We start from the raw sequence: 55,541 nt of genomic DNA on the forward strand, positions 1-55,541 counted from the left end.
CATCAAGGGGGCGATGAACCGCAAGCGCTTCGAGCGTTATATCGAAACCCAGCTCGCGCCCAGCCTGCAGCCAGGCGATGTGGTCGTCCTCGACAACCTCTCCAGCCATAAAAGTCCAAAGGCTGCCCAAACACTGCGGGATGTCGGTGCCTGGTTCCTGTTCCTGCCGCCCTACAGCCCCGATCTCAATCCCATCGAGATGGCGTTCTCAAAGTTGAAAACCCTGATCCGCAAGACCGCCGCCCGCTCATACGACGAACTCTGGCAGGCCGTCGGCCATGTCTGCGACCTCTTCACCGAGGAGGAATGCACCAACTTCTTCAGGGCTGCCGGATATGAAATCAATTAAACGCGACAGGCTTTAGACCAGGTCGCGCGGAATTTCCTCGTCCCAGCTCTGGGAATAGACGCGGCTATCGCCTTCGTAGGCATCCAGAGTCGCCTGCAGGCGGAAGGCCGTCTCGTTCGAGGTCATCAGTGTCCGTGTCACGGTACGGACATGCCAATCGCCCCGGCGGAAATGCCGCTCCCACTCCGTCCAGCCGCCAATGCTGTCGTAATCCTCGTCGGAATAGAAATAGCGCTCGGTGGTCCGCGCCGCGATCTCAAGGTCTATGGAATCAATCCGGTAGCGACCGACATCATTGACGACCTGCAGCGTCGACTTGTTGTTGGCCAAGTCCCGGATCACGGTCCACTCCTCGCGTGTCGGCTCGATCAGGGTCTTCTCCAGCGGTGGCGCTGCCTCGGGCTCTTCGAAAGGCCGCAGAGCGGTATCCTCCTCAGGGCGCGAAGGCCTGATCGGCAGGTAGAAGCGGCTTCCCAGGGTATGAATCGTCAGCGTGGCCGGCTTGGGTGAAGGCCAGGCCACCGGCCAGTAACAGGTGGATATCGACAGGCGGATGGCGTGACCGGCCGGAAAGTGCTGGGCAATGTGCTTCATGGGAACCCGCACGCGGTAGCGCTTGCCCGGCACGAGTTCTTCGGGCTCTTCGTTGCTGTCCCTGTGAGTCAGGTTCAACAAGCCATAGGAGATCCGTGTCGCCTTGTAATCCGGCGCGATATCGATCAGGCGCACGGCAACCATGGCAACCTTCTGGTCGCTCTCCAGTTCCAGCTCGACTTCCGGCTGGCCGCAAATCTCGACGGCCTCCCCCAGGCGCCCCGTCTGGAAGATCAGGGCGCCACCATCCTCCTCGCGCTGGTCGTGCGGCAGGTCCGGCGGTGCGTTGTAGGAACACCACTTTCCGGCATAGAGACCGACGAACAGCGGGGAACGGATTTCCATTGTCGCATCGGGCGCCTCCGCTTCATCGTCGCCCACCAGGCCATGTCCAGGTGTCAGCAGATAGCCTTGCGTTTCGATCTTCGGCGACGGCCAGGTCTCCTCACCAACCCAGCGGCCTGGGCGGTACTCATAGCGCGTGCTCGGCGCCACGCTGTCCTGCATCCAGACGCGCAGCATGGGTTCGTCCATGATGCCCGTCTCACGTCCCTTCAGCCAGTGATCGAACCAGCGCAGGGAATCCTGCAGGAAACCAATGGCCGGTGCCGGCTCGCCCAGATGGGGATACTTGTGGGCCCAGGGACCGACTAGGCCCTTGCGCGGCACCTCCAACCCGTCCAGCAGGCGGAACACGGCATTTACATAGCCGTCGGCCCAGCCACTGATCGCATAGACCGGACACTTTATCGCGGAGAAATCCTCGCAGACCGAACCATGCTTCCAGTAGTCATCGCGCCGCTGGTGACTGAGCCAGGTCTTGAGCCACAGTCCGCTGCCGGACAGGCGTTCCATCCACATCTCGCGCCAACGCTCGCCCACCAGCGCTGGATCCGGGGGACAGGCGTTCTGGTCGAACATGGTCGAGGCCCAGGACAGGTTGTCGGCCAGCAGGCAGCCGCCCATGTGGTGCACGTCGTCGGCGAAACGATCGTCCGTGGAACAAATCGTGATGATGCACTTCAGCTGCGGCGGCTGCAGGGCCGCAATCTGCAGGCCGTTGAAACCCCCCCAGGAAATGCCGATCATGGCGCAATCCCCAGTGCACCAGGGCTGCTGCTCCAGCCAGCGCAGCACCTCCACGCCGTCATCCAGTTCCTGCTGCAGATACTCGTCCAGCAGCACCCCGTCGCTCTCGCCGCTGCCGCGCATGTCCACGCGCACGCCGGCATAGCCGTGCCCGGCCCAATAGGCGTGCATGCCCACGTCCCGCTCCGCCGTCAGGTCCCGCTTGCGGTAGGGCAGGTACTCCATGATGGCCGGCACGGGATACTGGTCGGAGTCCTTCGGCCGCCAGATGCGCAGGGCCAGCCTGCAGCCATCCGGCAGGGTCATCCAGGTTTCCTCCTCGAACACCTCACGCGGGAAGTCGGTCTCAATGCGCATACTTAATCTTCTTTTCCAATGGCCAGGACAGTTGCCTGTCCGGCAGGCTCAACCGCCAAACTGCCTGGCGGTCATTCCTCGATGTCGGTGAACTCGAAGTTGAGGTTCTTCAATACGCGTTCGTAGTTCCAAAGCAAGGTCGATTGCTTGCTGGCACCCATCCAGATGTAGGCAATGGCATAGCTGTAGCTGTCCTGTTCGGGCAGCTCCGACAACCGCATGCCCTCATGGACCTGGGGCCGGACAAAGGTGCCCGGCACCTTTGAGACGGCCGCCTCGATCTCTTCCGAGGTCGGAACCCGACTGACGGTCGCATCGGTGAAGAAGACGCGATAGAAGAATTCGGCCCCGACCTTGTAGTCCCCCTCGCGCGAGGGCATGTCGGGGCGCTGGCCCAGGCCCAGGTCCACGGTCACCTGCTGGTTGCTGATGCCGTCGACCTTGTCGAACAGGTCGCAATGCGACTGGGAAATGCGGGTATTGATCTCCAGCAGCCAGGTCCGGTCCTGCACCTCGTCCCAGAAGAACTCGATGTTGAAGGCCGAATTGTCGAAGCCGACATGGCTCATGATCCGCTTTGTCAATTCGCCCATCTTGTCCTGGACGTTTGCCGGCAGGCGCGAGGGATACATGTAATAGAAGAAGCTCAGCACCTGCGGATAGCGGATGGAATCAACAATGCCATAAGGCACCACCTCACCGTTGTGGACATAGCCCTCGACGGTGCATTGCCGCCCGCCGATCACCTGTTCGGCCATGCAGTAGCCGCCGTGCACCTGGCGAATTTCGTCGGGCAGGTCGGCCTGATCGAGGACGAAATTGAAGGGCTCCTGGATGCTGCCGATATCCGCGCGCAGCCGCTCGATGGCGTGATCGAAATCCTCTGGATTGTCGATGCGGAAGCCCAGTCGCGAGCCCGAGGACTTGATGGGTTTCACGAAGAAGGGGAAGGACAGGCCTGCCGCGCCGATATGGGTCAGGGCTTCGTCATCAAAGGGGTCGAAGGCGGCAAAGGCGGGGATATGCTCAGGCACGACTTCCTTCTGCACCACCCGGCTCCAGTACTTGTGCTCGCACTTCAACAGGCTTTCCAGCGAGGTCGTGCGGACCCCGAACTTGTTGCAGAGGATCGGCAGCATGGTCGAAACCGGAAAATCCATGTAGCCGACAATGGCATCGATGGAGCCGTCGAACGCCCGCAGCTTCTCCTCCGCCTCCGCCAGCATGGCCGGAATGTCGAAGATCTCGGTGTCGTAGACCTTGGCCGGGTCGATCAGGCCGTGAAACTCGTAATTCTCCGCCCCGCGCAGGCGCTTCAGCTTGTCCAGGTTGAACGCATTCAGTCCGATGACAAAAATGTTCTTCTTCATTCCTAGCCTCCCGATAAATGGGGATCGCAGTCAGTCCCGGTCACAACCGCAGAAACCTGAGCTTTTCGGGCCCTCGGTCCGTTCGCATGACGCGAACAGCAGTCGACTGGCATGGCGCCCTCCACCTTATTGCGGTTCACTGTGGCGGGTTTGTGACAGAGTGCCTTGCCGGACCGCCCTAGCGGTAGATATGGGTCTCGGCCGGCCTGTCAGACCGGATACTACCACGATACATGCCTTCGCAGTTGAAGGGCATGGAAATGTTACCTTCGCGGTCAACGGCGATCAGGCCGCCGGAGCCATCGCGCGGCGCCAGGACAGTCTGCACCACGTGGTTGGCGGCCGCTTCCAGTGGCTCACCGGCATGCTGCATGCGCGCGGCAATCTCGCTGGCCGCCGTCCAACGGATGAAAACCTCGCCGCTGCCGGTGGCCGAAACGGCGCAGGTGGCGTTGTCGGCAAAGGTTCCAGCCCCGATGATCGGACTGTCCCCGATCCGGCCGGACTGCTTGCCGGTGAAACCGCCCGTCGATGTGGCGGCCGCCAGGTTGCCCTGCTTGTCCAGTGCGACCGCACCCACCGTGCCATGCAGAAGAGAAGGATCGCTGCTGCGCTCGCCCCGGGCCTGCAGTTCCAGGAAGGCCTCCAGGCTGCGCTGACGCTCCTCGGTCCGGAAATAATCTTCGGACTCGAAGGGCAGGCCGGCACGCCGAGCCACAGCCAGAGCGCCCGCGCCGATCATGAACAAAGGTCCGTCCTGCTCCATCAGGACCCGCGCCACCTGCACGGGATTGCGCGGACCGAGGAGGCCGCCAACGGCGCCCGCGCGCCGGTCCCGGCCATCCATGATGGCGGCATCCATTTCCTGACCGCCAGCAGCCGTGAAGACGGCACCGCGGCCTGCATTGAACAGTGGATCGTCCTCCAGGGCGCAAACAGCCGCCTCCACGGCCGCGACGGAAGACTCTCCCTCGCTCAACAGGTCCGAAACCCGCTCCAGGATTCCGCGCAGGGCGGTATGGTAACGCTCAGACAGCGCTTCGCCCATGTGGGCACGGGGCACGACACCGGCGCCCCCATGTATGGCCAGCGCGTAGGAATGCTTCATCCTGTTTTCTCCTGTCCGCCTGCTTCGGCAGGCCGTGGTCGAGTGGGCCACAAGCCGTGACCTGTTGTATCCCGGAAACCGCTTTCAGGCCAACGAATTGCCTGCTTCAACCGCGCCAATCAGTGGCGCGCAGGCGCAACCCGCGTATCTCTTCCGAGTTGTCAAAAGGTCAAGCGTTGCCGAGGTCTGCCGTCAGCGCCTCAAAGCAGGCCCAGGGCGAAAACGCCGCCCCCAATGACGTTTATCATGCCAACCAGGATCATTACCAATCCAGCGACAGATCCCTCCTCGCTACCGATTTCATGAGCCTTGACCACACCGGCCGCATGGGCCCCGATACCCAGCAGCGCACCACGCGCCAAGGCGGAGCGCAACGGCAACCAGTGTAGCATGATCTGCCCCAGGGCCGCACCCAACACACCCGTCAGGACCACGAAGATCGCGGTAATTTCGGGAAAGCCGCCGATATCCGAGGATACTTCCATGGCAAAGGGCATGCTCATTGAGCGCGGCAGCATGCTGGTACGAAGGACGTCACTCAAACCAAGCAAGACTGCGAGTCCCCAAGCGGTAGCCAAGGCCGTCACGCTGCCGAGGGCGACGCCAAGGCTCAGGGCGGCCCAATGCCGGCGTATCAGCTCTCGCCGTTCGAAGACGGGAACAGCAAAGGCCACCATCGTCGGTCCAAGCAGAACGAGCAGCCAGCGAGTCCCCTGAAGATACTCCCGGTAATCGGCACCGACGGAGAGTATGATGGCAATGACAACCACCGGCGCCACAACCAGCGGCGAGAGCCACCAGTAGGACCAGCGACGGTACAGCACCTTCGAGAAAACATAGAACGCGATCGTGATGGCCGACCAGATCAGGATAGTGAGCAGTTCATCACTCTCCAGCATGTCTTGGCTCATGGCTCGCACTCCATCGATAGCAGAGATCCACCGTAAGCGCGCTGACAACCATGACCGACAGGGTTCCCGCAACGATCACCAGCAGAACCTTGAGCCCCATCAGGCTGACGAATTCGCCGTGATCGACGAGTGCCACTACGGCGGGCAGGAAGAACAACAGCATTTCCGAAACGAACCAGTCGGCACCGCGCTTTACGCTTTGCAGGCTGACCAGGCGGGTCATCAGCAAACCCAGCATGATCAGGAAACCGACGACCCCTCCGGGTATACCCAAGTCGATCGTGCGTGCGATGGCTTCTCCGACAAGCCAGAAGCCGATCAACACACCGGCCTGTGCCAGGCGGCTCTGGCGCAGCAGGTAATGTGCAAGAGTGACAGGATTGTTTCTCATCATCATTCGATCCTTTCCTGCCTGAATCTATGTCGCATTGCAGCATGCGCAAAATGAATTGATTGACTTGATATTATTCTGTTATGGAATAGTAATGGAATTCCGGACCCTGCGCGCTTTCATCGAGGTCGTTCGCCAGGGTGGTTTCTCGCAGGCCGCCAAGACGATCTTCTCGACACAGTCTACGATCAGCAAAGCCGTGAAGCAGCTCGAGGACGAGCTCGGCTTCGTGCTGCTTGATCGCGCACACCGGGGCATCCGCATGACGGCAGCCGGTCGGATCGTTTATCAGCGCGCCATGACAATCCTGACAGAACGCGAAGATCTGGTCCGGGAGCTCTCGGAATTGCACGGCCTGCAGCGCGGCGTGCTGCGACTTGGTCTGCCGCCGGTGGGCAGCAGTGTCCTCTTTGCTCCACTGTTCGCGACCTATCGTGCCTATTATCCCAACATCGAGATCCAGCTGCAGGAACACGGCAGCAAACGTCTTGAGGAACTTGTGCTCAATGGAGACCTCGATCTCGGGGCCTCACTGCTGCCCGTCTCCGAAGACTTCGAGTGGCAGCATGTCTGCAAGGAACCCATCGATGCGTTGCTGCCCGTCCAGCATTCACTCTCGCAGGCGGAGTCCATAACCCTGGCCGAACTGCAAACCTCGCCTTTTCTGCTGTTCGAGTCGGAGTTCGCAATCAATCACATCATATTCGACGCCTGCGAACGTCATGGCTTCACTCCACAGATCGCGGCCCGAAGCAGCCAGATCTCCTTTCTCGTCGAGCTTGTTGCCGCGGGCATGGGCATCGGTTTCCTGCCCCGGATGATCGCCGAGGAACGAAAGCACCCCCGGGTTTCTCCGGTACTCGTCGAAGACCCCGACTTCTATTGGCATATCGCGCTTGTCTGGCGCCGCGGTGCCTACCTCTCGCACGCTGCCAGGGCCTGGCTTCAACTCGCCGCCCAGCCCAATCGTAGACGCAACTAACCTCTGCGCAGTGTTCCGTCACCGTTATCCAGTCAGTTTTTATCGCGCAGCGATCGCAATCGCGCCTTCAGACGGGAAACCCGCGTATCATCCCAACCCGATGGCTCGAGCACCTCTGCCCAGGCCTCGACATAGTGCTCGACGGCATAGACGTGACCGTATCCGACCGGAGCCGCCATCGACGCTGGCATGTCGGCGATTAGTTGCAGGAAGGTCACAGCTGGATACCAGGTCAGCGCTTGGGAAACATCGGGACCGCGCCGCCCTTCCAGCCACGCTGGCCGGCGATAGAACAGCTCCGGCTCGAAGAAGACGATCGGATCACTGGCGTACTGCAGGTAGACAAAGCGCATCGGCCCCCACTCGGCACCGGCGATATCGAGCTTGTCCTGCTGATTGGTGAAGCGGATGACCGAACCGTCACGAAACCGGGGCAACCACGCGGGAGAGCCCTCCTCGCGCTCCTGCGTAGCCGAGGCCCATGTGGGTGTCGAGAAGGGGGGGCCGCTCCATACCGCGCCATCTATGGGATCGGCCACCACGTCAAACAAGTCGAAGGAGAGATCGGAATTCAGTGCGCCGAGGCTGAGGCCATGCAGGTATAGTTCCGGCCGTTCCTCGGCCGGCAGCTTGCGCCAGTACTCATAGACCCTGTCGAACAGGACCTGCGCCGTATCGGCGCCGTAGCCGGATTCGGTCAGCAGCGCCAGCCAGCTGGCCAGGTAGGAATACTGCACGGCCACCGTCGCCACATCTCCACCCGTCATGTACTCCACGGGTTCGATGGCGGGACGATCCACAACGCCTGTCCCTGTCGGCGTGGCGATGATCAGGGCAGAGCGTTCGAAGGCGTCGATGCGCTTGAGCTCCTCCAGGGCCAGCTCCGCGCGCGCCTCGATGGTCTCCGCGGAGTTGAGGCCGACATAGACTCGAGCCGGCCGCATGGCCGCGTCCTTCTCGAGGAAACCATCCAACTCTTTCGCATCCGGTGTGCGAGCAATGAACTTGCGGCCTGCGCGGCCCATCCCCTCCCAATCCACAAGTGACTCGGCCGAGCCGGCCATGGCGGAATCGAGCGGCTGTTCCACATCGGGTTCGATCAGGGCATCGAACTGCTGATAGGAGGAATCAGCCATCCGCAGGCCGACACTGAAGATCAGGCCGTTTGCGGCCGTCCACAACAGCGTCACAACCACCGCAAAGCCGATCACCTGTGCGAAACGCCGCGGTATGCGCCGCCGGATGACCCGCGAGACCAGTACGAAGGCCATGCGGAGCAGTCGGACCAGGAGCACCAAGCCTGCGAAGACCGCCGCGGCCACGAGGGCCACTTGCAGGTGCTGTTCCTCGGCCGTCGGCTCCAGGTCCATCGCGGCCCGGATGGAATTCTGCCACCCAACGCTGCGCCAGAGAAAGTAGCCGGCTATGACAAAACAGACGGCCGCGGCCGTCATTGGCACGACAAGGTTGAGCCGCCCCGGCAGGCCCGGCAGTTCCAGGTACCGCCACAGCCGACGGATCCAGAAACCCAGCAAATAGCCCGTGCCGAAAGCCAGCCCCGATAGCACTCCCTGAACCAGGGCTGTACGCGGCAGCAGGCTCGGCGTCAGCGAGGCGGCGAAGAACAGCGTGCCGAGCAGCAGCCCCGCTGTGCAGAACGATCCCGCAAATTGCACGGTCCATCTGGACATCATGCAAGTCTCCTTGGATGAATTCGGGACCTCAGGAACTTACGGAACAGGATCCAACACACTGCTGGCAGGACCAATCACGCCTGAGTCCGGGATGAGGACGGGCCAACGCCGAGGTGGCCGACGGGCCGCATGATGTCGGTTGGCGGAGCCACCTTCCGACCGACATCCGCAACGAGAACAATATCAAAATTCACCCAAAAGAAGCCCTGCTCGATTTGCATCTGGTGACAAATGGCAACATGGCTCCGGATAAGCCATCCGGCAACCACCCCTGCAAAGGGCTCTACTGGTACTTGCTGAACAGCATAGTGCTCACAGCCCCCTGAAGGAAGCTGCCCCATCCATCGAAGCGATAGGGAAATTCCGCACACAGCTGCACGCTTGTCCTGACGGAACGAGACAGTATCCTGCTCGACACGATGGGCTGTTCCGTCTCAAGCCTGTCTGGAATAGCCGTCCAGCAGACTGCAACGCCGGGTCACTGGCATTTGCATGACCCAACCTCTAACGAAGGACCGCTTGGACAACATTCGAACAGCCCGGGAAACATTCTCTACAAGCCGAGTGCCAACGAGGAGAGCATGAGCAGAGTTCTGAGACAGCTTCACGCCCAGGTGATCCCGGTCATCCGCATGCAGGAGGCCGAGGCCGCACTGACAGCCGTGGAGTGGCTGCATGAGGGTGGCATCAGGATCTTCGAAATTACCGCGAGCGTGCCGGGCTATCTCGAGGTGATCTCCGAACTGGCCGGCCGTGACGACCTGCTCGTGGGCGCGGGCACCCTGCTGGCGGCCGAAGACGCCCGCGAGGCGGCGAAAGCCGGTGCCCGCTTCCTCGTATCCCCCTGCCTGGTGCCGGAGGTGATCGAGGCCGGCGCCGAGGCCTCGGTACCGGTGATTCCGGGAACGGCAACCCCTACCGAGGCCTTGCAGGCACACAGGCTCGGCGCGGCCGCCGTCAAGGTCTTCCCAGCCCGCCAGCTCGGCGGTCCGGGTTACCTGAAGGCCCTGCGCAGCGTGCTGCCGGACATTGCCGTAATCCCCACCGGCGGCATCGACCTGGACGAAGTGGACAGCTATTTCACCGCCGGCGCCTACGCCGTCGGCATGGGCGGGCAGCTGGTCACCCAGGACGAAGTCGGCGCGGCCAATGCTGCGAAAGACGAGGATGGCGAGACGGCCAGGCAACGCGTCCTGACGCGCGCCCGGCACCTCTCCGCCCGGGCAGACAGAGGGACAGCATGACCGAAAGCAGCATGGACCTGATCTGCCTGGGGGAACCTATGGTGGAGTTCGCCCAGGTCAAGCGCGGAGAGGAGACCCTGTACCTGCCCGGTTTCGGGGGCGACACATCGAACTGTGCCGTGGCCGCCGCACGCCAGGGCGCACGAGTCGGCTACGTCACGGCGTTGGGGGCGGATTCCTTCGGACGCGATTTCCTCGATCTCTGGGCACGCGAAGGCATCGACACCCGAGGTGTGAGCACCGATGCAGCGGCTCCGACGGGCATCTACTTCATCACCTACCGCAACGGCGAGCACGTGTTCAGCTACCGCCGCAACGGCTCGGCTGCCAGTCGCATGACTCCGGACAGCCTGCCCCAGGACGATCTGCGCCAGGCGCGCGTGTTGCATGTCTCGGGCATCAGCCAAGCCATCAGCGATACGGCCTGCGATGCGGTTTTCGCAGCCATCGCTGCCGTACGCGCGGCCGGTGGGCTGGTCAGCTACGACACCAACCTGCGCCTCAATCTCTGGCCGCTCTCCCGGGCCCGGGCCATCATTCACGCGGCCCTCGCCGAGAGCGACATTGCCCTGCCCGGCCTCGACGATGCACGCCAATTGACCGGGCTCACAGATCCCCACCGTATCGTCGAATTCTATCTTGGCCTTGGCCCCCGGGTCGTCGTACTGACCATGGGACGCTTGGGCACCCTGGTGGCAACACCTGAGCGGCAGGAGGTGGTACCGGCCCATGCCGTCGAACAGGTCGACGCCACCGCGGCCGGCGACACCTTCGACGGGGCCTTTCTGGCACGCTACATCGCCGGCGACGACCCCTTCACGGCGGCGCGCTACGCCAATGTCGCGGCGGCGCTGTCGACCCTGGGGCACGGCGCCGTCGCACCGATGCCGCATGCCGAAACCGTCCGGAAAGCAATCAAGGAGATGAAATGACCCCTACGGCCCTCATTACCGGTGGCACCGGCGCCATCGGACGGGCGATCGCGGTGGCGCTCGCCGAGGACGGCTATTGCCCCATCCTGGCCTCCTCCCGGACCGAAAGCGATCCCGAGTTCGAGACGCGGCGCCTGGACGTGACCGACCCGGCCTCCATCGAGTCCGCGATGAAGGAGCTGGACCAGCTTTCGGTCCTGGTCAACGGGGCCGGAACGGCCATCCGCGAAGGCCGGGAGTTCGAGCCCGAGACCTTTGCCCGGGTTCTCGACATCAACCTCACCGGCGCCATGCGCATGTGCATGGCCGCCCGCCCCCGCCTGCTCGAAGCCGAGGACGGCTGCATCGTCAACATCTGCTCCATGCTGAGCTTCTTCGGCAGCCCGACGGTGCCGGCCTACTCGGCCAGCAAGGGCGGCCTGCTGCAGCTGACCCGTTCCCTGGCCGCGGCCTGGGCCGAGGAGGGCATCCGCGTGAACGCCGTGGCGCCCGGATACATCGAAACGCCCCTGACCCAGCCGCTGCACGGGCAGGAGGCGGATAGGGCCCAGATCGCCAATCGCACCCCCATGAAGCGCTGGGGACAGCCCGAGGAAGTGGCCGGATCCGTCGCCTTTCTCTGCTCCCCGCGCGCCAGCTTCACCACCGGCGCCGTGCTCTGCGCCGACGGCGGCTATTCGGTGGCGTAAGAGCTGAGATGGTCAAGTCAAGACGATAGAGACGAGCGTTAGTAACGCTTGCGAAACAGGCCTCGCTTTTCGTAGACGGCGGCGGCCTGCTCGACAAAGTCTGCCAGGCGCGATGCGCGATGCTGGCTGCGTAGCGTCTCCGCGGCCTCGAGAAGGTCCTGTTTTCCTCTGCTGCGGCCGGGACGCAGCAGTTCGTACACACGCATCACCTCTTCCTGTGGCAGCGAGGTCATTTCGGCGGCACGCTCGAAATTATCCGCCAGGGCAGCACGACCAGCCGAACGCGCAATGGATGCCTGGCGCAGGAGAGCCTGGGGCGTGATGCGCAGATCCTCCATTTCCAGCTCGCCATTGGCAACGGCCTCGACATTGAGATCGTCCAGCGTTCTGCCGCGCGCGCCACGGACCGTCTCGGGCCTGCGCTCGGCGATCGGGTAGTCTGCTACACTGAAGTCCCGGTCACTCATTGGCCGGCTCCTTGAAATACAGGGTAATTTCCTCCGGCACGGCACCGTCGAATGTCATGGCGGTCTCGATGGCGTAGATCAGGGCCACGCGCGCATGAAAGCGCGCCCCCAAGGCCTCGCCATCCCCCGTCACGAAAATCGGCGCCGGGCTTTCGCCACGAGCATAGGATGCAGCGTTCGCGCCGAGCGCATGATAGTGCGCCAGCGTGGTTAACGGTGCATTCGAGAAGATCTCCAGATTGTTGTGCGGCAGGCGGTCACGATGGTGAATGACTGCCGTGCCCTTGGATTGCAGACCGATCCCGATACCGGATCCCGAAAGACGCGCCGCACTCAACCCCAGGAATGAGGTATCCGCTGTATGGGCAAAGCGAACGACGCGCATGACCCCGCCAGTTTCCTCTATACCACGCTTCAGCGTCTGCAGGAGGGCACTCAGCGGATGGCCGGCGAGAGTCTGGAAGAACTTAGTGCCCAACCCGGGGCTGATCCCCACAACGACCTCGCTTCTGTCGGTTCCGGACGACGCCTGCCCCATCTGGCGATATTCGATACGTCCATGCTCGGCAGACTCGAGCGTTGCCTCAAAGCGCAACACATCCTCGCGGTTCAGGACGTCACGTATATCCGCCAGTTCCTTACGTCGCGCCTCGCTCGGACGGTACCCCGTCCCGGGCCCTAGATAGCGGTTTGGATCGTTGACGGCGCTCAGAACCCGCCCCTCGCGCACGACGGCCGATGTCTGGAGATAATCTCCCGAAAGACGCAGCTTCAGAAGGAACAGCAGGTTTTCCACCTCCTGCCTGAAGCCGCCCCTGTGAAGCGAGCGCATGACGTCCAGGATTGTGATGCTGCGTTCCGCCACACGGCGGCTGATCTCGGTAATCGTCCGAGGATCCAGGGTCTGTGTCTCCTTCGACCCGGACGCTACGGCCACCGATTGCTTCATGGTTTCATCGACCTCGGCCAGATCCAGGTCCTGTAGAACGAAGGACAAGGCATCGATCGCCTGACGACGCAGAGCCAGCGCCGAGCTGCCGTCGATGGTGCGCAGGCCGCCATCGGCTTCGAAGTCGCGCTGCAACACCAGGAACTCCTCCAGTTCCTCGCCATTGAAGGAAGAGGGATTGAAGGAATTGTCATACTTCAGGATGCTGCCGAAGCCGGAGCAGATCAGGTCCGAGCCCGCAATCAGATAGGGCAGGATCTTGGCCCCGACCCGCATGTCCGATTCCGAGTGCCGGGCATCGTTTCCCGAGGCACATTCCAGGTCCAGCCAGACAGCCAACAGGTTCTCGGCCAGCAGTTCGCGCACCCCTCCGGGCATCGAGCCTGCCAGCGGCGCACCGTCGATACCGCCATTCTGGGTTCCCTGGGCGCCCATGCCGCGCTGCAGGCAGAGACAGCGGGCCTCCAGGTAGAGCAGCGATTTCGCTTCATGGAAGCCCATCAGCAGTTCTGCCGCGGCGCCCGAGGTACAACGCATCTTGATTCCGCGGGACGCATAGGCCGCCGCCAGCCAGGCCTTGGACCAGGGCGTGTCATCACCATCCACGAAGGCGCTTTCCGTGCCGTAGACGGAAACGGTTTCGGCATAGGAGGTAAACCCCGCCATGCCGATCTGCAGTTCCTCGGCTTCCTCGCTCGAGCACTGGAACAATGTTCCCGCCTGGCCAACCGCCGAGCCGATACAGCAGGCCAGCGCATTGGCCCAGGAATTCTGCGCCACACGCATGGTGGTCTCGATCTCGTCGAATCCCAGCGCCACGGCAACGGCGGCGTCGGCCGCCAATTGCAGGGGATCGTCCTTGGCATTCGTCACATGGGCCTGGTTGCCAGGCGTGGAGCGCGCGCGCATTTTCGAATAGGCAAAGGCCAGTTCCATCGCGTTGAGCTGCGCCACCACGTCCGCCAGCTTGGCCGGTGTCAGACCACGTGCCAGTCGGGTCAGCTCTTCGCGTCGCACGTTCATGTCGACCAGCATCCGCGCCAGCGTCTGCGAGGGCATGGCCATGGCTTCGGCCGCAACCTCCGGCTCCAGATGATAGGCTGCGACAAAGCTGTCGATCATGTCGAAGTCGGTTGCGGGAATGCCGTCCATGACCTCGACGCGCCCACCGGCAATCTCCAGTGACGGCGTTGGATCGGCTGCTCCCTTGAAGGCCGAAAATCCGTTCTCCGGATCCTCGACGGCAAACTTGTCGAGCCGGAGGGCGCGTGCGTCCCAGTCGTCGAAACGACGCCACCTGTTGGCCTGGAAAGAAGGAGTGTCGGTCATGTCTGCCCGTCCTTGCCAACCCGGTCGGGGCGTTGCTCAGCTGCCGAGAAACCCGGGAATGTCCTCCAGCTGTACCACATGGCAATAGATCATGTTGATGGTGGTCAGTTCGTTCCGGTGCAACTCATCGGTGGCAGCGGCGCAGCAATCCTCGACCACCACCACATCGAAACTCTCGTCGGCCAAGCTGCGCACCGTGGAACTGACGCACTGGTCGGTGAACAGGCCGGCGGCAATGACATGGCGGATGCCCATGTTGTGCAGGATCAACCGCAGGTTTGTCCCTGTAAGCGCGCTGTCGGTGGTCTTCAGCACGACGATATCGTCATCCTCGGGCGCCAGCTCGGGAACGATCAGGCTGTCTTCCCGGTCCATGGGCATCAGCAGGTAGTTGAAGCCCGGCTTCTTCTGGCTGAGCGATCGATCGCGCCCGTCCTGCTTCAGGCAGGCGATTCGCGCGTAAACCACCTCAACGCCCTTGTCCCGGCAAAGGTCGATCAGCTTGCGCGTATTGGGGATGACCTTGCCGGTCAATCGATCGTGAAAGGGTTTCCAGCGCAGCGCTTCGTCGGGATCATCCTTCGTTTCGAGGTATGTGTTCTGGATATCGATGACCAGCAGGGCTGTTTCTTCCGGGGGCAGTTCGATATCCTCCGGTGGATCCGCCTTCTCGTAGTAGAAGGATCTGAAGGCCGTCTTCCAGTCGCTCACTTCTTCCTGCCCTTCACCTCGTCCAGGGTCTTGCCGATGGCCTCGCGCGCGACCTTCAGGTCCGCCGTCGCCCCGGACATGAAGATCCGGCCTGACGCACCCATCATCTGCACGTCATTGATGATCACATTAGGGGCAGCCCGCTCGGCCTCATTGGCAGCCACACAGGCAAACAGCGCCGGCATCATTTCGTAAACCAGCAGCGAAGTGCCGGGCAGCAACATCGAGGCATCCCGGCTTCGGTTCAGGATGATGGCATGCTGGTCGGAGATATCCTCGACGATGTCGTGGAACAGTGTGACAGGCGCCAACTGGTCCTCCGGCTTGGCACCGATTCCATCGAGCACCGCCTGACCGGCTGCGCCAAGATCCTGCTTGCTGGCGGAGTGCAGTTCCATCAGACCGAACTGCCGCTCCGTAAACAGGATACCCGGCTCCATCTCAGGAGCGGCCTTGAGCGCAAGGTCGCAGATCCGGTGAATCGACAGTGCAGGCGCGACCTCGATGATCAGGCTGTGCTCCCCCTCGAAAGGGGGATACCCACGCGCCCGCATGGGCGTACTCAGATAGGCGGCAAACTGAGGCTGCAGGTCGTATATCGGCAGATAGACGCGCAACTCCGTCATACGGATCTCCTCGACGGCCGGCGTAAGGTCAGCCGGCGTTGAACTTACTTGGCCGCTTCGAAGTGCTTGCCGAGATCCGGATGCGGACGCGGGATCACATGCACGGAAACCAGTTCGCCCACTGAATTCGCGGTTTCCGCTCCGGCTTCGGTGGCGGCCTTGACCGCACCCACATCACCGCGGATCACGACGGACACCAGACCATCGCCCACTTCCTCACGGGAAGCGATGGTGACATTCGCCGCCTTGACCATGGCATCCGCCGCGGCCAGTGCCGCCACGTAACCCTTCGTTTCGATCATTCCGATTGCATTGGACATGGAACTACCTCCGTTATTGGCTTCGGCCCGCCGGCCCGACTTCGCCGCTTGTGATTTTGACCCGCCGGCGGGTTTACGGGTTTCACTCTTGGAGACACTCATTCGACCGTGCTCCTCTATTCATCGATGGATCCGATAATCAGCGCGTCGACAGGCGCCTTGATCTTGGTGAAATAGGCCGCCGCCACCGAACCGGTGGTGATCAAAACGCTTTCGCCGACGCCGCATCCCAGAACATCCAGGGCAACCATCGAGGATCCGTTCTCAAGCTCCACCTGCAACAGGGCTCCGTTGGGCAGGGTTTCGATACGCTTGGTGGACCAGACCTGGCCTGTCACGCGAGCTCGAATCATGACTTCTTCCTTTCCACCCGGATGCGCTTGCGGCGCAATTCATCCTGTGCCAGCGGGGTAAAGCGCACGCGCTTGCCCGCACGAACAAGACTGTCTTCAGGCAGTGCACTTACCTGTCGCTCGCTCACCAGCCCGCGATCGAACTCGACGCTTGCGGAACTTGCGGACACTGCAGGCCCGGCTACCGTGGTTTGGGTGGCAGGCGCTGCGTTTACCTGCTGAAGCCTGAACTTCCAGCGCCCGTTCCGGATTTCCTGAACCGATTTACCGTCACGGGCCAGTTCCAGAACGCGCAGCACAAACCGGTTGAGATCGGCATCATTGGCGATCGAAACCATTTCCTCGCGGACCTGCGGGCGTGGCGAGGTATCTGCATGCGCGCCGGAACCGCCGCGCATGGCCTGAAGCTCCTCGGCGAGGACCTCACGAATGAGACTGCGTAGATCGCTGCTCATCTGCTTTTGCCCCCTAGCGCGCGCCCAGAGAACGCAGTGCGTTTTCCGCCGCGTCCTTGGCATTGCGGATCTCGGCCTCGTCCCCGGAAAGATAGAGCCGTCCGTTGGCGCCGATCATGCGATAATCCACCACCTTGATGTTGGCCTGCTTCTCCGCTTCGTTGGAGGCGATGATGGCATAGGAGGCTGGCTGGCACTCCAGTAGGTACAGCGATTCCCCGCCCAGCATCATGGATCCCAGCTTGTTCCGGTTGATCAGGAAGGCGTGCTGGTGGTCGATGCGCGTAACGATCTTGGAGGCAAGTATCTGCGGTGGCGTGGCGTCCTCGGGACTCGCACCCAGGGCCTCCAGCACCGCATCAGCACTCGCCTTGACTTCAGCCGTGGACTTGGCGTGGATCTCGAGATAGCCGAACTGCCGCTCCACCACCAGGATGCCTGCGCGCACGTCCGCCCCTTTGAGGGCCACATCCGTAAGCGCCTCGATATCCAGGCCGGGGGCGATCTCTATGATCTGTGCAGCCATGTTGCGCCGGGGCAGGGATCCGCGCATCCAGGTGGAAATATAGCAAAGCGTCTGCGGCTGCAGCTGATCTATGAAGATGAAGGAGCGAAGTTCCGCCATCAGTGACCTCCCTTGATGACGTTACGAACTTCTTCGGCAATCAGACGGCGCAGTTCCTCCCGGGTGCGGCTGTCCATGCCAACCCCGGCGCCACCGCCTGAGCCCGTGTTCGCGGCAGAGGTGAGCGGCCTTGATGGCCGGGCAGAGCGGCCGGCGCCGGGGACCCCGTCGGAGGGCGCATGCGGCAGCGGTCCATCGAACCCGAAATCGGCGGCCTGATAGTCGCCGAAGGGCACCGCGGAGTCAGAATTGTACGCCACCCGTGTCCAGTGGATCAGGTGATGCGGCCCGATGTTCTCTCCGATCGAGCTGCGCCCGAAATAACCCGTGCCGATCGTGAAGGTGGGGGCCAGATGGGTCTGGAAACCGGCCGCACCCTGACTGCAGGGCGCATTCACCACCACGCGATAGGCTTCCACGCTGCGCGCATAGTCGGCAACGATTTGGGAATCGCCTGCATGAATGGCCGCTGAATGCCCCGCGCCCGTCAAGCGCAGCACGGCGCGGGCCTGGGACAGAGCCTGCGTCTGGTTCTTGGCTACATGGTAGGCCAGCACTGGACACAGCTTCTCGCGTGTCATGCGTTCCTCGACGCCGAGCTGCGTCACCGGAGCCACCAGTATCTTCGTCTTGGCCGGCACGCGGATTCCGCATTCCTGGGCTATCCAGACGGCGTCCCGGCCGACGGCCGCAACATTGAACCCTCTGTCATGGAACAGGTAGCGACGCAGCCGCTCCACCTCTTCTTCGTCACAGAGATAGGCACCGGCTTGCTTGAGCGCCTGCCGCAGTTTCTTGTCGGCCTCCGGCAAGGTGATCAGCACGCTCTCGTTGGTGCAGAGGATCGAGTTGTCGAAGCTCTTGGAATCGACGATCCGCTGGGCTGCGTCCTGCATCTCTGCGGAAGGATCCACATAGACAGGCGCGTTGCCGGGGCCCACACCAATGGCAGGGTTGGAAGAGGAATAAGCCGAACGCACCATGGCCGTGCCGCCGGTGGCCAGAATGACGGAGGTCTTGTCCGAGGCCATGAATTCCTCGATCAGGGGAATCGAGGGCTGTTCGATCACTTGAATGCATCCGTCCGGCGCCCCCGCTTCGACCGCGGCTTCGGCCATGGCATTCACAGCATCCACACAGCAGGCGCGTGCCGCCGGATGCGGACTGATCACCACGGCATTGCGTGTCATCAGGGCCATCAGCACCTTGAAATTGACCGTGGCAATCGGATTGGTGGATGGAGTCAACGCCAGGATCACTCCCGCCGGTCGGGGAATGCGCACCATCTTGCGCGCCTCATCGATGACGGGATTGACGAAATCCTCGTCCCGGTAATGATCGACAAGAGGCATTGCAGTCAGTTCGTTCTTCAGTTTCTTGTGCTCGACCACGCCGAAACCGGTTTCCTCCACCGCCCATTCCGCATATTTGCCGGCATTCTGGTGCGCCGTGCGTGCCACGGCCTCCACGATATGCAGGGTGGTCTCGCGATCGAACCGCTGGAAGATGCTTGCCGCCCAGCGAGCCCGGGCCAGGACGATGTCCGCATGACTGCGCAGCGCCGGCTTGCTGTCGGAAATCTCGACGAGGGAGCGGATTTCAGGTTCCATTACATCGCTCCCCGGCGGCTGCCGCGCCCCATGACCTCGTCTCGTGCCAGACCGATACCGATCTCGACACGGCGCAGTACATCCTCACAGTCGGGCTGGCTGAGCAGCAGTCCCGGCTTGAACTGCAGGACCCGCGGGTCAAGCGTCGAGAATATGGCCCACACGCCGTTCTCATAGAGATGCTTCATGACGGGCTTGGCGCCCTGTTCGTGGTTGAACTCCAACCCCATGACCAGGCCATGCTGGCGGATTCCGATGAAGAAATCCGGGTACTCCTCCATGATCCGTTCAAGCCCAGCCCGCATGAAGTCTGAGATCAGTCCGACCGTGGCCCGAACCTCGGGGCGCTGAACCATCTCCAGCACCTTCATGGAGACCACACAGCCAAGCTCCGCGCCACCCCCGGTCGAGATATGGCCAAAGCCGTCCTCGTGCAGCCAGCCGGCGCAGTGCTCGGATATCAGCGTGCAGCCGATGGGATAGAGACCGCCGCCAATGCCCTTGCCGGTCACCATGATGTCGGGCTCGATACCGTAGCGGGTACAGCCCCACATCTCGCCGGTGCGCATCAGGCCGGTCTGGACCTCATCGGCGATGTAGAGTGCATCGTAACGCTCACAGAGCTTCTTCACCCCGGGCAGGTACCCTTCTTCCGGCATGGGAAAGCCATAGGTCGCCGGAATGGTTTCCATGATAACCGCAGCCACATCGCGCTTCTTCAGCGCATCCTCCATGGCGTTCAGGTCGTTGAAGGGCACCTGGATAAATTCGTCTTGGGTATCCTCGGACAGGAACAGCTTGGAGAAGCGCTCGTCGCCCGTCTTCAGCGCCAGGCCGGTGTGGCCGTGATAGGCCTTGATGATGGAGACGATCTTGCGCTTCTTCATGGCGTGGCGCGCGGTTTTCAGTGCGATATCGATTGCCTCGCCACCACCGGAGCCATAGGCCGTATACCTCATGGTTGGCGCGGGCGCACAGGCAGCCAGCGCCTCGGCCAGGGCGGTCCGGGCCAGCGCCGGGAAGTGGTGATTGCCCATGTCGAAACGCTCGGTCGCACTTTTCAGAACCTCGACCAGTTCCGGATTGCGGTGGCCCAGATTATAGGTGCCACCGTTCAAGTGCAGGTCGATCAGCCGTTGCCCATCCATGTCGTAGAGGTAATAGCCTTCACGCTTGTCGATCACGAGATCGACGCCCATGTCCTGCCAATCCTGCGTCTTCGCAGGATTCCAAAACTCCTTGGAGCGTTGCAGAAATTCGAGCTTTTCCTGGCTCACGGTTTCATCCTCTTGGCTGCTGGATAGCAGGCTATCCGGCAGCGGATGCTCACGCTTGACAGCGGCTTATCCTGAATTGACAACGTCTATCCCCTCAGTGATAGGTAGGCCTCTCCCAATTCGGCCGAGACCCGCGCGAAATCAGGCGCCAACTCCTGCGCCTCCGGCACATCGATATGGGAGGCGATCCAGGCCAGCAGTGCCATGCGGCGCAGCATGATGAAGCTGTCGATCTCCCGTTCCTCTTCCTCCGACAGGTTTCTGACCTTGCGATAGCCGGCCACCCACGCCTTGCGCATGTCGGGAATTTCCGGACGATCCTCGATAAAGCTGATGCCGGCGGCGAAGTCATAGAGGAACCAGCCCATGCCGCAGTCGTCGAAATCGATCAGGCGTGTGGTTCCCCTATCGACCAGAAGGTTGGCCAGGCGCATGTCGGCATGGATCAGGCCGTATTGCTGGGGCCCATCCCCGAAGGCCTGAATCCTGCGTTTGACCGTAGCCTCCACGCGCTCCAGCACCTCGTGGGCGCCTTCGGTGAGGTTTGGCCCCTCTCTCCAATTCCCCCAGGTGGCATCGGCACCGTAAAAGGCGTCGAGATTCCATACCAACCGCTCGAAGGGTTGGGGACGCTGCCAGCGGATCGAATGCTCGTGCGTACGCGCCGCCATCTCGCCCAGTTCCTCGAAGGAGGTGACGAGATCATGGTTTTCATCGGGTTGCTCGCCGGGAACGAACTCGAACATCACCATATGACGGGGATTTTCCAGATCCTCGCTTCTGGCTGTCTGTACGGCTTCTCCATCCTGGCCGGGAATGACCGCGGGTGTGACGACACAGTTGTCCTCGCTCAGGGCCTGCATCCAGGCCAACTCACACTGAATGGCGCGCTTGCTGTGATAGTTTTCCCGATGAATACGCAGGACGGACCTGGAGCCGTCAGGCGCTTCCACGAGATACGTGGTATTCTCGGAAACGTTGATGAGCCGGGCTGTTGCATTGTCCGGAATTCCCCAGAGCTGCAGGGACTGGTCTGCCAGTTGATGCAGCCGGCTCAACAGGACGTCATGCGGCACTCCGCTTTCCACCATGCCTTTCCTCCCATTTATTGTGCAATGTTGGGATCAGATTTCTTCCAGGGCTTCAAGTGACTCTGGCAGGATCTGACCGCCATCCACGACAACCTGCTGGCCGGTGACGTAGCCGGCTTCATCGGAGGCGAAGAACAGCGCTGCATTGCCGATATCCTCAACGGCCCCCAGCCGTTTTAGGGGAATGGAGGCGGCCATGGTATCGAGGTATTCCTGACCGAGATCCTGCAGGCCTTCGGTGTAGATATTGCCCGGCATCACGGCATTGATCGTCGTGTTGTAGCGGGAAAGCTCCATCGCGGCCGTTTTCAGGAAGCCCAGTTGCCCTGCCTTGGAAGCTCCATAGTGAGCCCATCCCGGAAAGCCGGTCACCGGGCCGGTGATCGAGGACGTCAGGACAACCCGGCCCTTGCCGTTCTTCTCGAAATGCGGAATACAGGCCTTCACGCACAGAAAGGCGCTTCGCAGGTTGGTGGCCAGGACCTGGTCCCATTCCGAGGGATCCATGTCGACCATCTTGGTCTGGGGAAATACGCCCGCATTGGCGCAGAGTATGTCAACGCTTCCGAAAGTCTTGGCGGTATGCGCGACCATCTTCTGCACGGAATCCCAATCCGAGACATCGCACTTTACCCAGTCTACACTACAGCCCTCACGGCTTAATTCCTCAACGGTCGACTTTGCAGCCTCTTCTCCGCGCGCTGCAATCATGACCTTTGCGCCCTGGCGTGCAAAGACGGTGGCGATCCCGCGACCGATTCCCTTGGAACCGCCGGTAACGATGACGCTGCGATCCTTGATTGGTGTCAGCATTGCGATTCTCCCTGTTCTGATTGGTGTTTGTGTGTCGTCACTCTGTCCCCCTGGCCTGCTTGAAGCTCTTCGCCAGAATAAGGACGAGGAAGGCCGCGAAAAGAATGGCCAAAGAGGCAAGGACGGACAGCATCCCTAGGGTCGGGACCAGGGGCGAATAGCCTGAAACCATCTTTGCGTAGAGCCATTCCGGCAGCGTCGAGTCCACCCCGGTGGTGAACAGCGACAGTGGGAAATTCCCCCAGCTCAGAAGGAAGGCAAAAAGACCCGCGGCAACCACGCCCGGCAGCAACAGCGGGAATGTGACTTCCTTGAGGACCGTCCAGGTCGATGCCCCCATGTCGCGGGCCGCCTCCTCGAGCGAGGCGTCAAAGGCGTAGGCCCGGATCGCTATGATCAGCGTGGTGATTGGTGAAATCCAGACGAGGTGCGCCACGATGGCGGTCTTCCAGCTTGGAATGATGCCAACTGAATTGAACCAGATCAGCAGCGCCAACCCGAGAACGGCTTGGGGAAAAAAGATCGGCAGAAGAATGAATTTCTGGAAGAGATTGCGATAACGCCACTGATAGCGTGCAAAGGCCAAGGCTCCGAAGAAGCCGACAACCAGGGAAATCACCGTCACGATGACCGCAATGGTAAATGACGTGGTCAGCAGACTTGAAACGGTATGGCTGTCAAGCGCTTCCCCATACCATTCGATCGTGTAACGGCGAATGGGGAAACTCAGGTAGCGTGCCTGAGATACAGAGGCGAACCCGACCGACACCAGCGGCAGGTAGAGAAAGCAGATGGCCAGCACCCCATAGGCATACAGGACAATGCGGGTTGTGCGCCCGGTTTCCATCAGCGCTTCCTCCCCATGATGGCATCGAGATCGATCTTGGAGACGCCAACGATGGCCAGGCTGCCAACAATCAGGATCAGAACCATCGAAAGTGCCGAGCCAAGGGGCCAGTTCTGTCCATAGGTAAAGGCCGTCTCGATCTCGTCCGCGAAAACGATAACCGCCTGGCCACCCAGAAGCTTGGATTCCGCCAAGGCACCGGCGGCCAGAACGAAACTCAGGAGCGAACCGACAACAATGCCTGGCGCAGCCAGGGGAAGATCGATCTCCCAGAGAATACGCCAGCGCGAGGCGCCAAGATCGGCGGCTGCCTGCCGGGCATCGTCGGGCACCATGGCAATGCCTTGTGCCAGCGGGAACAGCATGAAGGGGAAGTACACGTAGACGAGGCCGAAGACGATGATCGGGACGGTATAGAGAGGGCTCTCCATTTCCACGCCGAACCAGGCCTCCAGATACCCCGCGATGAGTCCGCCTTTCATCAGGGTCAGAACCCAACCGAAAAGGCGGATGTTCTCGGACACGAAAAGGCTGACCACCACAGCGATGGTGACCACCAGCGTGAATTTTCCGAAGACCTTTGCCATGCCATAGGCCAGGGGCCAGCATACAATGAACAGCAGAAGCGTCGACGCGAAGGCCATGCCGAGAGACCAGGCCAGGGACTTCCAGTAACCCTGCTGCAGGAAGGTGGCGTAGGCGGAAAAGTCCGGCACGTTGGCCAGACTGAAGACCTTCGCAGGCATGATGGAAAAGGCGGCCACCACGAAAAGTGGAGCCAGGAACGTAATGGCCAGCACGATGAAGATTGGCAGCGCGCTGAAGACGCCGAGTTTTCTGTCCAGCCCCTCCATCAGTCTTCTCGTATCAAATGCGTGGAATCCAGATCCCAGCCGAGCACGAGCTCGTCTCCGATCGCGCCTTGATAGCGGTCCTCTCGAAGCTTCTCGACGCTGAGGCGTGAGCCGTCCGCGGCCTCGACCTCGTACTGTATGCGCGAGCCGAGCGCATATTCAGCGCGCAGGATGCCGCGAACGATGAAATCGCTGGTGCCCGAGGATTCCAGGATGCGCACGAATTCCGGCCGCACCATGAGCGTGCCGCGCTCCCCCTGCCCCAGGGAGATCCCGATATCCTCCATCTGGCCATTGACGTGCACCTCGACACCGCGGCCATGCAATCCGCCCTGGGCCGTCCCCTCGACGTCAAACAGGTTCACCTCACCCATGAACTCGGCGACGAAACGACTGACCGGCCGGGTATAGATCCCATCGGCGTCGGCCAACTGCTCCAGCTTGCCTTCACGCATGATGGCAATCCGGTCCGACATCACCATCGCCTCTTCCAGGCTGTGGGTTATGTAGACAAAGGTCTTTCCGGTGCGGGCATGAAGATCCTTAAGTTCTTTCTCGAGTGTCTTGCGCAGGCGGTAATCCAGCGCCGACAAGGGCTCGTCGAAGAACAGGATTTCCGGATCAAAGGCCAGGGCACGAGCCAATGCGACCCGCTGCTTCTCACCGCCGGAGCACTCTGTAATTCGCTTCTCTTGGTAATGAGGGGGCAGCCTCAGGAGTTCGAGAAGCTCCCGGGCGCGCGCCGTTCTTTCCGCTGCACCGACCCCGCGAATTTTCAATGGAAACTCTATATTCTGGCCCACGGTCCTGTGGGGAAACAGGGCCAGTGACTGAAATACCATGCAGGTCGGGCGCTTGTTGGCCGGAACCTTGTCTATGCGCGAGTTATTCAGCCAAATCTCACCTTCGCTGGGCGAATCCATGCCGACGAGAAGGCGAATCAAGGTGGTCTTGCCACTGCCCGAGGGGCCCACGATGGTCAGGAACTCGCCGTCGCGGATATCCAGGTTGATACCGTGAAGCGCTACGAAAGCGCCAAACTTTTTGACTATATTCTTGAGACGCAGGACAGGTTCCGCAGCCATGATCGGACGCACCTCTTGCACGAACGTGTTAAGCAGACCCCGGCGCGCCCATGGGCGCGCCGGGGATCAGTGATCAAATCGCGGATCACCCGCGTTTTGCGGCACTGTAGAGGCTGCTCAGTTCGTCATATGACGCCACCACGCCGTACTCGACTGAACGTTCCATTTCTTCTTCCAGTGTATTCCACTGAATGGCGTCCAGCTCCGTGTCGTCGAACAGGTCCATGACTGCAGGATCCCCCATGTTCGTGACCGGATTATAGGTCCCTTCGGAGAAGGCGACCTCCTTGGCAATCTCGGGCTGCATGATGAACTCGAGAAATTCCTCGGCAAGTTCCGAGGGGTCCGGATTGTTCACCGCAGAGGTCAACTCGACCCAGACAACCCCGCCCTTGCCGTCAACGGGCCCTGACGCGGGGGTGATTGCCCGCACCTGAGTTGCACCGTCATAGCGGGCCGGAGACGCGGTATAGGTGCCTCCGGTGAAATAGGCGTCGATTTCCCCGTTGATGAGGGCTTGGTTCATGGCAACCAGGTCGCCACTCAGCATGCGCGCCCCACCGAAGATCTTGGCGGCTGTCTCTTCGAATGCCTTTTGTTCGTCTTCGTTCAACGGCTCGAAGGGATTTAGGCCTGCCGTCATGCACATATGAATGATGTTCCAGTTATCATATGCCAGGACCCCATAGCGATCCTGCATGTCCGGATCCAGGAACAGGTTCCAGCCTTCCTGCTCGGCTGTTTCCTGGCTGATCTTGTCGGTATTCACAACGAAGGAGAATGGTCCGAAACGCTGGGGAATCCCGATCAGGTCCCCATTTTCTGCGAATGCCAAGGGATAGGGCTCCGGCTCTTTGAACTCCGGAAGCATGCTGTCGAAGTACGGCATGAACCGGTCCTTGTTGAGCGGACGGATCAGATCTTCGGGATAAAGCTGTTCGCGGGCCCAAGGCTGATTGACATTGATCAGGTCCCAGACATTGATCTCACCCGCACGCAACTTGTTGATCATGTCCGGATCCGAGGTGCCACTCTCGGCGCGGATGGTGGCATCAGGATGCGCCTCTCGGAAGGGCCCGAGCACCTGGTCGGTGTTATAGCCTTCCCAGCAGAGAATATTCATCTCATCGTTACGCGCTGCATGGAGCTTTCCCATCGGTCCCAATGCAGCAAGCCCGGCAGCCCCGGCAACACCCTTGGAAAAGGCTCTTCTGGTCAACTTCATTTTGGTCTCCCTGAATTTCGAAATTGTGAAGCTCCCCACAAATTTTTCTTTCAGGGTACAATGCGGCACAGGGCACGCTTGACATCGACGCACCAAAATTTAACACTTTTTCGATTGAGAGTTTCAGGCTGCCCACAGCAGCCTTTTGCATGCATAATTGCCATCTCGACACCGAAAATCCTGCTATTGGAGATTCAAGGGGTGTGATGGGACACGCTACGCAACAGGACGCCGTTCAGGCACCTTCCACGGTTCTCGCATCTGCGGCAACCGGCGTAGTGGATCTTATTCAAAAAAACAGTGGCGATCCGGACAGCATCCTGGGGAACGTCAATCTGAACGAACAGGACTTCTCCAACCCTTACAATGAATTGCCCCTGGCGCAGTTCTGCAATCTGTTCGAAGAAGCCGCGAAACAAACAGGCAACTCCAACTTCGGACTGCACTTCGGTGGCAAGTTCAAACCCCATCACCTGGGCGCAATCGGCTATGCTGCGATCAGCTCCCCCACGCTCTCGACGGCGTTGCGCAGCATGGAGGTGTATTTCCCTGCCCATCAGGGCCAATCGAGTTTCGGATTGCTGCAAGACAGCGACATCTTGTGGCTGAGCTATCGGATTTTCGACCCCTGCATTGAGGACCGCCGGCAGGATGCCGAACTCTCAATGGGCATGTTTCTGAATATTTTCCGTCATGCCCTCGGCCCGGAATGGGCCCCGCTCGAGGTTCGCTTCGAGCATGAAACGCCAGATGCGTCCTACGAACACGAGAAGCTCTTTGCGGCACCGGTTCGCTTCGGACGGCGAACCAATGCCTTTGCCTTCCGGAGACGAGACCTGGATTCCCGAATGCCGAGCCAGGACCCCTACCTGTTCTCGGTCATCGAGCCATTCCTGAAATCACGCTGCGAATTGCGCAGAAGTCCAGAGAGTTTTGCTACGATCGTGCGCAACCAGATCAAGCTGCACCTCGGGGACTTGCCACCCACGATCTCGGAGATGGCACGAATATTCGGCATGCCGGATCACACCTTCCAGAAGCAACTGCGCGAGCACGGTCTCACCTTCCAGGACCTTGTAAATGCAGCGCGCAAGGAACTGGCGCTTCACTACATGGAAGACTCCAATATGCCTCTCACGGAAGTGGCACACTGCCTGGGATATTCGGAACTGTCTGCCTTTTCGCGTGCCTTCAGAAACTGGACCGGCATGAGCCCTCAAAGATATCGACGGACCTGACGAACCCCTCTCACGGACCGGGTCAGTCCGCCGTCGATCCGCAGGTTCTGGCCTGTGATATAGCCGGCCCCAGGTGAGGCCAGGAAAGAAATCGTGGACGCCACCTCCTCACTGCTTCCGTAACGCTCCATGGGGATGCGCGCGCGGCGTTCCTCCTTCTCGGGGAGGCTGTCGATGAAGCCTGGCAGGACATTGTTCATGCGCAGGTTCTCGGCGGCGTACTTGTCGGCGAACAGCTTGGTGAAGGCCGCCAGACCCGCACGAAAGACGCCGGAGGTCGGGAACAGCGGATCCGGCTCGAAGGCGGCGAAGGTCGAGATGTTGATGATCACGCCCGCCTTCTGCTTCTGCATGATGGGCGTTACCAGGCGCGTCGGACGGATGACGTTCAACAGATAGACATCCAGGCCGCTGTGCCAATCCTCGTCGCTCAACTCCAGCACTGGGCCTTTCGGACCGTGGCCGGCGCTGTTGACCAATACGTCGATGCGCCCCCAGCGCTCCATGGTCTGGTCCACGAGAGTCCGCAGATCCGCATTCGACTGGTTCGAGCCGGTAACCCCGATGCCGCCCAGCTCTTCTGCCAGCGCTTCTCCCTTGCCGGAGGACGAGAGGATGGCAACCTGAAACCCATCGGCGGCCAGCTGTCGCGCCGCCGCTGCGCCCATGCCGCTGCCGCCTGCCGTCACCACGGCCACTTTCTCCTGGCTCATGTCTGCTCCTTTCCTGAACTTCGTACACCCTTCGCGCTTCTTTCCCTGTGGTCAGAAGCGATCGATTCGAAAAGCATTCTCCTCCAAACGGCCAGCGGGTGCACGCAGCAACCGAGCCATGCGCCGCGCCGTGGCCGGGGCCATGGTCAGGCCGAGATGACCGTGACCAAAGGCATACCAGACATTCCCCAGGTTCCGAGAGCGATCGATCACCGGCAGGCTGTCGGGTATTGATGGGCGATAGCCGATCCAGAACTTGTGTTCCCGGGTATCGAGGGCCGGCAGCATCTTCTTAGCTTGCTGCAACAGGCGGCGTGCGCGACTGTAATCGGGCGGGGCCTCGAGGCCGGCAATTTCCACCGTACCCGCCACGCGCAGGCCCTCCTCCATCGAGGTGGCGAAGTACTTGCGTTCCATGTCCGAGGTCGGGCGATTGAGGGTCAGCTCGGGCTGCAGCAGCATGCAGTGATAGCCGCGTTCCGTCTCCAGAGGGACCTTGTCTCCCAGGGGCCTTGCAAGCTCCAGGCTGAACGCGCCGCCAGCCACGACGACATTTCGGGCGGGCAGGCGCCCGCCGGCCGTTACAACGGCCTGGGCCTGGCCACCGCTTCTTTCGATCTCCAGCACCTCGGCGCGCGTGAACTGCCCGCCCGCGGCCAACAAGAGATCCACCAAGGCCTCCGTCAGGGCCCTGGGGTTCGTCGTATGGCCACTGTCAGGAATGAGCAATCCTCGCCTGTAGTCGCGCGACAGGTTGGGTTCAAGTTGGCGCAGTTCATCGTCGTCTACAGCCTCCGTCACCACGCCCCTGGCTTCTCTCAGCACCTGGGCAAAAAGCTCCGGTGCCCCAGGCTCTCGCGTTCGGGACACCAAAAGTTGGCCCTTCTGGTGAATCAGCCGGTCACGCTGGGCAGGCTCAAGCAGCCCCTGCCAATGCTCCACAGCATCGAGGGTGAGTTGCGCGAGAGCCACGGAATAGCGCTCGGCCCGATCCCGCCGCGCCGCCTGCAGCCACTGAACCAGCCAGGGAAAAGCCTTCGGCAGATAGGACCAGCGCACAGACAACGGCCCCTGCGGATCCAGCAGCCACGCGGGAACCTGCCGCAACATGCCGGGTATGGCCATGGGAACGACCGAGCCATTGCTGATCGACCCCGCGTTGCCCGAAGACGTCCCGGATCCAGGCGGATCACGGTCGATCAGGCGAACCTGCTGTCCCTCCCGCTGCAATTGGAGGGCACAGGCCGCTCCGACGACCCCTGCCCCGACAACGATGGTTTCTTCCGGCTCAGCCATGCCAAAATCCCGTATTAAGTGACGGTCAATACTAGGCGTGACCCTGTCTGCTCAAATTAAGCCTTGGCCGCAGTGATGACGACCTCGATCAATGTGTCGGGTCCGAGATCGGCCACTCCAATGGTGGCCCTAGCCGGAAGATCTTCATCGTTGATCCATGCCGTCCAGGCCTCATTCATCTCGTCCTTCTTGGACATATCTGTAATGTAGAGCATCGCCGAGAGCACCTGGGACTTGTCCGAACCTGCATTCCGCAGCAACTCGTCGAGACGGGCCGTGATCTGCTGGGTCTGTTCCTTCATGGACCCCGACCGATCTCCCGCAACCACTCCACCGAAATGGATGACACCGTTATGCTCGACCGTGCGGTGCATGATGGGCGTTTTCTCGTTTCTCTGTATCATTCTTGTCCTCTTGTTAGATTTGGTTTGAGCAAAGGCAGGAACCTACGAGGTTGCTGCCGGACGATCCCGTTGGAAGCGGGTGATCGAGAAGGGTTTCAAGGAAAGGCTGCTTTCGCCGGAGACGATCAATTCGCTCATCAAGCGCCCCACAACGGGTCCTAACTGGAAACCGTGAGCCGAAAAGCCGAAGGCATGGAGAACATTGGACGCCGTACTGCTGCGCGAGATCACTGGAATATCGTCCGGCATGCGTGCTTCGATGCCCGCCCAGCAGCGAATGATCCGAGCCCCGCGAACAGACGGGAAAAGATCGGCTGCGATCTGCACATTCCGAATGAGGCGCCTGAAATCGAGAGCTGTGCCGTTGTGCTGCGGTTCGGCTCGGCCACGATGCCCACCGCCGATCAGAACGGTTCCGTTCGGCATCTGCTTGAAGGATAGTAGCCGCCCGGTTGTCCCCACCACGGGTTTCACGAAGAAGGGTAAGCGCTGCGTGACTGTCATCATGGGAGCAATAGGTTCGAGCGGCACGGGCTCTCCGAGTTGTTCGCAGATCCTCGCTGCCCAGGCTCCGGCACAGTTGGCCACCACTCCAGCCTCAAGCTCTCCGGAACTGGTGCTCAACCGACATCCAGAGCAACGTGCCTCAAGGGATAGAACGCGTGTCTTTTCCAGAAAACGAACTCCCAGGGCTTCTGCCCTGCGCCGGAAAGCCTGTGTCGTCCTATAGGGCTCGGCGAAACCATCATCCAGGCAGGCCAACCCTCCTGGACAACCACGCTTCAGCGCCGGCAGAAGCCTGTAGAGTTCCTCCCCATCCAAGAGGACCTCGTGCTCATACCCCTGGCTACGCAGCTGTTCCGCACGCAACCGCAGATTCCCCATTTCTCCCTCGGTTTCGGCCACCTTGACCTGGCCTGAAACCTGGAAACCGCAATCGTCATGGACCAGTTCCTCTATCTCATGCCACATCCGCATTGAGGCGAGTGAGAGGGGAATCTCTGCGGGATGCCGGCCCAACCTGCGCACACCGCCCGCATTCACACCAGATGCATGCCGGGCAATGCTGTCCTTTTCCAGGACGACCACCGAAAGCCCCTTCAGAGCTGCCTGCAGCGCAAGGGAGCAACCATGCAGGCCACCCCCGATCACGGCCAAGTCAGTTGTTCCTGAAGCCGGTTTGCCGGTCATTGGGCAACGTCATCCAGTTCACAGTCGACTTCTGCGGCAGCCAAGGCTGCCAGGGGAATCGGTTTGATCGGTGGTCGGATGCGATAGTAGCCGCATTCCTCCATCGTGATTCCCTGTGTCTCGGCGACAATGGCGCTCACTGTGTTGCCGCACATCCGGCCCTGACAGGGTCCCATACCACAGCGCGTGAAGGCCTTTACCTGATTGGGTCCGGTACAGCCGGTACGCACCGCCGTGCGCACCTGGCCCGCCGTAACTTCCTCGCAACGACAGACCAGTGTTTCATCCGGCGGGCTCTGGCGTTCTTCAGGCGGAGCATAGAGTACTTCGAGAAAACGCCGACCTTGAAGCAGCTTGTTCAACTGCCGTCGTGAACTGGTCGACAGGCGATCACGTTCGCGCGTCTGGAGATATCCCAGCGACCTGGCAACCTCCAGAGCCGCCAAACGCCCGGCATGCTCTGCCGCCAGCGCCCCACCGATCCCTGCTCCGTCCCCTACCGTCAGGACGTCCTCCACAGATGTATTGCCCCATTCGTCCGTCTCCGGGCGGAAGCATTTCTGCCCGTCGTCCCAGCGGTGAACGCATCCCAAGGCACGCGTCAGCTGTTGGTTGGGAATCACCCCTTCATGAAGGACGATCAAGTCACTATCCAGGCGTACTTCATGCCCCCCTGCATGGAAGCAGAGCGCCTCGGCGTGCTGCTCGCCCTCAACGCGTAGATCCCGGGCATTGCGATAGATGCGAGTGCCGCTTGAGCGCAGGTGACGGAGAAGTCGCACCCCCTTGGAGAGATATCCGCTGCCCAGCGCCGCTGGCAGGTGCGGGACAGCCTCCAGGTAGCGTGCATACGGTACAGTCTCGACCAGGGCTCCGATCCGGCAGCCCGCGGCAAGCAACTGGGCTGCAAGAAGATAGAGCAGCGGCCCGTTTCCGGCGAGCACCACGCGACCATCCGGAACGACACCTGAGGATTTCAGCAGGATCTGCACGCCGCCTGCTGTCATGACCCCCGGCCGGGTCCATCCAGGAATGGGAACCGGGCGTTCGATGGCCCCGCTGGCCAAAAGAATTCGGTTCGCCTTCAATTCATGGCAGACCTCGTCCCGAAGGTACCAAAGGCCGTTGGGTTCCAGCTGCCAGACAAGCGCCCGGTCTATATGCTCGGCACCGCTCACCCTGAAGTTTTCCGCAAGACGCCGTCCGTGTGCATAATCCTCTCCAAGCAAGGCGAGCCTCTCCGGCGCCTGCGCCGCAACGGCTTCCACCGCTCGATAGATTTGCCCACCTGGTGCCTCTTGTTCATCCAGAACAGCCACGCTCAGGCCGTGGCCTCGTGCCTCGCTTGCGGCCACCATACCTGCCGGGCCGGCGCCGACGATCGCCAGATCAACCGTCTTCATGCAGCAAATCCTTTTCGGCGACCTGACTATGGACGCTCATGCCTTCGCGCACTGGCGTTACACAGGCCTGCAGGTTGCTAACCCCATCGATATTGACCAGGCAATCGAAACAGGCCCCCATCATGCAGTAGGGTGCGCGCGGATGTCCGCTCACCGGGGTTTGGCGAAGATGGGTGATTCCGGCCGCCAGAAGAGCCGCAGCAACGCTTTCTCCTTCCTGCGCCGTAATGTCCTGTCCTTCGAAGGTCATGCGCACCTTCTTCTCAGGATCAGATAGCCTCCTAAACATTGAATCTCTCCGCAGTGAATTTTCCGACCTCGTCGGGCAGACTGTCACGGGCGATGGCAGTGGCCAGGTCACGGGCGTGGACAGCCGCCAGTGTCACGCCGCTGTGGCAGGTGGCGACATAGGCGCCCGGATGGCTATCGGATTGGTCATAGATTGGATGGCCGTCGGGGGTCATGACGCGCAGTGCGCCCCAGGTGCGCACCAGATTCGCATCGGCCAGTTTCGGGAAGTAGCTGATTGCGCGCTGCGCAATGCTGCGCGAGATATCCACGGTGGTCGAAGTGTCGAAACCGACATCCTCGTGACTATCGCCCATCATGACACCACCTTCCTCGACTTGCCGAACATATATTGTCGGCATGTCCAGGAAGTGTTTAAGGCGTTCGGTTATGAGAATCTGGCCACGCAGGGGAGATACGGGGACCTGCAAGCCCACCTGCGGCGCCAACTCGCGATTGCCCAGTCCGGCGGCAAGAACGAGCTTCGGAGCCCGTACCGGCCCCTCGACCGTTTCGGCAGTGAAGATATTTTCATGTCGCTCGATGCGGTTGATGGTCGTATTCGGGCTGTAATCCACTTGGCCTTGAATGGCCTTGTGCAACGCGCGCAAAAGATAGAGTGGATTGACGTGTCCGTCGTGCGGACAATAGCTGGCCCCCACCACCTTGCCGCCAATCTCGGGCAGCATTTCCTTCAAGCGGTTGCGCCCAATCATCTGGAAGTCGTACCCCCCCGGCACGGTCTGTCGCATGCGTTCGAGCATGGTCTGCTTATCCTCGAACTCCTGGTCCGACATGCAGAAGGCCAATCCGCCAGGCTTGCGATAACCAATGTCCAGGCCGAGTACACCATTCAGCTCCTCGGCAAATTCCGGCCAGAGATCGGCCGATCTGCGAGTCCATTGCGCATACTGAGGCATACCGTCGCCCTTACTCTGGACCCAGACGAGGCCGAAGTTCCCGCGAGAGGCACGAAAGGCAAGATCACCTTCATCCAGCAAGGCAACTGAAAGGTTCTGACGGGACAGACCGTAGGCAATAGCCGAGCCGACAAGGCCACCACCCACGACGATAGCATCGTAGTTTTTCTGGGACCTCATCGCTTGCTGCCCACCAACAAACGATCAAGGCCATAGAGTCGGTCCAATATCAGGATGGCTGCAACCGAAAGGAAGATGATTACGGCTGAAATGGAGGCCACGATCGGCGTCGTGGTCTGGGTAATATGGTTGAATAGGCGAACCGGCAACGTGGTGGTGCTGGGCGAGGAAATGAAGATGGTCACGGTTAACTCATCGAAACTGGTAATGAAGGCAAGAACCCAGCCGCCTACTAGCCCTGGCAGAATCATAGGCAGGGTGACCCGGCGAAAGGTGGTGCCGTGAGTGGCACCAAGGGACACCGCGGCCTGTTCGGCGCTGCGGTCCATACCGGTAATGGATGCAAGTGCCAGGCGCAGAACGAAGGGCATGACGAAGACCGCGTGACACAACGCCATGCCAAAGAAGGTCCCCGTGATATTGAGCTGTGTAAGGAAGCGCAGGAAGGCAATGCCCAGCACCACGCTGGGAATCACCAGTGGTGACAGGAACAGTCCGACAAGAAAGCCGCGTGCCTTGAAGGAATAGCGTGCAAGCGCGAGGGCTGCCGGCACGGCGCAGGCAAGCGCTAAGCTTGCCGAAGCGATACCGAGCGCCAGGCTCAACCAGAAGCTTTCGATGAACCCCTCATTTTCGAAGATCGCGTAGAACCAGCGCAGGGACCACTGCGTGGTCGGAACCTGCAGATAGCCCAAGGGTGTGAAGGCCACCCAAACAACCACGGCCAGAGGAGCGACCATGAAAACGATGAACAGCGTGTGAAAGACGAGTGCAAGCGGGCCGTTCTTGTTCATTGGAACACCTGTGCATAACGTCGTTCGACCAAGCGGTTGTAACTCATGATGACGGTCATGATGGCCACCAGAAGGATCATTGCGATTGCAGCACCAAGCGGCCAGTCGAGCGTGTTCAGGAACTCGTCGTAGATCGTTGTCGAAGCCACTTTTAGGCGCCGCCCCCCGATCATGGCCGGAGTAGCGAAGGCACTGGTTGCAAGCGAGAAGACGATCAAGGAACCCGAGAGTATGCCGGGAATGGCCTGAGGCACGACCACGCGGAAGAAAACGGTGAATTGGGACGCTCCCAGGGAAACTGCCGCATTCTCGGTTTGGGGATCCAGGCGTTGCAGGACAGCCCAAACCGAAACCACCATGAACGGGATCAGCACATGGGTAAGTGCTACGATGACGCCGAAATCCGTATAGATGAAGGTAAAGGGTGTAGAGGTCAGGCCCGACCCGATCAGGATCTGGTTTAGCAGCCCTTGGTTACCGAGAAGAATCATCCAGCCAAGAGTGCGCACCACAACGGAGATGAGCAGCGGTCCGATGATCGCCAACAGAAATATGGCGCGCCAGCGCGAGTGCATTCGGTTCAGGATATAGGCTTCGGGTACGCCCAACAGGACGGCAAGCACGGTTGTGGAGAGGCCATAGCCGAAGGTGCGCAGAAAGATCTCGTAGAAATAGGAATCGGAGAGAACGTCTGCATAGTTGCCCAGATTGAAGGCACGCTCGATACCTTCATAGAAGTCGAAGGTATAGAAGCTCAGCATGAAGGTCATGATCAGCGGCGTGAACAGCATGACCCCGAACAGCATGACCCCAGGTAGGCTCAGCCAATAGGGTATGCCCGCTTTTCTTTGCAGCACCCCGCTCATGACGCATCCATATTCAGCAACCGCGCATCATCGGCCTGCCAGTTGAGACCGACTGCGTCCCTTGGTGCAGTGTTCGGCACGGCTGTGTTCTGGGAATAGACCAGGAATTCCCCTGACGCGGTCTCGATCTGGTATAGCCAATGATTCCCAAAGAAGACGCGGGTCTTTATCTGCCCTTCCAGCAAACCGCTTCCTTTGTCGGTCAACTGAACCTTTTCCGGGCGTATGGAAAGCCAGGCTTCCTTGTTGGTAACGCCTTCCCTACAGGGCACGGTTAGACTCTGACCGTTGAAACGCACTGAAGCCTTTGATCCAGAGATATCTTCGACCTCAACCGCCAGAAGGTTATTCTTTCCAAGGAAACTGGAAACGAAGACATTTGCCGGATCTTCATAGATCTCATGCGGTTTTCCGACCTGAACGATTCGTCCCTCGTTCATCACGGCGATGCGATCACTCAAGGCCATCGCCTCATTCTGATCATGCGTGACCAGAATGGTTGTAATTCCCAGCTTTTCCTGGATTGAGCGCAGTTCCAGCTGCATGTCCTCACGCAGCTTGGCATCAAGGTTGGACATGGGCTCATCCAGAAGCAGAATCGTCGGCTCGATGACAATTGCCCGAGCCAAGGCCACGCGCTGTTGCTGCCCCCCAGAAAGTTGCTTGGGATAGCGATCGCGGAACGCACTCAGATGGACGAGATCGAGAGCTCGGTCGATCTTTTCCTGTCGTTCGCCCTGGGTCGCCTTGCGCATCTCCAGGCCGAAAGCAACGTTCTGGGCGGCCGTGAGGTGCGGGAAGAGAGCATAGGATTGGAAGACAATACCGATGTTTCTCTGGTTGGCAGGCCTTGCCGTCAGATCCTCGCCGCCGACCATGATCTGTCCATGGCTCGGATCGAGGAAACCGGCAATCATCTGCAGGGTCGTTGTCTTGCCACAACCGGAGGGGCCGAGCAGCGAGACGAACTCTCCTTTGTCGACCTCCAGATTGAACTGATCCACGGCAACAAAGCCGCCGAAGGATTTCGAAATCTCCTGCAGGTTCAAAAAACTCATGAGTGGTCCCCGGAAAACCTGAAAAGAAAAGAGGGTGGCACTGTATTCAGTACCACCCACTTCATCTCCATTGACTAGCGTTCGATTTCACGATCCCAGCGGCGGGTCCAGTCATGGCGGTTCTGGTTGGCGGTATCCCAGTCAATTGCCACCAGGTTGCCGATCTGATCCGGCCCATAAGGAACACGTGAAGCCGTTTCCTCATCAAGTTCCGTGTTCTTGTTCACCGGACCCCAGCCCTGAGTCTCGGCGAAATAAACCTGATTATCAGGGTCCAGAATATAGTCAATCAAGGCCTGGGCCTCTTCCGGCACATTGCTGTCGACCACTGGACAAGCCGCGATCATCAGGGCAACCGCACCATCCTCAGGATATGCGAAAGCGCCTGGAAAGCCCGTGTCGATCAGCGATACCGCGCGCCCGCTACCCCAGACCGAAAGTACAATCTCCTCGCTCTGGAAAAGCTCGGACATACGACCGGGGGAAGGCTCGAACGCCAGGACATTGTCTGCAACCTCGTCCGCGAGATAATCGAAGCCGGCATCAATATCTTTCTCACCCCCGCCGTTGGCCCGGGCCAGCATGATGAGGGTATGCAAGCCATAGGTATTGGAGATTGGCGGAATGGCCAGTCGACCCTCATATTTCTCGTCCGCCAGGTCCGTCCACTTCTTGGGCGGTTCCCAGCCATTCTCCTCGAACAGCTCGGTGTTATAGGTAAAGCCCGTGGCAACGAACCCCATGCCTACGGCATCGTCACCGATCTTTGCGATGTCATAGAGATCGTCCAGATTCGAGATGCCGGTGAGCTCATCGCAAAAACCGAGCGCGCGGGCCTGATACATGGGTCCGTCATCGAGCAGCACCACATCGAGTTCCTGGTTTCCTTCCTGAGCCTGAAGCCGGGCAAGGTTCTCAGTCGAATTGCCGGCGACATACTCGACGGTTACGCCATGCTCCTCCTCGAAATCGGGAATGATCTTTTCCTTCATCAAGGTTTCCGTGGAACCTCCATAGGATCCAAGATAGAGAGTCTTCTCCTGCGCCATCACGGACTGCGCGGCAAGCGCCGCGACAGCCACCAGAGCCGTGCTTGCAATCAGGCTTTTCATCTTCTGCCTCCTGTTCTTCGTGTTGTCTGGTTGACACCAGCGAAACCAAGAACAGCGGAAGCAGATCATTCGGTCAAATTCATTATTTGCAATAGATCATAACTGCATGTCATGAGTCTTTCATGATCAGCGCACGCCAACTCGAAGCCTTCAAGGCCGTCATGGAGACTGGCTCCATTTCTCGGGCCGCAGATGTCCTCTATCTGACACAACCAGCGGTAAGCAAGCTGATTTCCGGATTGGAAGAAACTGTCGGCTTCCAGCTTTTCCGGCGGGAACGCCAACGACTGATCCCTACGGCAGAAGCCGGAGTCTTCCTGGAGGAAGTGGATGCACTCTTCAGCAGTTTCAGCCGCCTGGAACAGCTAGCGGGGGACCTGAGGATGACCGCAACCGGCAGCCTCAACATTGCCGCCTTGCCATCCGCCGGGGTCAATCTGCTGCCCCGGGTGATAACCGATTTCCAGGTCGAGCGCCCCCGGGCTTCTCTCGCACTGCGCATCCGCAGTTCGCCCAAGATAGGGGAAATGGCAATTTCGCAGCAATGCGACGTGGGCATCAGCCTGCTGCCCGTTGATCACCCGGCAGTACACAGCGAACTTCTCGTACGCGGCCGTGCTATTGTGGTTCTACCTCGCTCCCATCGTCTTGCCGGACAGGATATCCTGCAGGCAGAGCAACTCAGGGGGGAAAACTTCATCTCCCTCGGAGAAGACGATCGCTCTCGTCATCTCATCGACGAAGTGTTCGACCGTGTCGGCGTTTCGCGCGTCATCGTGACGAAAACGTCGCTCTCCATGGCCGCATGCGAGTTCGTGCGCTGCGGGGCGGGAATTTCCGTGATAGATCCGATAACTGCCTTCGCAGCCACCAATTCCGATCTGGAACGGATTCCTCTCGAGCCGGCCGTCTACTTCGACGTGCGGCTCCTGCTCCCAAGGGAAAGACGGCCCTCTCAACTCAGGGAGTCCTTCGTCAGCTATCTGAAACAACATATCACCGACTATCTGCCTGAGTATGCCATCTCAAGATAGGATCATTCACGGCTCCGCCATTTCCGCGCCCTCCTTGCCGGCGAGTGCCTCACTCCCCCAGTGTCAGGATCGTCGAGCCGGTGGTCTGGCGGGCTTCCAGGGCCTTGTGCGCTTCGCCGGCCTGGCGCAGGGGGAAGCGTTGGCCGATTTCGACCTTCAGGTCGCCATTGATCAACAGCGGGAACAGGCGGTCCGTGCTGCTGCGGATCTCTTCGGCGGTGGAGGTATAGTGGGCATAGTTGGGCCGGGAGACACTTACCGACTTGCTGGAATAGGACGAGATGTCGATGGCCGGCACACTGCCCGAAGCCTGCCCATAGCTCACCAGGTGTCCCCGAAGCGCCAACGCTTCGTAGGATTTCTCGAAAGTCGAGGCGCCAATCCCGTCGTAGACCACGTCCACGCCGCGCCCTTCGGTCACATCACGTACCGTTTCCAGAAAATCCTGCTGGGTGTAGATCACCGGATAGCTACAGCCATAGCGCCGCGCCAGCTGGGCCTTCTCCTCGGACCCCACCGTGCCAATGACGGTGGCGCCCAGGCGCCGTGCCCACTGGCAGAGGTAAAGCCCAACCCCGCCGGCCGCCGCATGAATCAGGACGCTATCGCCCTCTTTGACGTGATGGACACGATGCAGCAGGAACTCGGCCGTCACTCCCTTCAGCATGGCGGCCGCGGCCGTTGCGTCGTCGATCTCGTCGGGCAGCAAGGCCAGCAGATCCGCAGACATGGTGCGGAGTTCACAATAGGCCCCCGGGGGAGGACAGGCATAGGCAACCCGGTCCCCCGGGGCAAAGCCATGCACGCCCGCGCCCACGTCCAGGATGCTGCCCGCAGCTTCCATGCCGATGATCCCGGGGGGCTCGACCAGCTTGTAATAGCCCGTGCGGCAGTAGACATCGATGTAGTTCACGCCGATGGCATTGTGGCGCAGGCGCACCTGCCCCGGACCGGGTGCGGGTACGTTCTGCTCACGCCATTCCATACGCTCCGGGCCGCCATGCCCGGTGAGCACCATGGCCCCGCCCCGCATGGACTGGCCTGAAGAAATCGCCGGTGCGGACACAGTGCTGCTGGTGGGCGCGCTTTGCGAAGATCTCTTTCGCTTGCCGGCCAGGCTGTCCCGGATCGCCCGGAACCCGGCCTCGTAGATCTCCTCGCCCACCAGCCTCGACAGTTCCTCTGCCCGCCCTGCCGGCGGATCGAAGGAGCAGATCCATTCCCAGAAGGTGCCATTGCCGTCCGTCACCGGTTTTAGGCGCACGGTCGAAACGTAGTTGACCAGCGGAACCGGGGCTTCCAGCAGGCAGTAGGTGAAGCTGTAGGTCTTGTCCGACAGGCTCAGCAATTGCTCACGGATACGCCCGCCGCTGGCAAGCGTGAAATCCCGCACACAGCCGACGACATCCGAGGGCAGGGCATCCTCGATCCGGCTTTGTCCAATGGCGGGATGCCAGCGATCATGCCCATTGAAATCCCTCAGGATATCCCAGACGTGATCGATCGGTGCATTCACCACCGTGCTCTTGCGCACCCGGACCATACGCGTCAGACCGCCTGTCTGCCTACCCGCAGCATCGACTTCACCGCCCGCCGAAGCGTTCTTTCAGGGCATCGAAACCGCCCTGAAAGACCCCCTGGCCGACCAGGTCGGCCAGTTCACGCTCGCGCTCGGGCGGACAATCGAACTCCGCCGACCATTCCGCGAAACTGCGGTCACCGTCGGTCACCGGGGTCAGCTTCAGGGTCGCTACGTAATCCGTGACCCCCATGGGGGATTCCAAGATCGAATAGGTGCAGGAAAGATCGTAATCCGAGAGCGCCAGTAGGCACTCCCGGATCCGGCCGCCGTCCTTCAGCGAGAAATTACGCACACACCCGATCTTGTCCGAGGGGTGGTTCTGCTCGATCCGGCTTTCGGCAATGGCCGGATGCCAGTTCGGCAGGCCGTTGAAATCCCGGATCACGGACCAGACCCGCTCGGCCGGCGCATCGATGATGCTGGAGGTGTAGACCTTGACCATTTATCTGAGCCCTCCTTCCCGCGTCATCGCTTCTCCTTGTCCGAGCTGTCGTCATCCTCCTCGTCGGTGACCCCGCCAACCAGCTTGTTGATGTCACCGCCCTCCATGCCGATCTCCTTGAGCAATGAGTCGACCAGCGGCCCTTGGGCACGGTAGCGCAGCGCAGAGTTGACCAGGTTGTCCGGCAGGCCGTTGTGGCCCTCGCCGCCACCGCCGCTGCCCCCGGCCCCTCCGGGGAAACCGCCGAAGCCGTCGAGCTGCAGGACCTTGATGCCTTCGATCTTCTCCATTGGCTTGACGCTTTCGCGGATGATGCCGTCCATTTTGTCGATCAGGTGCATGCGCATCTGCGACTGGCGGGATTCCGGGGTCAGGACATTCTGCGCCTCGTTCATCTGGCGCTTGCCCTCGGCCTCGGTCTCGTAGCGCAGCTTGGCGGCCAGGGCCCTTATCTTCTCGGCCTCGGCTTCGCCCTCGGCCGTGGTGCGGGTGGCCTCTGCCCGATCCGTGGAGGCCTGCTTCTCGGCCTCGGCCGCGGAACGCAGGCGAATGCCCTCGCGTTCGGCCTCCTGGGCCGCCAGAACCAGTTCGATGGCCTTGCGGCGCTCGGCCTGCTCCTTCTCGCGGGCCGTAAAGACCTTCTCCTCGGCCTCCACAGCCTTGGCCCGGGCCAGTTCGGCCGCTGCCTGGGCCTCGGACTGGGCCTTGGACTTCTCGGCCAGCTCGATGGCCTTATCCTGCTCGGCCAATTCCAGCGCCTTGCGACGGTCGATCTCCAGGCGCTGGGTTCCCTGTTCACGATTGATACGCTCCTCGTCCAGCGCTCGGTCACTGGCGATGCGTGCGCGTTCGATCTCCAGGCGCGAGCTGATCTGGGACTCCTCGGACTCCCGCTCGCGCTGGGCCCGTTCGCGGGCCACTTCGGCCTGCTGTTCGGCCTTGCGGGATTCGATGTCACGCTGCTGCTCCAACCGCGCGTATTCGGTGTCCCGGTCGATCTGCAGCGAGTAGCGCTCGGTCTCCAGGTTCTTGTTGCGGATCTCGATCATCGTGTCCTGCTCGATGTCGTTCCGCAGCTTCTTGCGTCGCTCGATCTCCTCGGTCAGGCGCGTCAAACCCTCGGCGTCAAAGGCGTTCGAGGGATTGAAGTACTCCATGTTGGTCTGGTCCATGCCGGTCAGCGACAGGGCTTCCAGTTCCAGTCCGCTGCGCTGCAGGTCCTCGGCCACGGCGGTCTTCACGCGCTTGACGTACTCGCCGCGCTTTTCGTGCAGTTCCTCCATGGTCATCTCGGCCGCCACCCAGCGCAGGGCGTCGATGAACTTACCCTCGACCAGTTCCTTCAAGGCCTCGGGATTCATCGTGCGACGCCCCAGGCTCTGGGCTGCGATGGCGATGGCCTCGCGCGTCGGCTGGACCCGCACATAGAACTCCGTCACCACATCCACACGCATGCGGTTCTTGGTGATCAGGGCGCGGTCCTGGCCGCGTTTGATCTCCAGGCGCAGGGTGTTCATGTTGACGGGAATGACTTCATGAACGATCGGCAGGACGAAGGCCCCGCCGTCCTTGACCACCTTCTCGCCCCCCAGGCCGGTCCGCACGAATGCGGTTTCCTTTGTGGAACGGCGATAGAGCCAGTTCAAAAGATAGACAACGCCCACGATAACCGCGATGAGGACGATAATCCCCAGGACGGTCCATCCAAGTGCTGCACCAGACATCTTCTTCCTCCCTTTCTGAACGCCGGGCTCACCTCTGCCCAAGCGTTCTGGACGCGCGTCAGGCGCGCCCGATAGACTTGAAATTACGCGTCTGTTCCGTAAGGGCCCCTTCGACCGGGAGCCTTTCCATCGAGGACGCGCCATAGAAACCGTGACAGTTCGGGCACTGGCTCAGGATGTAGCGGGCGTCCTCGGGCATGGCGATGGGACCGCCGTGGCAAAGCACCAGTACATCCTTGCGCACGGACAAGGCGGCCTCCGCCCAGGCATTGATGCGCGGAACACAGTCCTCCAGCGTCAGGGCCGTTTCCGCACCGATGGACCCACCGGTCGTCAGGCCCAGATGGCAGACCACGATGTCCGCGCCGGCTTCGGCCATGGCCCTGGCATCCTCCTCACAGAAGACATAGGGCGTGGTCAGCAGGTCGAGCTCGCGCGCCTTGCGGACCACCTCGACCTCCAGGCCGTAGCCCATGCCGGTCTCTTCCAGGTTCGCCCGGAAGGTCCCGTCGATCAGGCCCACGGTCGGGAAGTTCTGGATGCCTGAGAAGCCGATATCCTTGACCTGACGCAGAAAGTGCTCGGGAATCATGAAGGGATCGGTACCGTTCACGCCCGCCAGGACAGGAGTGCTCTTCACCACCGGAAGGACTTCCGAGGCCATCTCCATGACGACCTCGTTGGCATTGCCATAGGCCATCAGCCCGGCCAACGAGCCGCGCCCGGCCATGCGATAGCGACCGGAGTTGTAGATCACGATCAGGTCGATCCCGCCGGCTTCCTCGCACTTGGCGGACAGGCCGGTTCCGGCCCCGCCCCCGACGATGGGCTCGTTGCGGGCGACCATGTCGCGGAATTTCTCCAGGATATCCCGGCGCTCAAACCTGGGCATGTACTGCCTCCTTATCCTTATGGGTTGCCGTTACCTCCCGGAAAGCCGCGACCAGGGCTTGGGCGAATTCCGGGTCGTTGATGTTGTGTGGCAGCTTAATCAGCTTGCGATCCGCCGTCTGACGCAGGTTGCTCTCGATCGCAGAAAACAGGGCCTTGTCCGCTTCCGGATCCCAGAAGGCCTGTTTCGGGGCATCCAGCAGGGACACGCCGCCTTCCGGAATGAAGAAACGCACCGGCCCATCGCAACGGTTCAGCTTGTCGGCGATCCAGCGACCGATCGCGGCATTCTCTTCCGCCGTGGTCCGCATCAAGGTCACCTGCGGGTTGTGCTTGTAGAGATTGCGGCCGCGGAATCGCTCGGGCACCGTGTCCATGGCCCCGAAGTTCACCATGTCCAGGGCGCCGCAGGATCCGACATAGGGAAGCTTGCTGCGGATGATGGAGTCCAGGCGCCCCTCGCCGGCGCTGAACACCCCGCCGACCATCAGGTCGGCAATCTCCGTCGTGGAGATGTCCAGCACCCCGGCCAGCATGCCGGAGTCCACCAGCTTCTCCATGGACTGCCCGCCGGTACCCGTCGCGTGGAACACCAGGCAGTCGAAATCGTCCTCCAGGATCTTCGAAGCGAGCTGCACGCAAGGCGTGGTCACCCCGAACATGGTCAGGCCTACGGCAGGCTTGGTGGAGCTCTGCTTGACGCGTCCGGCATGCGCCACCATGCCGGCCATGGCATGGGCTGCGTTGGACAGAACCAACTCGGAAATCCGGTTGATGCCCTGCACGTCAGTGACCGAGTACATCATGCAGATGTCCGTGGCGCCCACATAGCGCTGCACATCCCCCGAAGCGACGGTGGAGACCATCAGCTTCGGCACGCCTACAGGCAGGACCTGCATGGCCGGCGTGGCAAGGGCTGTTCCCCCGGACCCTCCGGCCGAAATCACACCTCCCACGTCCCGCTGGCGCGGCAGGAAATGACGGAAGGCTTCCGCCATGGCGGATACGGATTCGCCCCGGTCTCCGGAAAACACGGCTGACACGCCACCGGGATGGCAGCGGGCAACTTCCTGGGGGCCGATATCCGCTGACGACGGCTTGCCGCTGGTGCTGAGATCCACCGTCCGGGTCCGCAGGCCCAGGCGTTCCAGGCGATTCTCGATGAAACGCAGTTCGCGGCCCTTGGTATCGAAGGTCCCCACGACATAGGCGCAGCGGTCTACAAGCTGCGCCACCGGCACTTGGATTTCATCGGCCGGGGCGGAGACCGTTGTCTCTTCGCGTGTCCCCTCTTCCGTCTGCGGCCGGCGGCTCTCCCGCCATTCCTCGGCGCCGCTATGGGTCTCGCGCCCCCAGCGATTCGGCGTGCCTTGGCTGACATAGGCGGGCGGCGGCTGGTCTCCGCCACCCTGCAGCCCGGCATCAGCGCGTCGTACCCGGAATACCTGGGCCGGTTCGTCGGGCACGCTTTCCTGAGTGGCAGACTGGTCTTCGTCCTCGCTATGGCGCCCCACACCCAAAAGGCGTTGCTGCAGGTCGCTGTCATTGGCCAGTTCGGCCGCCGGCATCTGCTTCACCAGGAGGCCGTTGACCATGATCGCGACCTGCTCGGCCACCTCGGTGGCCACACCCAGGTTCTGCTCGATCAGCAGGACGGAGATCTCGCCCTCGGCTGCCAGCTGCTTCAACAGGGCAGAAAGCTGCTGAACGATGACCGGTGCCAGCCCCTCGGTCGGTTCATCCATGACCAGCAGGGTCGGGTTGGCCAGCAGGGCCCGGCCGATGGCCAGCATCTGCTGCTCGCCGCCAGACAGCTGGGCACCGCCGTTGCGCCGCCGCTCCGTCAGACGCGGAAAGGTTTCGTAGACCCGCTCGATGGTCCAACTGCCCTTGCGGCCGCTGCTGCGGGCAGCCAGGCGCAGGTGCTCGTCCACCGAGAGCGACGGCCAGACACGGCGTCCCTGGGGTACATAGCCAATACCGCGCTCCACGATGGTGTTAGGGGTCAGGCCGCGCAGTTCACGCCCCTTCAACAGAACGGACCCCCGGGTCGAAGGCGTCAGGCCCATGATGGCATTGCACAGCGTGGTCTTCCCCATGCCGTTGCGGCCGACAACACCCAGCACGCCGTGGTGCAGATCGAAGGACACGCCCTGCAGGGCATGGGCCTGGCCGTAATAGACATGCAGGTCGCGCACGCTCAGGACTGGGGACTGTCCAGTGCCGGCCTGTTGCGGATCAGCCATGCCCGCCTCCCAGATAGATCTGCTGCACGTCCGGATCGCTCTCGATTTCATCGGGCGTGCCTTCCTTGAAGACCGCGCCGTTGTGCATGACCGTGCAGTACTCGACGACACGCAGAGCAACATCCAGGTCGTGCTCGATAATGACGTAACCGATGTGTTCGGGCAGCGCGCGCAGGATTTCCACCAGTTCGCGCCGCTCTGCCGGGGAAAGCCCGGCGGCCGGTTCATCGAACAGGATCATCCGCGGCGCACCCGCCAGCGCCATGCCGATTTCCAGCTGTCGCTGCTGGCCATGGGCCAGATCGGAGACTGGCGTCTTTTCCAGCCGGTCCAGGTGGGCGGCATGCATCATCCTATGCGCGGCCTCGATGGTGGCATCGTCGTCACCCGGGCGGCGCATGGAAAAACGCTTGCTGCCGACACCGCGTGCCGCGAGATAGAGATTGTCAAAAACCGTCAACCCCTTGAACAACAGGGAAGACTGGTAGGTCCGTCGCAGGCCGCGTCTTATGCGCTCCTGCGGCGGCATCTTGGTCACATCCTCGCCGAAGAAACGGATCCGTCCGGCCGTCGGCGGGAAGTCGCCCGTGATGGCATTGAACAACGTGGTCTTGCCGGCCCCGTTCGCACCGAAGACGGCGCGCCGTTCTCCGGCCTGGACCTTCATCGTCACATCATTCAGCGCCACCAGCGCACCGAAGCTGCGGCTCACACCCTGGAGTTCCAGGGCATGAGCCGCCACCGTTTCGGTGAAACCGGCAGAGGCAACCGCACTCATTTGCGAAACGCCTTCTGTCTGCCGTTTACCATCATGACAAGCTCCTCAAGCTTACGGGCAGGAGGGGTTGTCACGCGAAGCGAAACCGTTGGCCAGGAATTCATCTTCCGGCAGGCCAAGGGTCTGGTTCACTTCCGGCACGATCTTCACAACCTCGTTGTAGAGGCCGCCCTCACCGTCCTTCACAACTTCGGTGATGAAGATGTCGGCAACGGCGTTGCGGTTCTCGTCAACAGAGATGGTGCCGGTCGGCGTCTCCAGCTCCAGGTTCTGCAGGGCTTCGCGGAAGGCCTGCTGCCCGTTCGACAGGTCACCATCCACCTCGTCCAGGGCCGTGAGCACAGCCAGGGTGTTCACGTAATAGGCATGCGCGAACAGCGAGGGGGACGGCAGGCCGTCGTCGAACATTTCGGCATAGGTTTCCTTGAATTCCACCCACTTGGGATCGTCCCAGTTGTCGGCGATCGGACCGGCCGTGATGGTTCCGGCCAGGTAGTCGCGCTGCTGCCCCTTGGCTCCCAGCACCGACTGGTCAACCGTGATCGAGCCGGCGATCATCGGCTTTGCACTGCCCATCTGCTGGTACTGGGACAGGAAGTTGATGGCATCCGAGCCGCCCAGGGCGACATAGAGCGCATCGATATCCTGTGGGATCGAGGCCACGGTCGTGGCATAGTCACGCGTGCCCAGCGGCACGTAGAACTTCTCGACAACCTGTCCGCCCAGCTTGCAGAAATCGGTCATGAAGCCCATGACCAGCGAGTAGGGGAAGGAGTAGTCCTCGGCCACGACAGCCACCTTCTCGTAGCCCTTTTCCTCATAGGCATATTTGCCCAGGCCAGCCTGCCACTGCGCACCGTCCGTGGAGAAACGGAAGAAATTCTCGGACGGATCGTCCAGGGTCGTGCGCTGGGCGGCGGAGCTGCCGTTCACGAAGGTCGTGTCGGGATGATCCTTGGCATAGTCCTTGACGGCGATGCCTTCGGAGCCCGAAAGCGGGCCGACAAGGATATCCACCTCGTCATTCTCGACCAGGCGGCGCGCTGCATTGACCGCGCTGTCCGGAGACGCATCGGAGGAGGCGGTGATCAGTTCGATTTCACGCCCCCCGGCCTCATGACCGAATTTTTCCAGAGCCATGCGGATACCGCGGATGCCGTCTTCGCCCGGCACCGCAAAGGGGCCTTCCAGTGTGGCAAGTCCGCCCAGCTTGATCGGATGCTCGTCGGCCGTTGCGGCCCCGGCTCCGGCCACCAAGGCAGCGGCTGCCGTCATGGACAATAGTTTTCTCAACATATCTTCTTTTCCTCCCTCACTGTTTGTCTGAGTTCGGCCATGTCAGACGGCGTGCCTGCATGAACTCAGCACCTACCATTGGTCCACCCTGTTGCGGGCGGACTGTCGCGCCAGCCAGGACTTCAGCTTGCCCCAAAGGCCAAGCACCCCGTCTGGCGAAAAGAGCACGATCACCAGGAAGACCGCCCCGATCACCGTGTTGAAGCGTTCCCGGTCGATCAGATCGATGGCAAAGTTCTCCATCAAAATGAAGATAACGGCACCGATGAAGGGACCGACCGGATGGGCCAACCCGCCCAGAACCGTCAGGATCAGAATATCGATCACGGGCCCGATTCCGACCGACCCCGGCGAGATCTGCCCGTTCTGCCAGACAAGCAGGACCCCGCCGATACCGGCCAGGACACCGGCAACGCCGTGCGCGGCCACGCGATGGGCAGTGACGTTGAACCCCAGGGACGCCATGCGCCGCGGATTGTCGCGCACGGCCTGCAGCGCCAGGCCGAAAGGCGTGCGCGACAGATAGAGTACGAAAAGATAGCACAGCCCCACCACGCCCAGGGTCAGGTAGAAGAAGGGCAGTGGCGCGCGCCAATCCACTCCGAAAACCTCCGGCGGGCGCACCCCGGAAAAGCCATTGAAGGAATTGAAGATGGGGTCGTTCTGCAGCACCAGGTAATAGAAGGCCACCGAGATCGCCAGCGTGATCATGATGGTGTAGATGCCGCTGGTCCGCGCCGAGATCCAGCCGATCAGCACGGCGGCCACGGTCGCAAGGCTCACGGCACCCACCAGCATCAACCAGGCAGGCCATTCCGCATTCCCGAAGATCGCCACCAGGTAGCCGGCGAGCCCGGCCACGGTCAGCTGCGAGAGCGAAACCATGCCGCCATAACCGGCCAGCAGCATCAGCGACAGGCCGATCAGCCCCAGGATCAGGCTTTGCGCCCCGATCTGCACAGTCCAGAAGCCGGTGGCGATCAGTGGGTAGATCACGAGCAGCACGGCCACGACCGCGTGATACCAACGCACACCCCGCAACCAGACTGGAAGAACGGGAGCCGCCTTCTTATCCTCTGTCTTGTCAGTGATCGAGGCCATACCCAGCTCCTATGCCCGTCCGAGTAGGCCCTGGGGCCGGATGGCCAGGACGACCACCATGACCAGGAACGAAAAGACGACCCCATAGGTCGGAAAGTAGGCCAGTCCGAACTGCTCGGTCATGCCGATCAGCAAGGCGCCGATCGCCGCACCGGGAATGGATCCCATGCCGCCCACGATCACGACGATCAGTGAGGCCAGCAGGAAGCGCGTATCCTCGCCCGGCGCGATCGACAGCGCCGAGCCGCCAAGCACGCCGGCCAGGCCGGCCAGGCCGGCGCCGATGGCAAAGGTAACGCAGAACAGCAGTTGGACGTTGACGCCCGACGCCGAGAGCATGCCGCGATCGTCCACGCCGGCCCGGATCATGATGCCGATCCGCGTGCGGTTCAGGAACAGCCACAAGGCAATGCCGATGGCGATCGCCGCCGCAAGCGTAAAGAGACGGTAGGTCGGATAGGCATTGATGAAGGGCATCGGTGTCGCACCGAACAGCCATGCCGGCGGCGTGAACTGATAGGACACACCGGACCATATCGCCAGCATCACATCCGCCAGGATGATGGAGAGCGCAATGGTCACCAGGGTCTGGCGCAACTCCTGCCCTTCCATATAGCGGAACACCAGAAGCTGCAGCAGGATTCCGGCAATCGCCATGGACAGGAAACCGGCCAGCACGGCCAGGTACCACGAGCCCGTGCTGTTGGCGACCTCGAAACCGATATAGCCGCCCAGAAGGTACAGCGAGCCGTGCGCCAGGTTCACGTTGCGCATCAGCCCGAAAACCAGGGAAAAGCCGCTGGCAACGATGAAGTACAAGGCCGCCAGCGTCAGCCCGTTCAGGAAGGTCAGGATGAAAAGCCGCATGATCCTGTGCTTACCCTCAACCGGCCCAGCGCAGCGACGAGCGGCCCTGGGCCGTCACATCGGGGGCGCGGTGAAAGCTGCCGTCCTTCATGACGGCCAGGATCCGCTGGCGCTCCTGCAGGATGCGGATATTGGCAAGCGGATCGCCGTCGACCAGAATCAGATCGGCCAGATAGCCGTCCTTCACCAGTCCCAGCTCGTCGGGCTTGCCCATGATCTGGCCGCCCATCTTGGTCGCGGAGACAATGGCCTCCATGGGGGACATGCCCACCAGGTCGACGAAATATTCCAGGTCCTTGGCATTGGTGCCATGAGGGATCCAGGCGAAGCCGTAATCGCCACCCGGCAGCACGCGAATGCCGCGCCGGTGCATCTTGCGCATGGTCTCGGTGGCGATTTCCGCCTCGCGGGCGTACATCATGCCGAGTGAGGAGTCCGGGTGTACGCCGTACTCGGCGGCGTTCTTGGACGTACGGATCAGCCAGGCCAGGCCAGGCGCCACGAAGTGCTTGTCCTTGTTGGCTTCCAGCAGGTCCAGCGTCTCTTCGTCTGCGAAGGAGGCATGGTAGATAATCTCGATGCCGTGCCGGATGCACATCTTGATGGATTCATTGGAGCGCGCATGGGCTGCCACGCGCAGCCCCCGGCGCTTGGCCTCGGAAACGGCCACTGCCGCTTCCTCGTCGGTCATGGGCGTTTCCTCGGCACCCACGCCGGCGATCTCCTCGCCCGAGAGGTTCAGCTTGATGGTGTCGCAACCGTATTTGATGAACTGGCGTACGGCCCGGCGCATCTCCTCGACGCCCGAGACGATGCAGCCGAAGGAGAGTTCGGGAAACTCCAGGTGCGGCGGCGAGGTGTCGCCCAGCCCGCCCAGCGTCGTGATCTCCTGGCTGGCCGCGGAATAGCGCGGCCCCGGGATGCGGCCCTGGTTGATGGCATCGCGAATGACCACGTCCAGGCGTGCCTTGGCCGAGGCCGCCCCCATGCAGGAGGTAAAGCCCATCTCGATGTAGCGCTTGGCCATCTCCGCGGTGAACAGCGTATGCTCTTCGGGCGGCATCTGCTGGATGGCCTCCAGCGATGGCTGGTCGTTCCACGACAGGTGGGTGTGCGCCTCGGTCATGCCGGGCATCAGGGTCGCGCCGGCTCCGTCGATTACGGTATGGCCACTGCCCAGCCCGCTGCGGCCGCCGCGGCTGACCTGCTTGATACGGTTGCCCTGGACCAACACCTCACCAGTGAAGGGATGATCGCCGCTGCCATCCAGAATGCGGACGTTGGTAAAAAGATAGTCACCCATATCGTGTCCTCCCTAGCGGCAATCCCGTTGTCTTTTATCTGTGCTCAAGGCGCACTCGGGACCGCCTGTCCGATCAAGCCGTTCGTACGGAAGCCATGAAATCTCTCAATTCGCGGTTTACGTCTTCGACCTTCTCAAAAGTTGTCCAGTGGCCGCAACGATTCAGTATCTTCGTGCGCGCCTTTTCCATTTTCTCGCCCATGGAGCGGGCGCCCGAGGCGGGCGCCACACCGTCCTCGTCGCCGGTGGCCAGCAGAACCGGACAGCGTATGCGTGCGGCGTCGGCTGCGCTGGCACCCGCCAGCGCCTCGCAGGTGGCTGCATAGCCATCGGCCGGCTGACGCATCACCATCTCGCGCACCAGCGCCACGGCCAGGGGATTGCGTTCCTTCGTCTCGGCGGAGGTCGCCGCCTGCACGATGGCATCGGCAATATCCGCCATGCCTTCGGCACGCGCCTTGCCCGCACGGTCCTTCAGGCCCTTGCGCGCGGCATCCGGCGGTTCGCTGATCGGGCCGAACAGCGACAGGCTGCGCACCAGGGACGGGTGTTCAACGGCCATGTGCTGACAGACGATTGTGCCCAGCGAATGTCCGACGAAGTGCGCCTTGTCTACACCCAGCACACGACAGGCTTTGGCCAGCGTTGCAACAAAGCCGGAGATGGATAGCTGGCCGGAATGGGGGCTGCGCCCCGAACCGGGCAGGTCGGGCCGAATGACGCGATAGCCATTGCGAAACAGGTCCATCTGGGGCGTGAAGGTGTTCGAGGTGCCGCCCAGACCGTGAACCATCACCACCGGCGTGCCCTCGCCGTCCACCTCGACGGCCATGCGTTCGACTGTCTGCGTGCTCATGCCACCGCTCCTTGTCGTGTTTCGTGATAGCTGGCAACCGGATTCTCAAGGCGGCCAATGCCATCGATGTCCACGGTGACCCGGTCCCCCGGCCGCAGGTAGCGCGGCGGCTGGAACCCGATTCCGACGCCGGCCGGCGTACCCGTGGCAATGACATCGCCGGGATAGAGTGTGATGCCTGCCGAAAGCGTCTCGATCAGAGTGGGAATATCGAAAATGAGGGCGGAAATCGGCGCCTCCTGGCGCAGCTCGCCATTGACGTGGCAGCGCACCCAGGACTTCGACAGGTCCAGTTCGTCGGCCGTGACAGCCACGGGCCCCATGGGGCAGAAACCGTCCTGTGACTTGCCGATCAGCCACTGCTTGTGGCGACCCTGCAGGTCACGCGCCGTGATGTCGTTGACAATGGTATAGCCCCAGACGTGGTCCATGGCCGTGGCTTTGGAGATTCCCCGTCCGCCCCGGCCGATGATGACCGCCAATTCGGCTTCGTAGTCGATGGCGCTGCTCACGCGGGTATCCACCGGAATGGGATCACCGGCGGCACTGACAGACTCCGGCACCTTCGAGAAGATGATCGGCGCATCCGGCACGGCCCCCGACGCTGCACCGGAATCGAAACCGCTGCCGGCAAATTCATGGGCGTGCTCGTAGTAGTTCTTGCCGACACAGAAGATGTTGCGGCGCGGATGCGGAACCGGTGCGCGCAGCTTCACGGCCGACAATGGCAGCTTCTCCAAGGTGGTCGCCGGACGGCCCACCTCTGAATCCACCAAAGCCAGCACGCCCTTTTCGGCGGCATTCCCATTGAGATCGAAGGGCGACAGGCTACTGCCGTCGGCCGACAAGACACCCAGACCCGGCTTGCCATCCAAATGATACGCAGCGATCTTCATCGTTGGAAACGCCCCTCCAGCTTCTTGTTTTCATTAAACCAATACTGAACCATTGGTTTTTAATTGAGCCAATACTCGCTGCGAATGCTTGGAGCTGTCAACCTGATTTTGAGGATGTTGGAAATTTTTGTTTGCTCTGGATCAGGATTGGATCAAGAATGGTATAGTGATGAACGAGATTCGGAATCCACACCTCGGGCGCGCAGCCGCCACGGCCATGCAGGACCTGTTGACCCGCATAGAGAGCGGCGAATTCTCGCTGGGCCAGCAGTTGCCGTCCGAGCGCGAATTGGCCAATCGGCTGGGGGTGGCGCGCAACACCCTGCGCGCGGCCTTGGTCCAACTGGAAGGCGATGGTTTCCTGACACGCCAGATCGGCCGCGGGACCTTCGTCGCCCAAGTGCCCAACCGGTCCAGTGGCAGCTTCCTGTCACGGCGCATGCGCAACGCCAGTCCGGCAGACCTGATGGAAGTGCGCCTGATCATTGAGCCGCACGTCGCGGCGCTGGCCGCCAGCCGTGGCAGCAACGAGGACATCGAACGAATTCAAATTGCCCTGCGCGCCTCGCTCTCGGCGCGCGGCCTCTCGGAGTTCGAGCACTGGGATGCCGAGTTGCACATGGCCATCTTCCACGCCACAAAGAACGCCCTGCTGATCGACTACTGCGATGCCATCAACGCCATCCGCAACGAGCCCAACTGGTACCGCCTGAAAAAGCGTACGGTCTCTGCAGACACGCGTACGCACTACGACCAGCAGCACAGTGCCATTGTTCAGGCCATATGCGACCGGGACCCGGAAACCGCTCAGAAACTCATGACCCAGCACATGAGCGCCATCCGTGACAACATGCTGGGCGTGCTGGGGTAAGCAAGACAATCAAACCGGCGGGCGTGCGGCTAGCGGTCATATCCCGGATTTGCTTCATCAACCTGGCGCAGCATGGCCTCCCACTCCATTTCGCCGTAGACGCGGCGCACATCCGGATCGTACAGCTTGGCCGTCTTTTCGCAGACCTCTTCGGGCGGCAGCTGCAATTCGCTGCCGGCATTCATAACATCCACCTGGACCTTGCAGGCGTTCTCCAGCCAGTACATGAGATTGAAGGCATGGGCGATGTTCAGCCCGCAGGTCAGAAGGCCGTGGTTGCGCAGGATCATCGCGTAATGCGGCCCCAGGTCGGCGACCAGGCGCTGGCGCTCGTCCAGATCAAGGGCGACACCCTCGTAGTCGTGATAGCCGACACGGTTATGAAAACGCATCGAGGTCTGCGCAATGGGCAGCAGACCACACTTCATGGCCGAAACCGCCATGCCGGCGCGTGTGTGGGTATGGATCACGCAGTCCACATCCGGTCGGGCCTCGTGCACGGCGCTGTGAATCACGAAACCGGCCTGGTTGATCCCATAGCCAGTACCGGGATCCAGCAGGATATTGCCTTCGTGATCGATCTTGCAGAGGCTGGACGCCGTCATTTCGTTGTAGCGCAGGCCGTAGGAGTTGATCAGGAACTGATCCGGATGACCTGGTACGCGGGCCGAGATGTGGTTGTAGATCAGGTCGGTCATTCCGTAGAGGGCCATCAGTCTGTAACAGGCCGCCAGATGGACCCGTGCTTCCCACTCTTCGGATGAGACCTGATCACGCAGGGACTGCCCCCGTGTGGCAGCTAGACTCGATGCCATGGTCTTCCACTCCTTATACGTCATGAACCGCGATTTTTTTTCGGATCGAAGTATCGCGGCCGATCAGAAGCGGGTCAACGCGCTTGGGAGCGACAACAAACAGGCCGGAACGCCAGGCTGGAAGAGATCAGGTCCAGCCACTCAGGCGCGGCCCATCATCATGCGATAGCGGACCTGGTCGAAGATCACCGCCAGGATCAGCAGGCCGCCAAGCAGGACCATCTGCATGTAGGAGCTGATCTGGGCCAGGTTCATACCGTTCTGCGCCAGGGTGATGAAGTAGGCGCCCAGCACCACGTTGATCACCCGACCGATGCCACCGCGCAGCGAAACGCCGGCGATCACGCAGGCGGCGATGGACTCCAGTGCGATGGTGCCGCCCAGGTTGGCCTCGCCGGATTCCACGCGTGCGGTCAGCAACAGGCCAGCCACCGAGGCGGCCAGGGCACAGAGGGCATAGGCGATGATCAGGGTGCGCTTGGTGTCGATGGCCGACAGCACGGCAGCCTTGATGTTGCCGCCGACGGCATAGATGTGCGCGCCGGTGCGCATGCGCTCCATGAAGATCCACATGGCCAGGATGGCAACCAGCGCGACGATCACCGGTACCGGTATGTCCCAGATTCGGCCGAAGCCGAAGGCATCGGCAAAGGCATAGGGCATCCCGGAGACCGGGACGCCCCCGGTCAGAAACAGCGAGATGCCCGCCACCACCGAACTGACGCCCAAGGTCATGATAAAGGGGGAGACTCCGAAGAAGGCCACACCGGCCCCGTTGACCAGGCCCACCACCAGCGAGGCGCCCAGCCCGGCCAGGCAGCCCAGGATAATCACCAGCCAGACGGCATCGGGAAAGATGCCGGCCAGTGCCACCATGGCCAGGGCCGAGATCACCGAGGTGAGCGCCACCACCGCCCCGACCGACAGGTCGAAGCCTCCGGTGATGAGAGCCAGCATTTGCCCCATGGACACCAGCGTCAAATAGACCGACTGCCGGAAGACGTTGGTCATGTTGTCGAAGGTCAGGAA

Annotated in this window: 56 protein-coding genes (1 of these 56 running past the window's edge); 9 read left to right on the top strand and 47 right to left on the bottom strand. The window is 61.3% G+C overall.

From position 1 onward, the window contains the following. The coding region (locus BP38_RS0113955) for a transposase (RefSeq protein ID WP_026988235.1) at positions 1-349 on the top strand (349 nt) is incomplete at its 5' end. 12 nt (positions 350-361) lie between these two features. Here the strand turns inward: BP38_RS0113955 and BP38_RS0113960 are convergent. The 5 genes from BP38_RS0113960 to BP38_RS0113980 form a co-directional block, all read right to left on the bottom strand. Then, a complete protein-coding gene (locus BP38_RS0113960; RefSeq protein ID WP_026988236.1) occupies positions 362-2,389 on the bottom strand; it encodes a CocE/NonD family hydrolase in 2,028 nt (675 codons plus the stop codon). Positions 2,390-2,460: 71 nt separating this feature from the next. Continuing rightward, positions 2,461-3,759 (bottom strand): ATP-grasp domain-containing protein, encoded by a 1,299-nt coding sequence (locus BP38_RS0113965; RefSeq protein WP_026988237.1) that lies wholly within the window; start codon positions 3,757-3,759, stop codon positions 2,461-2,463. 178 nt (positions 3,760-3,937) lie between these two features. Beyond that, positions 3,938-4,867: an isoaspartyl peptidase/L-asparaginase family protein gene (locus BP38_RS0113970; RefSeq protein ID WP_026988238.1), complete on the bottom strand. Its 930-nt coding sequence runs from the start codon at positions 4,865-4,867 to the stop codon at positions 3,938-3,940. Positions 4,868-5,067: 200 nt separating this feature from the next. Beyond that, the gene (locus BP38_RS0113975; RefSeq protein WP_245602417.1) at positions 5,068-5,778 is read right to left on the bottom strand and encodes an LrgB family protein; all 711 of its coding nucleotides are present in this window, start codon (positions 5,776-5,778) and stop codon (positions 5,068-5,070) included. After that, positions 5,753-6,175 carry a CidA/LrgA family protein gene (locus BP38_RS0113980; RefSeq protein ID WP_155992450.1) on the bottom strand — a complete coding sequence of 141 codons (423 nt, stop codon included), beginning with the start codon at positions 6,173-6,175 and terminating at the stop codon, positions 5,753-5,755. The genes BP38_RS0113975 and BP38_RS0113980 overlap by 26 nt, the downstream gene beginning before the upstream one ends. An 88-nt stretch (positions 6,176-6,263) precedes the next feature. On the opposite strand from BP38_RS0113980, the gene BP38_RS0113985 reads away from it, so the two are divergent. Next, the gene (locus BP38_RS0113985) at positions 6,264-7,151 is read left to right on the top strand and encodes a LysR family transcriptional regulator (RefSeq protein ID WP_026988241.1); all 888 of its coding nucleotides are present in this window, start codon (positions 6,264-6,266) and stop codon (positions 7,149-7,151) included. A 32-nt stretch (positions 7,152-7,183) separates the two neighbouring features. Here BP38_RS0113985 and BP38_RS0113990 read toward each other — a convergent pair whose 3' ends face one another. Next, positions 7,184-8,845 (bottom strand): alpha/beta hydrolase, encoded by a 1,662-nt coding sequence (locus BP38_RS0113990; RefSeq protein WP_026988242.1) that lies wholly within the window; start codon positions 8,843-8,845, stop codon positions 7,184-7,186. 113 nt (positions 8,846-8,958) lie between these two features. On the opposite strand from BP38_RS0113990, the gene BP38_RS22680 reads away from it, so the two are divergent. The 4 genes from BP38_RS22680 (at position 8,959) to BP38_RS0114010 (ending at position 11,710) form a co-directional block, all read left to right on the top strand. Further along, positions 8,959-9,171, top strand: a complete 213-nt coding sequence (locus BP38_RS22680) for a hypothetical protein (RefSeq protein WP_026988243.1) — start codon at positions 8,959-8,961, stop codon at positions 9,169-9,171. Between the two features lie 255 nt (positions 9,172-9,426). Next, positions 9,427-10,089 (top strand): bifunctional 4-hydroxy-2-oxoglutarate aldolase/2-dehydro-3-deoxy-phosphogluconate aldolase, encoded by a 663-nt coding sequence (locus BP38_RS0114000; RefSeq protein ID WP_026988244.1) that lies wholly within the window; start codon positions 9,427-9,429, stop codon positions 10,087-10,089. Further along, positions 10,086-11,021 (top strand): sugar kinase, encoded by a 936-nt coding sequence (locus tag BP38_RS0114005; protein WP_026988245.1) that lies wholly within the window; start codon positions 10,086-10,088, stop codon positions 11,019-11,021. The genes BP38_RS0114000 and BP38_RS0114005 overlap by 4 nt, the downstream gene beginning before the upstream one ends. Further along, positions 11,018-11,710 carry an SDR family NAD(P)-dependent oxidoreductase gene (locus BP38_RS0114010; protein WP_026988246.1) on the top strand — a complete coding sequence of 231 codons (693 nt, stop codon included), beginning with the start codon at positions 11,018-11,020 and terminating at the stop codon, positions 11,708-11,710. The genes BP38_RS0114005 and BP38_RS0114010 overlap by 4 nt, the downstream gene beginning before the upstream one ends. 38 nt (positions 11,711-11,748) lie before the next feature. Here BP38_RS0114010 and BP38_RS0114015 read toward each other — a convergent pair whose 3' ends face one another. From BP38_RS0114015 to BP38_RS0114090, 16 genes are all read right to left on the bottom strand, one after another. After that, positions 11,749-12,177: a diol dehydratase small subunit gene (locus BP38_RS0114015; RefSeq protein ID WP_026988247.1), complete on the bottom strand. Its 429-nt coding sequence runs from the start codon at positions 12,175-12,177 to the stop codon at positions 11,749-11,751. Next, a complete protein-coding gene (locus BP38_RS0114020) occupies positions 12,170-14,455 on the bottom strand; it encodes a propanediol/glycerol family dehydratase large subunit (protein ID WP_026988248.1) in 2,286 nt (761 codons plus the stop codon). The genes BP38_RS0114015 and BP38_RS0114020 overlap by 8 nt, the downstream gene beginning before the upstream one ends. A 36-nt stretch (positions 14,456-14,491) precedes the next feature. Further along, on the bottom strand, positions 14,492-15,166 hold the full coding sequence (locus BP38_RS0114025) for a cysteine hydrolase family protein (protein ID WP_026988249.1): 675 nt from the start codon (positions 15,164-15,166) through the stop codon (positions 14,492-14,494). Then, positions 15,163-15,792 carry a microcompartment protein gene (locus BP38_RS0114030; RefSeq protein WP_035725376.1) on the bottom strand — a complete coding sequence of 210 codons (630 nt, stop codon included), beginning with the start codon at positions 15,790-15,792 and terminating at the stop codon, positions 15,163-15,165. The genes BP38_RS0114025 and BP38_RS0114030 overlap by 4 nt, the downstream gene beginning before the upstream one ends. Positions 15,793-15,836: 44 nt before the next feature. After that, the gene (locus BP38_RS0114035; protein ID WP_322098963.1) at positions 15,837-16,214 is read right to left on the bottom strand and encodes a BMC domain-containing protein; all 378 of its coding nucleotides are present in this window, start codon (positions 16,212-16,214) and stop codon (positions 15,837-15,839) included. A gap of 14 nt (positions 16,215-16,228) precedes the next feature. Further along, positions 16,229-16,465: a EutN/CcmL family microcompartment protein gene (locus BP38_RS0114040; RefSeq protein WP_026988252.1), complete on the bottom strand. Its 237-nt coding sequence runs from the start codon at positions 16,463-16,465 to the stop codon at positions 16,229-16,231. After that, the gene (locus tag BP38_RS0114045) at positions 16,462-16,920 is read right to left on the bottom strand and encodes a hypothetical protein (protein WP_026988253.1); all 459 of its coding nucleotides are present in this window, start codon (positions 16,918-16,920) and stop codon (positions 16,462-16,464) included. Before BP38_RS0114045 ends, BP38_RS0114040 begins: the two co-directional genes overlap by 4 nt. A 13-nt stretch (positions 16,921-16,933) precedes the next feature. Continuing rightward, on the bottom strand, positions 16,934-17,545 hold the full coding sequence (locus BP38_RS0114050) for a BMC domain-containing protein (RefSeq protein WP_026988254.1): 612 nt from the start codon (positions 17,543-17,545) through the stop codon (positions 16,934-16,936). Further along, on the bottom strand, positions 17,545-19,155 hold the full coding sequence (locus tag BP38_RS0114055) for an aldehyde dehydrogenase family protein (protein WP_051609385.1): 1,611 nt from the start codon (positions 19,153-19,155) through the stop codon (positions 17,545-17,547). Before BP38_RS0114055 ends, BP38_RS0114050 begins: the two co-directional genes overlap by 1 nt. Beyond that, entirely contained in the window at positions 19,155-20,432 is a 1,278-nt protein-coding gene (locus BP38_RS0114060; RefSeq protein ID WP_026988256.1) for a class-III pyridoxal-phosphate-dependent aminotransferase, read from the bottom strand. The genes BP38_RS0114055 and BP38_RS0114060 overlap by 1 nt, the downstream gene beginning before the upstream one ends. Before the next feature lie 86 nt (positions 20,433-20,518). Continuing rightward, a complete protein-coding gene (locus tag BP38_RS0114065; protein WP_026988257.1) occupies positions 20,519-21,523 on the bottom strand; it encodes a phosphotransferase enzyme family protein in 1,005 nt (334 codons plus the stop codon). A 33-nt stretch (positions 21,524-21,556) separates the two neighbouring features. After that, positions 21,557-22,336: a 3-oxoacyl-ACP reductase FabG gene (gene fabG / locus BP38_RS0114070; RefSeq protein ID WP_026988258.1), complete on the bottom strand. Its 780-nt coding sequence runs from the start codon at positions 22,334-22,336 to the stop codon at positions 21,557-21,559. A 37-nt stretch (positions 22,337-22,373) separates the two neighbouring features. Next, a complete protein-coding gene (locus BP38_RS0114075; protein WP_026988259.1) occupies positions 22,374-23,183 on the bottom strand; it encodes an ABC transporter permease in 810 nt (269 codons plus the stop codon). After that, positions 23,183-24,037 (bottom strand): ABC transporter permease, encoded by an 855-nt coding sequence (locus BP38_RS0114080; protein ID WP_026988260.1) that lies wholly within the window; start codon positions 24,035-24,037, stop codon positions 23,183-23,185. The genes BP38_RS0114075 and BP38_RS0114080 overlap by 1 nt, the downstream gene beginning before the upstream one ends. Continuing rightward, on the bottom strand, positions 24,037-25,122 hold the full coding sequence (locus tag BP38_RS0114085; RefSeq protein ID WP_035725383.1) for an ABC transporter ATP-binding protein: 1,086 nt from the start codon (positions 25,120-25,122) through the stop codon (positions 24,037-24,039). Before BP38_RS0114085 ends, BP38_RS0114080 begins: the two co-directional genes overlap by 1 nt. Before the next feature lie 85 nt (positions 25,123-25,207). Further along, positions 25,208-26,347, bottom strand: coding sequence for an ABC transporter substrate-binding protein (locus BP38_RS0114090; RefSeq protein WP_026988262.1), 1,140 nt, complete (start codon positions 26,345-26,347; stop codon positions 25,208-25,210). A gap of 206 nt (positions 26,348-26,553) precedes the next feature. Between BP38_RS0114090 and qhpR the strand changes: the two genes are divergently transcribed. Then, complete coding sequence (gene qhpR / locus BP38_RS0114095) at positions 26,554-27,585, top strand: AraC-like transcriptional regulator QhpR (RefSeq protein ID WP_026988263.1); 1,032 nt, start codon at positions 26,554-26,556, stop codon at positions 27,583-27,585. On the opposite strand, the gene BP38_RS0114100 is transcribed toward qhpR, so the two are convergent. The 11 genes from BP38_RS0114100 to BP38_RS0114150 all read right to left on the bottom strand — a co-directional run bounded on the left by BP38_RS0114100 (position 27,564) and on the right by BP38_RS0114150 (position 37,810). After that, complete coding sequence (locus BP38_RS0114100) at positions 27,564-28,298, bottom strand: SDR family oxidoreductase (protein ID WP_026988264.1); 735 nt, start codon at positions 28,296-28,298, stop codon at positions 27,564-27,566. The genes qhpR and BP38_RS0114100 overlap by 22 nt on opposite strands. 51 nt (positions 28,299-28,349) lie before the next feature. After that, positions 28,350-29,594, bottom strand: a complete 1,245-nt coding sequence (locus tag BP38_RS20770) for an NAD(P)/FAD-dependent oxidoreductase (RefSeq protein WP_051609386.1) — start codon at positions 29,592-29,594, stop codon at positions 28,350-28,352. 56 nt (positions 29,595-29,650) lie between these two features. Further along, complete coding sequence (locus BP38_RS0114110) at positions 29,651-29,998, bottom strand: RidA family protein (RefSeq protein WP_026988265.1); 348 nt, start codon at positions 29,996-29,998, stop codon at positions 29,651-29,653. 42 nt (positions 29,999-30,040) lie between these two features. Further along, a complete protein-coding gene (locus tag BP38_RS0114115; RefSeq protein WP_026988266.1) occupies positions 30,041-31,189 on the bottom strand; it encodes an NAD(P)/FAD-dependent oxidoreductase in 1,149 nt (382 codons plus the stop codon). Continuing rightward, positions 31,186-32,592 (bottom strand): NAD(P)/FAD-dependent oxidoreductase, encoded by a 1,407-nt coding sequence (locus tag BP38_RS0114120; RefSeq protein WP_026988267.1) that lies wholly within the window; start codon positions 32,590-32,592, stop codon positions 31,186-31,188. Before BP38_RS0114120 ends, BP38_RS0114115 begins: the two co-directional genes overlap by 4 nt. Further along, entirely contained in the window at positions 32,579-32,842 is a 264-nt protein-coding gene (locus BP38_RS0114125) for a (2Fe-2S)-binding protein (protein WP_322098964.1), read from the bottom strand. The genes BP38_RS0114120 and BP38_RS0114125 overlap by 14 nt, the downstream gene beginning before the upstream one ends. Positions 32,843-32,873: 31 nt before the next feature. Beyond that, positions 32,874-33,980 (bottom strand): NAD(P)/FAD-dependent oxidoreductase, encoded by a 1,107-nt coding sequence (locus BP38_RS0114130; protein ID WP_026988269.1) that lies wholly within the window; start codon positions 33,978-33,980, stop codon positions 32,874-32,876. After that, positions 33,977-34,774, bottom strand: coding sequence for an ABC transporter permease (locus tag BP38_RS0114135; RefSeq protein WP_026988270.1), 798 nt, complete (start codon positions 34,772-34,774; stop codon positions 33,977-33,979). The genes BP38_RS0114130 and BP38_RS0114135 overlap by 4 nt, the downstream gene beginning before the upstream one ends. After that, on the bottom strand, positions 34,771-35,640 hold the full coding sequence (locus BP38_RS0114140) for an ABC transporter permease (RefSeq protein WP_026988271.1): 870 nt from the start codon (positions 35,638-35,640) through the stop codon (positions 34,771-34,773). The genes BP38_RS0114135 and BP38_RS0114140 overlap by 4 nt, the downstream gene beginning before the upstream one ends. Further along, on the bottom strand, positions 35,637-36,698 hold the full coding sequence (locus BP38_RS0114145) for an ABC transporter ATP-binding protein (RefSeq protein WP_026988272.1): 1,062 nt from the start codon (positions 36,696-36,698) through the stop codon (positions 35,637-35,639). The genes BP38_RS0114140 and BP38_RS0114145 overlap by 4 nt, the downstream gene beginning before the upstream one ends. Positions 36,699-36,772: 74 nt before the next feature. After that, a complete protein-coding gene (locus BP38_RS0114150; RefSeq protein ID WP_026988273.1) occupies positions 36,773-37,810 on the bottom strand; it encodes an ABC transporter substrate-binding protein in 1,038 nt (345 codons plus the stop codon). Between the two features lie 122 nt (positions 37,811-37,932). Here BP38_RS0114150 and BP38_RS20775 point away from each other — a divergent pair, with 122 nt between their 5' ends. Next, positions 37,933-38,844 carry a LysR substrate-binding domain-containing protein gene (locus tag BP38_RS20775; protein WP_051609387.1) on the top strand — a complete coding sequence of 304 codons (912 nt, stop codon included), beginning with the start codon at positions 37,933-37,935 and terminating at the stop codon, positions 38,842-38,844. A 49-nt stretch (positions 38,845-38,893) separates the two neighbouring features. Here the strand turns inward: BP38_RS20775 and BP38_RS23005 are convergent, their stop codons facing one another. From BP38_RS23005 to BP38_RS0114215, 12 genes are all read right to left on the bottom strand, one after another. Further along, positions 38,894-40,387: a zinc-binding dehydrogenase gene (locus BP38_RS23005; protein ID WP_081816686.1), complete on the bottom strand. Its 1,494-nt coding sequence runs from the start codon at positions 40,385-40,387 to the stop codon at positions 38,894-38,896. Between the two features lie 40 nt (positions 40,388-40,427). Next, a complete protein-coding gene (locus BP38_RS0114165; RefSeq protein WP_026988275.1) occupies positions 40,428-40,868 on the bottom strand; it encodes an SRPBCC family protein in 441 nt (146 codons plus the stop codon). A gap of 23 nt (positions 40,869-40,891) precedes the next feature. Next, on the bottom strand, positions 40,892-42,592 hold the full coding sequence (locus tag BP38_RS0114170; protein ID WP_026988276.1) for a flotillin family protein: 1,701 nt from the start codon (positions 42,590-42,592) through the stop codon (positions 40,892-40,894). 58 nt (positions 42,593-42,650) lie between these two features. Further along, positions 42,651-43,484, bottom strand: a complete 834-nt coding sequence (locus BP38_RS0114175) for a phosphoenolpyruvate hydrolase family protein (RefSeq protein ID WP_026988277.1) — start codon at positions 43,482-43,484, stop codon at positions 42,651-42,653. Next, positions 43,471-45,729, bottom strand: a complete 2,259-nt coding sequence (locus BP38_RS20780) for an ABC transporter permease (RefSeq protein ID WP_051609388.1) — start codon at positions 45,727-45,729, stop codon at positions 43,471-43,473. Before BP38_RS20780 ends, BP38_RS0114175 begins: the two co-directional genes overlap by 14 nt. After that, positions 45,722-46,507, bottom strand: coding sequence for an ABC transporter ATP-binding protein (locus BP38_RS0114185; RefSeq protein ID WP_026988278.1), 786 nt, complete (start codon positions 46,505-46,507; stop codon positions 45,722-45,724). The genes BP38_RS20780 and BP38_RS0114185 overlap by 8 nt, the downstream gene beginning before the upstream one ends. 51 nt (positions 46,508-46,558) lie before the next feature. After that, positions 46,559-47,803, bottom strand: a complete 1,245-nt coding sequence (locus tag BP38_RS0114190; RefSeq protein WP_026988279.1) for an ABC transporter substrate-binding protein — start codon at positions 47,801-47,803, stop codon at positions 46,559-46,561. 72 nt (positions 47,804-47,875) lie between these two features. Continuing rightward, positions 47,876-48,904, bottom strand: coding sequence for a branched-chain amino acid ABC transporter permease (locus BP38_RS20785; protein WP_035725386.1), 1,029 nt, complete (start codon positions 48,902-48,904; stop codon positions 47,876-47,878). Positions 48,905-48,913: 9 nt separating this feature from the next. Beyond that, complete coding sequence (locus tag BP38_RS0114200) at positions 48,914-49,771, bottom strand: branched-chain amino acid ABC transporter permease (protein WP_026988280.1); 858 nt, start codon at positions 49,769-49,771, stop codon at positions 48,914-48,916. Positions 49,772-49,787: 16 nt separating this feature from the next. Continuing rightward, positions 49,788-51,074, bottom strand: coding sequence for a metal-dependent hydrolase family protein (locus BP38_RS20790; protein WP_035725387.1), 1,287 nt, complete (start codon positions 51,072-51,074; stop codon positions 49,788-49,790). A 73-nt stretch (positions 51,075-51,147) separates the two neighbouring features. Then, positions 51,148-51,930, bottom strand: coding sequence for an alpha/beta fold hydrolase (locus BP38_RS0114210; protein WP_026988281.1), 783 nt, complete (start codon positions 51,928-51,930; stop codon positions 51,148-51,150). After that, on the bottom strand, positions 51,927-52,826 hold the full coding sequence (locus tag BP38_RS0114215) for a fumarylacetoacetate hydrolase family protein (RefSeq protein ID WP_026988282.1): 900 nt from the start codon (positions 52,824-52,826) through the stop codon (positions 51,927-51,929). The genes BP38_RS0114210 and BP38_RS0114215 overlap by 4 nt, the downstream gene beginning before the upstream one ends. A 169-nt stretch (positions 52,827-52,995) precedes the next feature. Here BP38_RS0114215 and BP38_RS0114220 point away from each other — a divergent pair, with 169 nt between their 5' ends. Continuing rightward, positions 52,996-53,697 (top strand): FadR/GntR family transcriptional regulator, encoded by a 702-nt coding sequence (locus tag BP38_RS0114220; RefSeq protein ID WP_026988283.1) that lies wholly within the window; start codon positions 52,996-52,998, stop codon positions 53,695-53,697. A 29-nt stretch (positions 53,698-53,726) separates the two neighbouring features. Here the strand turns inward: BP38_RS0114220 and BP38_RS0114225 are convergent, their stop codons facing one another. Further along, complete coding sequence (locus BP38_RS0114225) at positions 53,727-54,512, bottom strand: class II aldolase/adducin family protein (RefSeq protein ID WP_035725390.1); 786 nt, start codon at positions 54,510-54,512, stop codon at positions 53,727-53,729. A gap of 141 nt (positions 54,513-54,653) precedes the next feature. After that, on the bottom strand, positions 54,654-55,541 hold the 3' portion of the coding sequence (locus BP38_RS0114230; protein WP_051609389.1) for an ABC transporter permease. It continues 144 nt past the right edge of the window; only the last 888 of its 1,032 coding nucleotides appear in the window; the start codon falls outside the window, past its right edge; the stop codon is at positions 54,654-54,656.

Origin of the sequence: Fodinicurvata fenggangensis DSM 21160 (assembly GCF_000686045.1) — a bacterium.
Taxonomy (GTDB): Bacteria; Pseudomonadota; Alphaproteobacteria; order Kiloniellales; family DSM-21159; genus Fodinicurvata; species Fodinicurvata fenggangensis.

What these genes read in the sequence shown, in the direction of transcription:
- BP38_RS0114120 (WP_026988267.1), bottom strand. Translation starts at nt 32,592, where the DNA reads ATGAAGACGGTTGATCTGGCGATCGTCGGCGCCGGCCCGGCAGGTATG.
- BP38_RS0114030 (WP_035725376.1), bottom strand. Translation starts at nt 15,792, where the DNA reads ATGACGGAGTTGCGCGTCTATCTGCCGATATACGACCTGCAGCCTCAG.
- BP38_RS0114135 (WP_026988270.1), bottom strand. Translation starts at nt 34,774, where the DNA reads ATGAACAAGAACGGCCCGCTTGCACTCGTCTTTCACACGCTGTTCATC.
- BP38_RS0114000 (WP_026988244.1), top strand. Translation starts at nt 9,427, where the DNA reads ATGAGCAGAGTTCTGAGACAGCTTCACGCCCAGGTGATCCCGGTCATC.
- BP38_RS0114050 (WP_026988254.1), bottom strand. Translation starts at nt 17,545, where the DNA reads ATGGCGGAACTTCGCTCCTTCATCTTCATAGATCAGCTGCAGCCGCAG.
- BP38_RS20780 (WP_051609388.1), bottom strand. Translation starts at nt 45,729, where the DNA reads ATGGCTGATCCGCAACAGGCCGGCACTGGACAGTCCCCAGTCCTGAGC.
- BP38_RS0114150 (WP_026988273.1), bottom strand. Translation starts at nt 37,810, where the DNA reads ATGAAAAGCCTGATTGCAAGCACGGCTCTGGTGGCTGTCGCGGCGCTT.
- BP38_RS0113970 (WP_026988238.1), bottom strand. Translation starts at nt 4,867, where the DNA reads ATGAAGCATTCCTACGCGCTGGCCATACATGGGGGCGCCGGTGTCGTG.
- fabG (WP_026988258.1), bottom strand. Translation starts at nt 22,336, where the DNA reads ATGCTGACACCAATCAAGGATCGCAGCGTCATCGTTACCGGCGGTTCC.
- BP38_RS0114110 (WP_026988265.1), bottom strand. Translation starts at nt 29,998, where the DNA reads ATGATACAGAGAAACGAGAAAACGCCCATCATGCACCGCACGGTCGAG.
- BP38_RS20770 (WP_051609386.1), bottom strand. Translation starts at nt 29,594, where the DNA reads ATGGCTGAGCCGGAAGAAACCATCGTTGTCGGGGCAGGGGTCGTCGGA.
- BP38_RS0114190 (WP_026988279.1), bottom strand. Translation starts at nt 47,803, where the DNA reads ATGTTGAGAAAACTATTGTCCATGACGGCAGCCGCTGCCTTGGTGGCC.
- BP38_RS0114080 (WP_026988260.1), bottom strand. Translation starts at nt 24,037, where the DNA reads ATGGAGGGGCTGGACAGAAAACTCGGCGTCTTCAGCGCGCTGCCAATC.
- BP38_RS0114005 (WP_026988245.1), top strand. Translation starts at nt 10,086, where the DNA reads ATGACCGAAAGCAGCATGGACCTGATCTGCCTGGGGGAACCTATGGTG.
- BP38_RS0114055 (WP_051609385.1), bottom strand. Translation starts at nt 19,155, where the DNA reads ATGGAACCTGAAATCCGCTCCCTCGTCGAGATTTCCGACAGCAAGCCG.
- BP38_RS0114010 (WP_026988246.1), top strand. Translation starts at nt 11,018, where the DNA reads ATGACCCCTACGGCCCTCATTACCGGTGGCACCGGCGCCATCGGACGG.
- BP38_RS0113975 (WP_245602417.1), bottom strand. Translation starts at nt 5,778, where the DNA reads ATGAGCCAAGACATGCTGGAGAGTGATGAACTGCTCACTATCCTGATC.
- BP38_RS0114225 (WP_035725390.1), bottom strand. Translation starts at nt 54,512, where the DNA reads ATGGCATCGAGTCTAGCTGCCACACGGGGGCAGTCCCTGCGTGATCAG.
- BP38_RS0114065 (WP_026988257.1), bottom strand. Translation starts at nt 21,523, where the DNA reads ATGGTGGAAAGCGGAGTGCCGCATGACGTCCTGTTGAGCCGGCTGCAT.
- BP38_RS0114215 (WP_026988282.1), bottom strand. Translation starts at nt 52,826, where the DNA reads ATGAAGATCGCTGCGTATCATTTGGATGGCAAGCCGGGTCTGGGTGTC.
- BP38_RS0114130 (WP_026988269.1), bottom strand. Translation starts at nt 33,980, where the DNA reads ATGAGGTCCCAGAAAAACTACGATGCTATCGTCGTGGGTGGTGGCCTT.
- BP38_RS0113965 (WP_026988237.1), bottom strand. Translation starts at nt 3,759, where the DNA reads ATGAAGAAGAACATTTTTGTCATCGGACTGAATGCGTTCAACCTGGAC.
- BP38_RS0114220 (WP_026988283.1), top strand. Translation starts at nt 52,996, where the DNA reads ATGAACGAGATTCGGAATCCACACCTCGGGCGCGCAGCCGCCACGGCC.
- BP38_RS0114100 (WP_026988264.1), bottom strand. Translation starts at nt 28,298, where the DNA reads ATGAGCCAGGAGAAAGTGGCCGTGGTGACGGCAGGCGGCAGCGGCATG.
- BP38_RS0114085 (WP_035725383.1), bottom strand. Translation starts at nt 25,122, where the DNA reads ATGGCTGCGGAACCTGTCCTGCGTCTCAAGAATATAGTCAAAAAGTTT.
- BP38_RS0114175 (WP_026988277.1), bottom strand. Translation starts at nt 43,484, where the DNA reads ATGCCCAGGTTTGAGCGCCGGGATATCCTGGAGAAATTCCGCGACATG.
- BP38_RS0114035 (WP_322098963.1), bottom strand. Translation starts at nt 16,214, where the DNA reads ATGAGTGTCTCCAAGAGTGAAACCCGTAAACCCGCCGGCGGGTCAAAA.
- BP38_RS0114015 (WP_026988247.1), bottom strand. Translation starts at nt 12,177, where the DNA reads ATGAGTGACCGGGACTTCAGTGTAGCAGACTACCCGATCGCCGAGCGC.
- BP38_RS20775 (WP_051609387.1), top strand. Translation starts at nt 37,933, where the DNA reads ATGATCAGCGCACGCCAACTCGAAGCCTTCAAGGCCGTCATGGAGACT.
- BP38_RS20790 (WP_035725387.1), bottom strand. Translation starts at nt 51,074, where the DNA reads ATGGGTGACTATCTTTTTACCAACGTCCGCATTCTGGATGGCAGCGGC.
- BP38_RS0114090 (WP_026988262.1), bottom strand. Translation starts at nt 26,347, where the DNA reads ATGAAGTTGACCAGAAGAGCCTTTTCCAAGGGTGTTGCCGGGGCTGCC.
- qhpR (WP_026988263.1), top strand. Translation starts at nt 26,554, where the DNA reads ATGGGACACGCTACGCAACAGGACGCCGTTCAGGCACCTTCCACGGTT.
- BP38_RS0114040 (WP_026988252.1), bottom strand. Translation starts at nt 16,465, where the DNA reads ATGATTCGAGCTCGCGTGACAGGCCAGGTCTGGTCCACCAAGCGTATC.
- BP38_RS0113960 (WP_026988236.1), bottom strand. Translation starts at nt 2,389, where the DNA reads ATGCGCATTGAGACCGACTTCCCGCGTGAGGTGTTCGAGGAGGAAACC.
- BP38_RS0114170 (WP_026988276.1), bottom strand. Translation starts at nt 42,592, where the DNA reads ATGTCTGGTGCAGCACTTGGATGGACCGTCCTGGGGATTATCGTCCTC.
- BP38_RS0114075 (WP_026988259.1), bottom strand. Translation starts at nt 23,183, where the DNA reads ATGGAAACCGGGCGCACAACCCGCATTGTCCTGTATGCCTATGGGGTG.
- BP38_RS0113980 (WP_155992450.1), bottom strand. Translation starts at nt 6,175, where the DNA reads ATGATGATGAGAAACAATCCTGTCACTCTTGCACATTACCTGCTGCGC.
- BP38_RS0114125 (WP_322098964.1), bottom strand. Translation starts at nt 32,842, where the DNA reads ATGACCTTCGAAGGACAGGACATTACGGCGCAGGAAGGAGAAAGCGTT.
- BP38_RS0114115 (WP_026988266.1), bottom strand. Translation starts at nt 31,189, where the DNA reads ATGACCGGCAAACCGGCTTCAGGAACAACTGACTTGGCCGTGATCGGG.
- BP38_RS0114145 (WP_026988272.1), bottom strand. Translation starts at nt 36,698, where the DNA reads ATGAGTTTTTTGAACCTGCAGGAGATTTCGAAATCCTTCGGCGGCTTT.
- BP38_RS0114185 (WP_026988278.1), bottom strand. Translation starts at nt 46,507, where the DNA reads ATGAGTGCGGTTGCCTCTGCCGGTTTCACCGAAACGGTGGCGGCTCAT.
- BP38_RS0113985 (WP_026988241.1), top strand. Translation starts at nt 6,264, where the DNA reads ATGGAATTCCGGACCCTGCGCGCTTTCATCGAGGTCGTTCGCCAGGGT.
- BP38_RS0114200 (WP_026988280.1), bottom strand. Translation starts at nt 49,771, where the DNA reads ATGCGGCTTTTCATCCTGACCTTCCTGAACGGGCTGACGCTGGCGGCC.
- BP38_RS0114210 (WP_026988281.1), bottom strand. Translation starts at nt 51,930, where the DNA reads ATGAGCACGCAGACAGTCGAACGCATGGCCGTCGAGGTGGACGGCGAG.
- BP38_RS0114045 (WP_026988253.1), bottom strand. Translation starts at nt 16,920, where the DNA reads ATGAGCAGCGATCTACGCAGTCTCATTCGTGAGGTCCTCGCCGAGGAG.
- BP38_RS0114140 (WP_026988271.1), bottom strand. Translation starts at nt 35,640, where the DNA reads ATGAGCGGGGTGCTGCAAAGAAAAGCGGGCATACCCTATTGGCTGAGC.
- BP38_RS0113990 (WP_026988242.1), bottom strand. Translation starts at nt 8,845, where the DNA reads ATGATGTCCAGATGGACCGTGCAATTTGCGGGATCGTTCTGCACAGCG.
- BP38_RS0114020 (WP_026988248.1), bottom strand. Translation starts at nt 14,455, where the DNA reads ATGACCGACACTCCTTCTTTCCAGGCCAACAGGTGGCGTCGTTTCGAC.
- BP38_RS23005 (WP_081816686.1), bottom strand. Translation starts at nt 40,387, where the DNA reads ATGGTCCGGGTGCGCAAGAGCACGGTGGTGAATGCACCGATCGATCAC.
- BP38_RS0114165 (WP_026988275.1), bottom strand. Translation starts at nt 40,868, where the DNA reads ATGGTCAAGGTCTACACCTCCAGCATCATCGATGCGCCGGCCGAGCGG.
- BP38_RS20785 (WP_035725386.1), bottom strand. Translation starts at nt 48,904, where the DNA reads ATGGCCTCGATCACTGACAAGACAGAGGATAAGAAGGCGGCTCCCGTT.